This window comes from Flavobacterium sp. A45, assembly GCF_002001005.1.
Lineage (GTDB): Bacteria > Bacteroidota > Bacteroidia > Flavobacteriales > Flavobacteriaceae > Flavobacterium.
Genome location: NZ_MUNX01000059.1, coordinates 115,343 through 173,013, shown reverse-complemented (window position 1 = coordinate 173,013; position 57,671 = coordinate 115,343). Strand labels below are relative to the sequence as shown.

The window sequence follows — 57,671 nt, the reverse complement described above, 5'->3', positions numbered from 1 at the left end:
TACTTCATTATCAAAATAAATTTGAATGTCTCTTTGCTGCACTTCTTCGGCCAATAATTTACTCGAGATTCTGTCCAATTGACGTTCCATCAATCGGGAAGCCCTTTGTATAATCGTTATTTTTACTTTTTTATGTTTAAGGGCAGCTGCGAGTTCAAGTCCCAGTAATCCACCACCCACAATCACTACGTGTTGCTCTTCAGCTGGTAAATTAGTTTCGTCCAGATAATTTTTTAGTTTGTCGGCATCGGTCTTCTTTCTGATGGTAAAACGTCCCGGAAGATGCAATTGGGCATTTTCGGGGATGAAAGGTCGACTTCCGGTTGCCATTATCAACATGTCAAATTGATGAACAGTGCCTTTGCAGTCGGTTATGGTTTTATCGGTAGTGCTTACGTTTTCAATTGCCACACCCGATTTCATCGTGATATTCAATTGGCTCATACCATCGCTTTTTATTTTCAAAAGGCTTTCCCAAGTAAATTCTCCAGTCACATACTCTGGCAACAGAACGCGGTTGTAGAATGGGTTTTCCTCATTGGAGAAAACAATGATTTCATCTGTAGTATTGATTTCCCTGTAATTTTGAATAAAACGGAAAGCAGCAGCTCCGGCGCCAACTACGGCAATTTTTTGAAACGGTTTCACGTATTTTGTTACCGCTACCGTGGTGTATTTAAAATCAGGCTCTTTGGATATTGGATCTACAATTGTGTTGGTCAGATTGTTGGTTCTGTTCAAGTCGTTGTCCAATTGTTTCCCCCAGTGCATCGGCAAAAATAGAACACCTTCTTTGATAGTGTCAGTCACTTTTGCTTTCACCCGAACTTCACCGTTTTTACTGCTCACGACAACAATATCGCCATTTTTGATTTCAGACTTGTAAGCATCTATAGGGTTGATTTCGAGAACTGGACTTGGGGTGTGCGTCATTAATCGGGACACTTTACCGGTTTTGGTCATTGTGTGCCATTGATCGCGAATTCGTCCCGTAGTCAATATAAATGGATATTTTTCTGAAGGCTGTGGAGATGTGTTTTCAATACTCGTTGGAATATTGAAAATCGCTTTTTGCGAAGGCGTAAAGAACTTTTTATCGGCGAATAAGCGGGGAGTTCCTGGGTGTCCGTAATCCGGAACGGGCCATTGGAAAGTACCTTCGTTTTTTAGTCTGGAATAATTTAAATAGGAAATATCAATATTGGTGCCTTTGGTCATTAGGCAGTATTCTTTGTAAACGGCTTCGGTATTGTTGAAGTTGAAACCAGAGAATTTCATTTTTTTGGCAAAGTTCAGCAAGATTTCTACATCCGATAAAGCTTCACCCGGGGCATTAATACCTTTTGGCAAATAAGAAATGCGTCGCTCAGAGTTGGTCATTGTTCCTTCTTTTTCCAACCATCCAGCGGCAGGCAATAATAAATCGGCAAACTTGGCGGTATCGGCATTATGGGAGATGTCTTGAACGACAACAAATTTTGCGTTTTGCAATGCTTTTTCAACTCTTCTGGCATCTGGTAAACTCACCATTGGATTGGTGCAAATAATCCAAATGGCTTTCATTTTGCCCGATTCCAAGGCGTCAAACATTTCGGTTGCGGTTAATCCCGGTTTTTCAGAAATGGATTCCACTCCCCAAAAATCGGCTACTTCCTTGCGGTGTATAGGATTGTTTAATTCTTTGTGGACAGCCAATAAATTAGCCATTCCACCCACTTCACGCCCTCCCATTGCATTGGGTTGTCCTGTCAAAGAGAAAGGTCCAGAACCTGGCTTTCCAACCTGCCCGGTTATCAATGAAAGATTAAGCAAAGCTGTGTTTTTATCAACCCCAATGGCACTTTGGTTCAGCCCCATAGCCCACATGGATATAAAACCTTTGGCTTTGCCAATAATATCGGCAGCCAAGTGTATGTCACTTACGGAAACACCACATAATTTAGATGCTTTTTCATAGGAACTGTTGCATACCATTTCTTTGTACTGTTGGTAGTTTTCGGTATGATTTTTTACAAAATCCGAATCAACATATCCTTTTTCAATTAAGCGTCTCCCTATGGCATGGTATAAAACAATATCCGTTCCTGGAAGTATCTGTAAGTGTAAATTGGCAGCGATGGCCGAGTCGGTACGTCTCGGATCGACTACGATGATTTTTGTTTTAGGGTTTTTCTCTTTGTGTTGTTCAATTCGTCTGAACAGAATCGGGTGGCAAAAAGCAGGATTGGCTCCAGTTATCAAGAAAGTATCGGCAAGTTCTATATCAGCATAAGCGATTGGAACGGAGTCTTCACCAAAAGTTTTTTTGTAACCCGCCACTGCCGAACTCATGCAAAGTCTAGAATTGGTGTCTATGTTATTGGTTTTTAGAAAACCTTTTACTAGTTTGTTAACCAAGTAATATTCTTCGGTCAAGCATTGTCCGGAAATATAAAATCCAACGCTGTCTGGCCCATGTTTTTTTATAATTGAAGAAAAAACTGCAGCTGCACGATCCAAAGCGGCATCCCAGCTAACTCTTTCTTTCGGATGTGATTTACTCCACCTCATTTCGGGGTAGAGAATCCTGTCCGAAGTATCATTAACCACATAATGTAAGTTCATTCCTTTGGAACAAAGCATTCCCCTGTTTACGGGATGATCTTTGTCGCCTGTAACCGTCACTCCATTTTTAGAATCATTTTTTACAATAATTCCGCATCCTACTCCACAATAGGAACACGTAGTTTTGATTTCTGTATTTTGCATTATGTATGTCTTCGTTTATAAAGTAGCTTTGTAAGAATCAGTATAGATGATATTACACAAACAAAAATAAGTAATAAATAAGTATTAATACGTATAAAGTTAATTTTATTTTATGTTTACATTCAATATAATTAGAATGCTAAAAATAGGCTCAATATTTTGAATTATTAGAAGAATTGGACGCTGTTTTAAGCAGTATTTTTCATTACCACAAAAAATAGTGTTTTTAATTTTTAACCTGTTATCTGCAATCTGAAACCTGCATTCTGAATTCGGGCGTGACCCTCCGTGAAAAACTTCGGGTCGTGCTGTACGTTCCCGCTTTTTTTTAATCCCGCAAAAAAAAACGGGATTAAAAAAAGAGCTCCACTGCCATCACTCACGCGGTCTAATAACACATTTTCGTATTTATTAGAAGTAATAATTTTAGAATTTGACTAAAAAAAAGCTTGATGTATCTAGAAAATACATCAAGCTTTTAGTGAATAATTTTTTTGTGGTATTGACTTGCTTCGTATTTGGGGCACGAAGTATGGAATGTAATTAAAGGTTAATTTTTTAAACCAATCTTAAATCCATTGATATATTCGACAGGTTTTTTTCCATCGTAAGACATATTGTCAATAAAATCGGTTGTTGCCGGCTTGAATCCATCAGTGTAAGGGATGTCTGTTTCCGAGATAAATCCTTCTTCCAACAATAGATTTGCGGCACGGATCCAAATATCCGGTTTGTAAACTTCTTTAATTTTGCTCAAATACCAATCGTTAGGTTTTGATTCTGTGATTTGTCCCCAACGTTTCATTTGGGTCATAAACCAAATTCCATCCGAATAGTAAGGATAAGTAGCGTTGTATTTGAAGAAAACATTAAAATCGGGTATAGAGCGCACATCTCCTTTTTCAAATTCAAAAGTGCCAAGCATCGAATTGTCGATTACGCGTTTGTCCCCATCCACATAAGCAGATTTTGACAAGATCCGAGTGGCTTCTTTTCGGTTTTCGGGATTATCCAGCCATTTGCCCGCTTTTATTAATGCCTTTGTAATGGCAATAGAGGTATTTGGGTATTTGGAAACAAATTCCTTAGTCATCACAAATACTTTTTCAGGATGATTTTTCCAAATCTCCCTGCTGGTCACTATAGGAACACCGATGGTTTCTTCAACTGCCTGCTGATTCCATGGCTCTCCTACGCAATAGCCGTCGATCGTTCCAGCTCTTAAAGTTTGGGGCATTTGTGGCGGAGCCGTAACATTCAGTAAAACATCTGCATCTGTATTTCCTTTGCTTCCTTGAATGTTGTTATTGTTGTAAAAACCGGGATTTATACCGCCGGCAGCCAGCCAGTATCGCAATTGATAATTGTGGGTTGAATAGGCCGCAACAATACCAAATGTAAAGGGCTTGTTCATTTTTTTATAAAAATTTAGGGCCGGTTTCAAAGCATAAGACGGAATAGGATGTACAGGTCTGCCATATTCCTCAGCAATGCTGTCTTTCATTTTGGACCAGATGGAATTAGATACTGTTATGGCATTTCCATTTAAATCCATAGAATAGGTGGTTACCAATTGAGCTTGTCTGCCACATCCCACGGCTGCCGCTATCGGTTGTCCAGCTAACATCTGAGCTCCGTCGAGCTGATTGTCAACCACTTTATCTAAAATATCTCTCCAATTGGCTTGAGCTTCTAAGGTTACAGAAAGTCCTTCATCGTCAAAATAGCCTAAAAACTTAGCAATGGCAAGAGGTGCCATATCGGTTAGCTTTATAAATCCAATAGTTACGTTTGGTTTTTCTAAATTTAATTTTTTGGTTTTCGGTGGTCCTATACTTCTTTTTTTCAAAATGGGATTACCAGGTAGTTCACTTTTAAAGCTGGTAACAGTGAATGCTATTAATAGTATCACTGTTAATTGTAAGGTTAGTTTTTTCATGGTTATTGGTTTGGCTGTTAATATTTTAGTAAATATACGTAATAGTACTTATTTTGTTGAATTTAAATTACGTATTTGGTAATTTTTGAGGAAATTAAAATTAAGGGGAGTTCTTTATATTTAAATCTTAGAAAAGCGTTTTTAAAAAGTAGAATTATCATTTTTAGCACCATTTTTTAGTAGGTTAAAGTTTGATAATTTTATAAAATAGTGCTGATTAGTAGGTTCTTATTGTTTTTAGAGGGAAATATTACTTTTTAGTTTACAGAAAAAACGTTACAAGACTTTCTCTTTATTTATAAAAAAAAGCTGCTCCCAAAATGGCAATTTTTTGGGAGCAGCATACACAAGTTATTAAAGAGGAAATTGTTATTTTCTATCCATTTCTTTGGATAAGATGGGTTGTTTTTCGTTCATAATTTTGGTTACGGTGATGTGCATCCAAATCAAGCATATTGCTGAAAAAAGTAATATAAAAATCCATGAGCTAGACCAAATTCCGGTAGCGGTCAATAAATACCCAAAGATGATTGGTCCAAAGAAACCGCCAAGGCCACCGATCATTCCAACCATACCGCCTACAACTCCAACTTCGGTAGGGAAATAATCTGGAATGTGTTTGTAAACCGCAGCTTTTCCGATTCCCCATGAAATCCCGATTAGGATTACCAGTATTAGATACACCCACATATTGGCACTAAAATGAATCGCTGTTACTCCTTTGGCAATAAGTTCTTTTTTCTTTACTTCCTGGTTTTCGGCCACAACCACCTGTTGCCAAGAATTACGTGTTGGGAAAATGGTGTTTTCAATTGGTTTATTAACTTTTAAATTGATTGGAAATTCTTTTTCCCCCACTTTTACCAGAGTGCTTGAAACAGCAGTGATAATTCCTTTTTTGGTAGCCAAAACTCCTGGACCAGAGGTGGTAATATCCATTTTAGGAATCATTAATAAGCCACTTAGAATTACTGATGAACTCAATACCCAATACATAACTTTTCTGGCACCGAATTTATCGGACAAAAAGCCACCAAAAGCACGAATCACTCCAGACGGCAAACTGAACATCGTCGCAAACATTCCGCCCATTACCAAACTTGTTTGATATACGTTCATAAAGTTCGGTAATAACCATTGTGAATAGGCCACGAAACAACCAAATACCAAGAAATAATAGGCTCCAAATCTCCAAACTCTGGTGCTTTTTAAAGATTGTAACATTTGAGGTACAGTTTTGGTCTGGTTTTCATTTTTCTTGTTTTTCGTAAAAAGCAAAAAGATAATACCAATTACGACCAATGCAATTCCGTATATAACAGGCAGTAGTTTCCATCCATTTTGAGGGTCGGATATAGAGAATTCATTTAATAAAGAGGGTGCCAAAAACGTGGTGATGGCAGCACCGGCATTACCCATTCCAAAAATTCCCAAGGCTCTTCCTTGCCATTCTTTTGGATACCAAATAGAAGTAAAACCAATACCAACCGCAAAACTGGTTCCAACCATGCCAAAGAAAAAACTTAGCAATGCAAAAATGAAAAAACTATTTGCAAATGGTAATAAAAACAATGGTATAGAACAAAGCAGAAGTAATAAAGAGAATACGTATTTACCACCAAATTTATCGGTTAGCATACCTATTGGCAAACGCATTACAGATCCCGTTAAAATTGGAATTCCTAAAAGCCATCCTACTTGGACTACATCCCATTTGAAGATTCCGTTATCTACCAAAAAAGTTACAAGAACTCCATTGAGAGTCCAACAGGCGAAGCACACCGTAAAGGCTAATGTGTTTAAAAATAAAATACGGTGCGATTGTGAGAGGGAGTTTGTTGTTGACATAATACTTATTATTTTTATACAAAACTAAGTAGTATGTAGCGTAAAAAAGCTGCGTTTACGCAGCTTTTGAAAAATAATTAAGTATTTATACGTATTTTTTTTGTTTAAGGTAACTAAGTTGTTTAGAAGCTTAGTTGCTAAGTTTTTAAAATAGAAAACGCCAAATCACTAAGTACTGATCTGGCGTCTATATTTTTTAAACCTTTAAACTTAAAAAAAATATTAGAATCTTAGTATCTCAGATTCTTAGTATCTCTAAAGAAGCGAATACTCAGCTGCCTTATTGGAAAGTTCCATCAGGTTTTTTACTTTTAGTTTTTTCATTAGATTGAATCGATGTACTTCGGCAGTTCTTTTGCTGATGTCCAAGGCTTCTGCGATTTCTTTATTTCCTTTTCCTGTCAATAAAAGTTTTAGAATTTCTTTCTCTCTTTTGGTAATTAATTGATCTTCTCCCAAAGATTGTTTTGGTTCGGCAGTAAGTACAGGATTGGTTAACTGTCCAATTAATATTGATGAAATGTCACCACTGAAATATTTTCCACCATTGGCAACAGTATGTAGTGCTTTTAAAAATTCTTCTTTACTGGATCCTTTAAGTAAGTATCCGTCCGCACCAGCTTGAATTGATTTCAATACGTATTCTTCAGATTCATGCATGGAAAGCATCACGATTTTTACCAAATTGTTCTTACTTCTTAGTTGCTCTACGACTTCAATACCGGTCATATTTGGCATCCGAATATCAAGAATAAGTAAATCGGGTTGGACACTGTCTATTAAGGCTAAGGCTTCCAGACCGTCTGTAGCTTCGCCTACAACAGTGATGTTTGCTTCGTTTTCTAATAAAGATTTTATGCCATCTCTCACAAATACATGGTCGTCTGCAAGAATTACTCGAATTTTATCACTCATAATCTACTTATTATTCTTTAAGTATATTCATCTAATTTAGTGGCTAAGATACGTATTTTTTGAATTTGAATTTGAATTTCAATGTCAAAAATCAATTTTAATGATAAATTCCCAAAATTTGTTAAATAATAAAATGCGGAACGGTTTTCTTGCTTTTGCTATTGTACTTAGTTGTTTTAGAGTCGCTGAGTTGCGTGAAGGAAGTCCTTTAGATAGGACAACTTTGCAAGAGGCTATACTTAGGATGTGAATCTTTGTCAGAGTTGTGAACTTTGACAAAGATGAAATTCCATAGTTGTTTAGAGTCGCTGAGTTGCGTGAAGGATTACTTCACTAAATATTATTTTTAATAGGAGTTCAGTGAATTTCATTTGAAGCTAGCTACCGAAGTTGCTCGGATAGCCTGACTCCGTTGAGAAAAAGGGGCGTCTAGGCGGTGTGTAAATAAGCCTATTTTTTTCAACGGGGGCAAGCCCTAATTATTTTTAAAATTGAAATTTGTTATTGAAAGTTTATATAGGAACATTAAACGTAATCCTTGTTCCTTCATTAGGAATAGAATTAAAGAAAATACGACCATTGATGTACTGGATTCTTTCTTTCATAAAGAGCATGCCCATTCCTGATTCACTGTTTCTCTTTTTTTCGACGGCATTAATATTAAATCCTTTTCCGTTATCGTCAACAGTGATGCTCAATAACGTGGCACTATGCGAAAGCTGTACTATGATATGAGTAGAATCGGCATATTTGATCGCATTGTTAATGGCTTCCTGGGTCAATCGATAAATATTGATTTCGATTAAAGAATCCAATCGGCTATTGAAATCGGTTTTGTTGTAAAAGAGAATGTTCTTGCCTGTAAGTTTAGAAAGTTCCAAAGTGAGTTTGGCAAGAGCCGAATTGATTCCGTGGTCACTCAATTCCGGAGGCATCAAATTGAAAGTGGCTGTACGAACCCCTTTGATGATGTCGAGGGTCAGTTTTTTTAAGTAGTCAATTTTTACGGTGGATTTTTCCTTGTCGTCCAGATTAATGCTTTCGAGGCTAAATTTTAATCCAGTTAGCATTTGTCCAATTCCATCGTGAATTTCTCTTGCAATCCGGTTTTGTTCGTTTTCCTGATTTTCGACAATCTTGCTCGAAATTACTTTTTGTTGGTTTAGTTTGTCGGCAACATTAGCCGCATTCAAACGTTCCACTTCTTGAACAGCTTTTTTGCGTTCGGTAATGTCAAAGCAAATAATCAATAGTTCCGATTCATCTTTTTTTATCGTAACAGGTACCATTGATAAATCCAACCAAAGTGATTGTTCATTTCGAGTGCTGATGTTCAATTCTCCTTGCCAGCCTCTACGGTGGTTTTCGAGTACGATACGGTCGATAATGAGTTGCTCTTTTTCAACTGGAGTAAGTACTTGCCCAAATTTTTTATCCGAAAGGAAAGGGTTGTACTGTATTAGTTTGGAGAATTTCTCGCCAATGTGAATAATAGTTCCGTCGGTGGCAATTCTGCAGTAGAGTAGGGTGTTCTCCATAGCATAATTGAGCGATTTCAATTCTTTTACGGAGTTTTCTTTTGCTTCGCTGATGATTTCCGTGTCCTGGGCAAGTTTTATTGCTTTTCTTTCTGAAGACAGGAGGTTGGAAATTAACGACTCTACTTTTTTGTTGGTAGGTTTGAAAATGAAAATAAATTCCAATAATAATACCAATAGGGTAAAAACGAGAATAGCATATTCGGTTTTACTTTGGAGAGTTACTTTTTCTCGGGCTTCTTTATCATATTCGCCTACAATCTGGTTCATTTTCGATAGAAAAACTGTCCCGTTATCGAGAATGATCTGAACTAGTTTTTGGTTTTCCTGCTCGTTTTTATTTTGTTTTTTGTTATCCAAAAAAGCAGTGATGGTCTTGAGTTGGATATCGAAATTTGGTTTTATATTTTCAAAATATTGGGTTTGAATTGGATTTTTCTCTTTGGGAAAACCCAAGCTGTCGTTTCCGTTTACCAAGGAATAATGGTTGAATTTCCATTCGGATATGATTTTTGAAACTTTGTTGATTTGCTCTTCTTTGTGCAAAGAATCGGTAATGAAATTGAGAACCAGAATTTCTTTAGTCAATTTTTGGCTGAGCATTCTTTGCTTTCCCGAAATGTTTATTATTCTGGAATCGCTTAGTTGGCTGTTTAAGTTATATTGAATAAGGAGTTGACTCAAAAGGACTGTTACGGCTATAGTAACTAAGGCGAATAGATACATTCGCCTTAATTTTATAAATGAAATTTTATCTAAAGATACTTTGGACTTTTTTTTCATATGGAAGACCGTAACTGTTTTTTAAACTTGAGTTTCAGTTTTTTATTTACCAATTTTAAAGTGTAATCTACAATCCCAAAGAGTCTTTTATTAACTGAAGATTTTCCGGAGTATAGTTGATTTTTAACGCTTCCTGATGTCCTTTCTCCGACATTTTATTCCAAGTTTTTTGAATAATATTTTTCATTTTCTCGGTATCATGTTTGGAGGCAAAAGCATCAAAATAAAACTCTAAAAACACTAAACAAATAACGTCTTCCAGTAGTTGGGTTTCTTCGTCTTTTTTAAGTAATTTTTTCTCTATTAGAAAAGAAACACGGTCTATAAATGTATCTTCATAGCCTGCTTTTTTTAAGATTTCGGCAGTGGTTTTGGCGTGGAATTTTTTTAAATCCTCTCTCCATTTCAAATATCCCACACGATCCATGGGATAGGATTCTCTGGCTACTTTCCAACGGCAGATGTGCTGTGCTTTGGCTGCTATCTGAACGGCTTCCGAAGCGTTGGGTTCAAAGGTCATTAGTCTTTCGTACATTCTGTCCGAATATAATAATTCCTTTGGATAGGTTATTTCTTGGTATATTTCACTGTTTGGATCGGCTTCATTTTCGGCATCAATCCACGCGCTTGCGTTTAAAAAAGGCATTGTTTTCATTTGAAAAAGTATAGATTCATTGGGAGTTACCAACTTTTATTTAATAAGTTAGTGTCACATATAAGTATGCTTATTTCAAAGATACATACATTATTCTAAAAAGCCAACGAATACTTCATTCCCTTCCACTTTTACGGGGTAAGTTGCTATTTTAAAATCATCACCATTTAAATTAGAACCATCTACTAGCGAAAAAGTTTTTTTGTGCATTGGGCAGGCAATTTTTGGAATTCCATCTGTAGAACCCGTCATTCCTCTGGATAAAACCATTTCCATTTTGTGAGGACAGGCATTTTGGCAAGCGTACCACTCGTTTCTTCTTTCGAAGTTAAAAATTGCTATTTGCTTGTTTTTGTATTTAATGCAACCACCTCTATTGCTAGGGAAATCTTTGATATCTCCAGCTTTGAACCAAATTTTTACATCACTTAAATTTACGGTTTCGTATTGGCTTAATAGTCCTTCCATGGGATTTAGTTTTGTTCCTCACCCGCAGCCCCTCTCCAAAGGAGAGGGGAGAAGAGATCGGAATATTATTTAATTTTTTTGTTTTAGTTCTTCACTCCCCTCTCCAAAGGAGAGGGCTCGGGGGTGAGGATTTTACCAAGCTCTAGGCATTTTTTGGTCTCTTAACGGTACGTATTCTATGTTGTCGTCTTTCTCATCTGAATTAACAAAGTGACTGAAACGTTTCATCAATCTTGGTTTTTCAAGCACTTGTTTCCATTCGCATTCGAATGTCCCTACTAGTGATTCCATTTCGGCTTCTAATGTTTCGCAGATTCCGATGCGGTCATGGATGATTACTTCTTTTAAATAATCCAATCCTCCGTCAAGTTTTTCTAACCAAGTAGAAGTTCTTACCAATGGTCCTGCAGTACGGATATAATACATAAGGAAACGATCCATATATTTGAAAACAGTTTCTTTGTCTATTTGCTCAGCTAAAAGTACAGCGTGTTTCGGATTAGCGCCGCCATTACCACAGATGTAAAGATTCCATCCGCCTTCAACCGCAATTACTCCAAAATCTTTTCCTCTGGCTTCAGCACATTCTCTGATACAGGCAGAAACTCCTCCTTTTAATTTATGAGGAGAACGAATTCCTCTGTAACGGTTTTCTAATTCGATGGCAAAAGTGGTGCTGTCATCCATTCCGTAGCGACACCAAGTGTTTCCCACACAGCTTTTTACAGCTCTTAGTGATTTACCGTAAGCATGTCCGCTTTCAAAACCATTGTCTATTAATACTTTCCAGATTTTTGGTAAGTCTTCTAAGTGAGCGCCAAATAAATCGACACGCTGTGCGCCGGTTATTTTGGTGTATAAATCAAATTGTTTAGCTACTTCTCCAATGACGATCAGTTTTTCAGGAGTGATTTCGCCACCAGCAATTCTTGGTACAACAGAATAGGTTCCGTTTCTTTGAATATTAGCTAGATACCTGTCATTTGTATCTTGGGTAGTTACGTGTTTATTTGCAGTGTCATTATAAATACTGGAGAAAATAGAAGCAACTACCGGTTTGCAGACTTCGCAGCCGTCTCCATTTCCATGATGATCGATTACTTCGTAATAGTTAGTGTATTTATTGATTTTTACAAGATCAAATAATTCTTGTCTAGTATAATTAAAATGTTCGCAAATGCTTTCTTTTACTTCTTTTCCAATAGATTTTTGAGCCGCTTTTACTAAGTCAGCTACCATTGGTTTACAGCCTCCACATCCTGAAGTTGCTTTAGTCAATTTTACGACATCGCCAAATGAATTTGCAGTTCCGTCAAGAATTGAACAGCAGATAGCGCCTTTGGTAACATTTTCACAAGAACAAATTATGGCAGTGTCTGGCAAATCGGATGCGCTTCCAAGCGTAGAACCCTCTCCGCCACGTGAACCCAAGATTAAATCTTCTGGATTTGCTGGCAAAGCCATTGCGTTAGCATAAATTTGGAACAATCCATTGTAATCTGATGAATCACCTACAAGAATTCCACCCAATAATGTTTTCCCGTCTTTGGTGACATTGATTCTTTTGTAAATGCCGCTGAATTTGTTTTCGTAAACAATTGCAGTGACATTTTCATTTTCGATAAAAGGATCACCAAAACTCGCAACTTCAACTCCAATCAATTTCAATTGAGTAGACATATCGATGGTTTCTCTCATCGCTTTATCCCCTTTAAGGATTTGTTCGGCTGCAACATCAGCCATTTCATAGCCCGGAGCTACAAGACCATAAATCATTTGATTGTATAATGCAACCTCACCAATGGCGAAGATATTAGGATCTGATGTTTGCATTTTATTATTTACCACAATTCCGCCTCTAACACCTACTTCAAGTCCAGAAACTCTCCCTAGTTCGTCGCGAGGTTTTATTCCAGCCGATATAACCAACATATCCACCTTTAATAAGTCATCATTGGCAAACATCATTCCCTTTATACTTTCTTCTCCATCAATATATTGCGTTGCTTTGTTTAGATGGATACCTATATTTAATTCTTCAATTTTAGCTTGCAGCATGTTGCTCGCGCCTTGATCCAATTGTCTTGGCATTAAACGTGGAGCAAATTCTACTACGTGTGCATTAAGACCCAAATCGCGTACCGCTTTGGCAGCTTCAAGTCCCAATAAACCACCACCTAGAACCGCTGCTTCGGTGGAGCCGTTGGCTTTTATTTTTTTTGCATAGCCCATAATGGCATCCAAATCCTCAATAGTTCTATAAACAAAAACACCTTCTTTTTCTACCCCATCAATTGGCGGAACAAAAGCAGATGATCCTGTAGCTAAAACTAAGTAATCATACTCATATGTTTTTTCTAAGTGAGTATGTACCGTTTTTTGCTCTCTGTTGATATCTGTAATTAACTCCGAAGTGTTTAATATGATATTATTCTCCTCATACCATGATGTCGTTGATAATGACAAGTCATCAGCGCTTTTCCCTGCAAAGTATTCACTTAGGTGAACTCTGTCGTAAGCGCGTCTTGGTTCTTCTCCAAATACTGTAATTTGATAATTTTCTTGCCCAGATTTCGAAATGAATTTCTCGCAAAATTTATAACCTACCATGCCGTTTCCGACTACTATCACATTAATCATAATCTGTTAATTAAGTATTACTACGCAAAAATACGTATAAATACTTAATTTAAATACTTAATTTTTTATTTTTTTTCTAAATTAGAATGATTTTTAATAAATGGTAATTCAATTCTGAATAAATATATAGCCAGATTTGGGCGTGTCCCCGCTTCACAACATTTTGATAATTAGGAACATTGTTGCTCCAGCGGGGTCAGGCTGTACGCTGTATTCCCGATCAACAAAAACTACGGCAAAAAAGCCTTGTTTTTCTAAATCGGGAGATGCCGCTTCCATCCTTTACGCAATTTCTGTATATAAGGGGAATTTTAGATTAAAATAGTATGAAATACTTATGAAGTACTAAGTAGGGTTTTGAAAAAAGTTTTATTTTATCCAAGTTTATAAATATCGTAGTATCTTTTAACAAGTCCATTGATAAATCTTTTCAAATAATTCTCGCTCAAAAAGGTGTTAGACCAATTGTCATAACGCTGGCATTGAATACCTAAGTAGAAAAAATATAAACTTATTCCAAGCATTGAAAATAGTCTTTTTTCTTCATTACTTATGGGAGAAATTGACTCATAGCCATTAATAAAACTGTCTATTTTTGGCTGATAATCTTTTGATTCATACTTTTCGACATTATGAAGCTGCATAATGTAATAGGCAATATCCACACAAAGCCAGCCGTTTCCACAAAAATCAAAATCAAAAATTGTTATTTCGTTTTCGGCTGTTACGTTTATATTGTCGAACCAAATATCAAGATGAACAATTCCCTGCCGAATTTGAGAACTATCGACATTCTCAAATTCATTCATAAGGTATTTTTGAGCCGAACGCATAAAGTTCATTTCTTCTGTATCTTCTTTTAAAAAGTTGGATATCTGCTTTAGTGAGTCAACAAGAATTAGTTTTGGAGTATATGTAACCCGATTTAATTTCTGGTTATTAGTTACCAAATGAAGTCGGGCCATAAGCTGTCCGATGTGATAATGAGTTTCTGCCGAAATAATATGTAGTTTTTCTCCATATGCATAGGTAAAAAGTACTGCAAATCTGTCGCCCTCTGGAGCATTCAGTATTTGTATAAAATTATTTTCTTTGTCTGCTAGCGGATAGGAAACAGAAATGCTGTTGTTTTTGAGTTCGTTTAATAGTTTTATTTCTTCGGTTATTTCGCTATGTGTTCTCCAGTTCAAACTATAAACACGAAATACAAATCGGTTTAAATTGTCGGTTATTAAATAAGTATCATTGATTCCTGCTTTTATTAATTGGCATTTAGTGTCTTTGCCCAAAGAATATTTTTCCTGTAGAAAAAGTCCAAGATGTTTTGCTGAAAGGTTCGAGTTTGTTACCGGAAAATGCGTCATTTTGCTGTTTTGCTTTTTTAGTTTTTGCCTTGAAAGATTCTTATAAAATAAATTGCCCTTCCAATACCGTTATTGCTTCGCCAAAAATATAAACTTTATCCTGAATGATTTCTGTGTTCATTATTCCTGTTCTTACTGAAGATTGAAAAGCATTCAATTTTGTTTTATTCAATTTTGTTGCCCAATATTTTGTCAAAAAAGTTTGAACTCCACCCGTTACGGGATCTTCATTAGTTCCTGCCCAAGGCCAAAAATATCTGTAATGGAAATCAAAATTTTTATTGTCTGAAATTGCAGTCACCAAAACGCCATTTATTCCGGTATGAGAATGTAACAATGCAGTAAAATCAGGTGTTAAATTGGCTAAGTCTAGCGCACTTTTAATTTCAATCAAAATAATTTTATTTTTAGGGCTATATCTTTTATTTATAACTTCAGAAATTCCAAGTGCGTCCAATGTTTTTTGCGGTACTTCTGTTTCTTCTGTATCGTAAATTGGAAATTGCATTTTGATTTTATTTCCTGCTTTCTCAATAAACAATTCAATATTTTCACAATTGATAAATGTTATACTATCAAATGAAGTTGTGTCAAATATAATTTTTGAGGAAGCCAATGTAGCGTGACCACATAATGGAATTTCAATTTTTGGTGTAAAAAAGCGAATGCTATAGGTGTTGTCCGTGATTTGTTTTACGAATGCAGTTTCAGAAAAACCAATTTCTGTTGCAATTTTTTGCATGGTATCAAAGTCCAAATTCTCTTCAGGAAAACAAACTGCTGCAGGGTTTCCTTTAAATTTTTCATTCGTAAAAGAGTCTACAAAGTATGTTTTCATTTTTTATTAGGTTTGGGTTATACTCCTTATTTGTATTGCTAAATTATAGCAAAATGTAAATAAACTAGCAATGGTTTTTAATTTACTGAAATTCTTAGTGAATATTAAGATTCTGAGAAACACTTCTCATGAAAACGAATGTCCTAGCCCTGATAGAAGCGGTATCCTTTTTTGTCTCGTTTTTATGAGACAAAAAAGATACAAGCGGATAGCAGGAATCAGCTCCTAATTATTCGGATATATTTTAAAAAGTGTTTGCTATTTATTAAATTCCCCAATATGCCATAGAATTCCGGAAGGGTCGTGTATAAAACATTCTTTGCCCCAATGCATTTCTCGGATGGGAACTAATTTTATATTCTCATATTTCGCGGGCAAGTCTAACTCCAAAAGTTCATTCCAAAATTGGTTGACATCTTCTACTTCCAAAAAAAGCATAGTGTTGTCTATCCAATCTTTGACATAAGCCTCCTGTAGATAAAACCCTATTCCTTTGGTTTCAAAATAAGAGAAGTTTGGAGCTAATATAATTTCCTTAAATCCCAAGTCTTGGTAAAAACGTCTTGAAATCCCAAAGTCTTTGGAACCTATGAATGGTCTGATTGATTTGGCTTTATGGTTCATTTTTTTTAAGTTGCTAAGGTTCTGAGTTGCTAAGATACTAAGTTTGAAAATAGTCTTTCTAAATCTTGAAATCTTAGAATCTTAGAAACTCCTTTATTTCTTATTTTTTAACTCATTTTCTTTTACTCGAAATACCACGATTTGCTCAATCAGCCAGTATGGGATTGGGTGGCTAACAGGGAATTGAACGGAGCCTTTGCCTTGTTTGTAATTTGAAAGCTCATTAGAAAACTCCGTGTGTCCCGTTGGTGTTGCATAAAAGCCTATATGTTTTTTATAGCCCGCAAAATACACCAAAGGTTTTCCGAATGTTTTGTAGGCAGGCATTCCGTAGGATATGCTTTCTACTGCTTCTGGTGCTTTTTTAATAATGGTCTTGCGTACGTTTTCCAAAAGGTCTTGCATGTCTTTTGGAAATGTTGAGATGTATTCATCAACAGATTTAAAATCGGTTTTCATGGCTTATCTTTTATCTTTTTTTAGTCATCAACTTCCAATTAAAATAGTTGGTAAACCACCAGTTGAAATTCGATTAGCATCTGCCGCTACTTCTTGCATACCCGCTGATTCCATCGCCGACTGTAATGCTTCAGGCGATTCAAAAGGCATTGTAAACATTTGGTAGAAAGACTGTGTGTCATCGGGAGTGGGTAGGAATTTTGTAACCGTATAAGGTTTTGCTGTTATAGGAAGTCCAGTTTTTTCATGAAGTAATGCTAAATGACTAGCATAATCTGCTTCAAATTGTTGCACATTGGTGGGTTGCGGATAAAGTACGATTAATTGTAGCATTTTATTGTTTTATTTGTTGATGCCTACTCTAATTGGTTTTCGGCTTACCCGTTTAATGTTGATAATTCTTGCATTGAGTTTAGGGTTTGATAATGTGATTTTTAAGTAACTAAATTACAAATAAAAAAGATATTTATGTCAAGTAAAGAACTATTCTAAACTGCGATTTTATACTGTAACTATAATTTTTATCTATTAAAAAAATAATTTAGATAAAGATAATTTTGGTAAATTCGTAACTAAGTTTTTAAAAATCATCACATTATGGAAAATAACGAAAATCAGAATGGCCATTCAAACGGGGAAGGCAAATGCCCGTTTTCAGGAGCTAGTTCAAAACAAAGTGCCGGATCAGGCACGAGAAACAATGATTGGTGGCCCAATCAGTTGAAATTAAACGTTCTTCGTCAACACTCATCGCTGTCCAATCCGATGGGGGAAACGTTCGACTATGCCGAGGCTTTCAAGAGTCTCGATTTGGCAGCGGTTAAGAAAGATCTTTTTGCATTAATGACCGATTCCCAAGATTGGTGGCCAGCCGATTATGGTCATTATGGACCGTTCTTCATAAGAATGGCTTGGCACAGCGCGGGTACATACCGTATTGCAGATGGTCGCGGTGGAGGTGGAGCAGGTACTCAACGATTTGCACCATTGAACAGTTGGCCTGATAACGTGAATCTTGACAAGGCACGTTTGTTGTTATGGCCAATCAAACAGAAATACGGAAAAAAAATATCTTGGGCAGACTTGATGATTCTTGCCGGAAACTGCGCTTTGGAATCGATGGGTTTCAAGACTTTCGGTTTTGGTGGAGGACGTGCTGATGTTTGGGAACCTAATGAAGATATCTATTGGGGTTCGGAAGGAAAATGGCTGGACGATAAACGCTATTCGGGAGAACGTGAATTGGAAAATCCGTTGGCAGCCGTTCAGATGGGTTTGATTTATGTGAATCCAGAAGGACCAAACGGTAATCCGGATCCACTTGCTTCAGCCAAAGATATTCGGGAGACTTTTGCCCGTATGGCTATGAATGATGAAGAAACTGTTGCACTTACAGCTGGCGGACACACTTTTGGTAAAACCCACGGTGCAGCCGATCCGAACGTATATGTTGGGCCAGAACCTGCTGCAGCGGGTATTGAAGAGCAAGGTCTTGGTTGGAAAAACACTTTTGGTACCGGAAATGGTGAATATACAATTGGTAGTGGTCTTGAAGGAGCTTGGACTACTACGCCTGCAAAGTGGAGTCACAATTATTTAGAGAATCTTTTCGGTTTTGAATGGGAGCTTTCAAAGAGTCCTGCTGGTGCACATCAATGGAAACCAAAAGGAGGAGCAGGTGCTGGAACTGTGCCAGATGCCCATAACCCATCAAAGAGACATGCGCCAACGATGCTTACAGCTGATCTCGCTTTGAGAGCAGATCCGATTTATGAAAAAATTTCAAGACATTTCCTTGAAAACCCTGATAAATTTGCTGATGCTTTTGCGCGTGCCTGGTTTAAGTTAACGCATCGTGATATGGGGCCAATTGTTCGTTATCTTGGTCCAGAGGTGCCTAAGGAAGAGCTTATTTGGCAAGACCCTATTCCTGCTGTTACACATCCATTAATAGATTATAATGATATTAATGACTTGAAAGCAAAAATTTCTGCTTCAGGATTGTCTGTGTCTCAATTGGTATCGACTGCCTGGGCATCTGCCTCGACTTTTCGTGGTTCTGATAAAAGAGGTGGTGCCAATGGTGCACGAATTCGTCTTGCGCCACAAAAGAATTGGATAGCCAATAATCCGCCACAATTGGCAAAAGTATTGGAAACGTTGGAAGGCATCAAGACAGCATTCAATAGCGCACAGTCTGATGGAAAACAGGTTTCACTTGCCGATTTAATTGTTCTTGCTGGTGGTGTCGGAATTGAGAAAGCAGCTCAACAAGCCGGTCAAAATGTGATTGTTCCTTTTACGCCTGGCAGAGCTGATACTTCGCAAGAACAGACAGATGTGGAATCATTTGCCGTTCTTGAACCTGAAGCTGACGGTTTTCGCAACTATATGAAAACCCAATATACTATTTCGGCAGAGGAAATGCTGATTGATAAAGCACAGTTATTGACTTTGACTGCACCTGAATTGACAGTGTTGGTTGGTGGTTTGCGAGTTCTTAACACCAATTTCGATCAGTCTAAACATGGTGTATTTACAAACAATCCGGAGACATTGACTAATGATTTCTTCGTGAACTTACTTGATTTTGGTACAACTTGGAAAGCTTCATCAGATTCTCAAGAGGTGTTTGAAGGTCGTGATCGCAAGACAGGAGCAATTAAGTGGACAGGAACCCGTGTGGATTTAATCTTTGGTTCTAACTCAGAACTTCGTGCTCTTGCTGAGGTTTACGGATGTACCGATTCACAAGATCAATTTGTAAAGGATTTTGTGGCCGCTTGGACTAAGGTGATGAATTTGGATCGCTTTGATTTTAAATAATTTAAAGTGTAATTTTATAATAGCAAAAAGGTAGTCTGGAAATGGACTACCTTTTTTGTGTTTTTAGAGAATTGATATTCGCATTTTGCATTCCCTTTTTTTTATTCTAAATCGAAATTTTTTCAATTAAGATTTCGGAGTCTGATTGATCATAATATGTACAGGTCATTTCAATGATATCCACTCTCCATCTTGAAATTCCGCACTGACCAGAATGATTGCAAAAGGTTATATAATCGGTTTGGCCGTCTTGGTGCATCACTAAAAATTCAATGAATCGCTCTTTATTGGCTGATGTAGCTATTTTTATTTCATCATATTTTTCATCAGAAGCAACAGAGTAATTATTTACTCCAAAATATTGAACTTTGCCATCATTTACATAGGTATCATATCCTTTTACACCCAAAATAATTAAATTTTGTATGTAATTTGGAAAATCTGCACCACTTTTCACTTTTGAATGAGCTTCTTTTATTTGTTCTATTGTAAACATATTTGATAGTTTTATTTGATTAATTATAGTGCAATAAAATCTGCTGTTTTTGGAAAAACACTTAAGGCATCAATAACAACTTGCGGAGTAGGAGTGGCTAGTTTACGGGTTTTGGTATCCATCCAGGCACCATCAACAGTAATAACGGCACATAATACATCTTCTTTGTAAAACTCATGAACTATTGACCAACGGGAGGCATCGGCTTTCATTTTAGCCATTTTGGTTTGCATGATAATTACGTCCGAGAGATTGATTTCTCTTCTAAAGACACATTCTTCCCTGAACAATATCGGTCCAATATGCTCCGTTTGCATAACTCTTAATGTTAATCCTAATTGTGCTAGTATTTCAACACGGTGTTGTGCTCCAAAATCATAATAGGCACTATGACGTAAATGAAAATTTGGATCTAAATCAGACCAACGAAAGGATAGTTGCTTGCTAAATGTAGCCATAGGATTTTTAATTTATGTTTTTTTTTGAAAGCAAAGATAGCTAGGTTTTTTTGCACAAGCAATTCGGAAGTGAATAAGTATTTGGGCGTGTCCTCCTTGCAGAACATTTAGATCTAAAAGAGCATTTGTAATGCAACGAGGTCAGGCTGTCAGCTGTATTCCAGATTAACAAAAACTACAGCAAAAAAGCCTTGTTTTTCTAAATCTGGAGATGCCGCTTCCATCCTTCACGCAAGACCCTGCATAACAGGAAGCTTTGGAGTTGCTTTTTTTGAGCAATTAAGGTTGTAAAATAGATTTTTAGTTTCGTGTGGCAAATTGTGAATATCTATTTTACGAATTGTGAATTTTATTTTCTTTAAAATCTATCTTTGGCATCCTTAAAAAAAATATATGAGCACAATTTGGTACGAATGCAAAGTAAAATATAGAAAAACGGATGAAACTGGAGGGCAAAAAGTTGTAACAGAACCTTATTTGGTTGATGCTTTGTCCTATACAGAAGCTGAGAGTAGAATTAATGAAGAGATGTCTGCATATGTTAGTGAAGAATTCAAAATCACGAATATAAAAGTGGCTAATTATGCCGAGATTCATCCTTTTGAAAATGCTGACCGTTGGTTTAAATCTAGAGTTTCCTTAATGGCTTATGACGAAGAAAGTGGTAAAGAACGCAAGTCAAATATGTATTTGTTAATACAAGCCAATGATGTTAAAGAAGCTTTCGATAACACGACTCATGTAATGAGTTCCACGATGGGAGAATACACTATTCCAGCTATTTCGGAATCTCCTATTATGGATGTTTTTCCTTATTTCAGCGGGGAAGAAGGAGAAACAGAACAATTGGAAAGATTCAATGCGCTGAAAGCTTCAAAGCCTGCAGCAGTTGAGGTAGAAGATACTATGGAATTTGATCCAGCTTATTTGGAAGAAAGCGTTTAATCCGAGCGGTAATGATCCTTGATTTATGAGGGGAGCATTTTAAATTCTTCGCTCCGCAACCGGGAAGTTTTTCGGATTGCGGAGCGAAGTTTTTTATTGGTTAATGTGAATTGCCAATAGAATCAGGAAATCTGTTTGAGAATTTCCCTTTCGGAATGGCGAACCAAGACTTTGAATTTTTCATACCACCCCTTCCAATCTGCGGCACCCATGTCTTTTGCAAGTTCTTTTTCAAAATCTGCAAGTGCAGCATATGACGATTCAAAAATCAGTCGGTAGCTTTCTCCGGTAAAGTCGGTTAAAACTCGATTTCCAGTTGTCTGAGGGAACAATCCGCCTTGTGTGGCTTCATCAATCAAAACTTTGGCATCTTTATAACGGCCAAATTGCAGATAAAAAATTTCGCGAACTATATACATGAGTACAAAATTTAGGTGTTAAACAAAATGATTTTACTCGTATAAAATTAAGAAATAATGCAATTATTAGGTGTTAATGTGTTGTGAAACATTGGTTTAGAGGTGAAATGCAAGTCAAAGTATTATCAGCTTTTTCAAGAAACTGTACTTTATTGGGTTGAATTTTAAATGCACATTTTTTTAGTTAATATAATGTTGTAATGTGTTTGTAGCTAGGTGTTTGGCATGAATATTGAAAAGGGGTATCGGTAACTAATAAAACATGTAGATTATGAGTATAGCAGAATTAGGAGTGATATTGAGTGATATGTATAATAATTCTCCAAAAGAAGATGCAGCACTAATGATACGTTTATTTGGAATACGATATGCTGCCGAAATTAAAAAGGATAATTACTCTAATGAGGAAATTATGAAAGCATCCGGTATTTCGAATTTATATCTTAATGAATTGTCAAAGGGATTGAAATTATCCGAATATGTTAGCCCGAAACAATTATAATCTAAATACTATTTGGGTATTAAATTTTAAAAAATAAAAAAGCTGCAATTCCATAAATTTTAGAATTGCAGCTTGTTTATTTAAGAAAATAAATTTTCTTAGATCAATGCTGTTAGTACAACATTTGTACCAGCGGTGTCACTGCCAAAGCTGATTTTGGCAATAAAGCAGTAAGTGCCGTAAATTGTGTTGGACTAACTATTTTTTTCATTTTGGCTGTGAATGACTCTCTGTTTGCAGTCATTTTGGATGTATATCCTGCTTTGTCGGTTGCTATGGTTGGCAAAAGGTTTTTCTTTTTGTTTAGGGTTTCGTTTACCAATGCATTTACTGCTGGTTTTTGGGCGTCTGTTAATTTTAATTTTGGCGATAATACTCCCATTACTTGATTGGATATGCTTGCTACATCAAAAGAGCTGGCTGAAGCAGTTTTTGCTGTGCTGGCTGCTTTTGTAATATCTCCCATGCTTTGTGCATTGGCAAATGAAATGGTTCCTAATAGAACAGCTGTGATGAATAGTTTCTTTGTCATGTCTAAAATAATTAGTGGTTGATTTTTTGAATTATAAAGATATAAAATAAATGTAAGTTTTTAGTGAGTTTGTTTTGTTTAACTGTTTAATAACAAGCGAACTTATAACGCAAAAAAAAAATCTTAGTCTAAACACTAAGATTTTTTTTGTGGGCTTTCCATTTGGAGTATGTGAGCCATATTTTTGATGAGATTGTCGTGCTTTTTTACAAATGGATTTTCTTCATCCCAAACATAGCCTGCGAGTACGGCACATATTTTTCTTTTTACATCCGGATTTTCTGGTTGGTGGAAAAATAGGGTTTGTAGGTTTCCAGTGTACCATTCTTTTACGTAAGTGGTAAAAACTGCAATACCTCTTTTCATGTAACCGGTGAATTCGGTTTCCCAATCTACCGTAATTCCTTGTGATTCTTTGAGGTATAGTTTGGCGGCAAGCATACCTGATTCGGTAGCAAATGCAACACCTGACGAGAATACGGGATCCAAAAACTCAGAACTATTTCCGGTAAGTGCAAAACCATCTCCATACATTTTTTTGACTGATCGAGAGTAATTTTCTAGTTTGATAGGTTCAAATATAAAATTAACTCCGCCAAATCGTTTGATATAAAAATCAGAAAGCTGAATGGCATTTTTCAACGCTTCTGCATTGTCTTTATTGGCTGAAAGTGAATTGATGAAATCCGTTGGACCTACAACACCAAGGCTTGTATTACCATTCGAAAAAGGAATAACCCATAGCCAAACTTCGGTTTCGAGTATGTCAAATGAAATCAAAGTGCCTTCCTCTCCTTCGGGACGGTTTATGTCCACAACATGAGTAAAAATTGAAGAATGTGGGTCTAGTTTTGAAGGCGTATCCAAGTCCAAAAGACGAGGTAACACTCTTCCGTAACCACTGGAATCGATGATGAATTTAGCGTGAATTTCTTTTAGATTTCCGTCCTTGTCTTTTACAACAGTAGTCGAATTTTTTCCTTGAAAAGTAACCGAAATCACTTCTGATTCAAATTCTAAATCAATGCCTTTTCGAATCACTTCTTGAGCCATAGTGTTGTCAAAATCAGCTCTGGGCACTTGCCAAGTCCAATCCCAACCTTCGGAAAATTTTTTGCTAAAATCAAAAACACAGACTTCTTCTCCACGTATAAATCGGGCTCCCAATTTTTTTTCAAAATTCATGGCATCCAAACATTCGAATAATTCTGCTTCCGCAAAATGATCCATAACTCTTGGAATAAGGCTTTCGCCCACAACTATTCGAGGGAATTTTGTTTTTTCTACAACCTTAATTTTGACTCCTTTTTTATGAAGATAGGAGGCAGATACACATCCGGATGGTCCTGCTCCAATGATTAAAACATCTACGGATTCTTGTAACATTTATTTATTGCAATTAAAGTTTTTGTAAAGGGAGTATTGTGATTTAAACGTCGACTAAAAATACATCGTTATGGTGCAAAAATAAAGATTTATCGAGTTATAAAACTCTTTTTTTGCATTTAATCAATGTGTGGCTCATTCCAATCATTTCATGCATTTCATCTACGACAAATCCAGCTTTTTCTATTATTTTCAAGATGTCCTCTGAATGAAACATTTGACTGTTTCCATTGGCAACCGCAGTAAAATACAAAGAGGTGGCGTGTAGACTGTATGTTGATGCTTGAAATTTTTGTAAATCCCAAAACGTTTCCAAAATATAGAAACTGGCATCGTCTGTCATTGCTTCATAAGCTCTTTTGAAAAGGCTGTAAACTTCTTCCAAAGAAAAGCAATCGATAAACTGACTCATCCAGATAATGTCGGCTCCTTTAGGGAATGGAATGGAATCATCCAATAAATTAGCGCCTATCGTAGAAATTCGATCCTCAAAACCAGCGGCCGCTATATTTTTCTGTGCTACTTTGACTTGCCCGGGTAAATCCAAAATAGTGATTTTTACCGTTGGATCATATTTGGCACATTGCAAAGAAAATTTTCCGGTATTACCTCCAACATCCAAAAATGATTTAGGATTATTGTCAAATAAAATGGGCATAATTTCTGGAAAAGTATAATCGGAATAAAAGTGATCAAAGTCAAACCAGCTTTTTTTGATCTTTTCTGGCAATTGAGATAAACCAATATATACGGTATCCCAATTTCCTAATTCTTTCAATCCTTCCGGTTTTCCATTTTTTATAGATTCTTCCAAATGGTTTATCGCCAGATAATTTACATCTTGGGTAAAATCCATATTTATATTGGTCATTTTATCCCTTAATATGAAATAACCCGTTTTTGTGAGTATGAATTCATTGTCTTTCAAATAAACCATTTCCAAGCTTAAACCTGCTTCGAGTAAAACTTTTACACCATAAACTGATAAATTCAACTCGGCTGCTATGGTTTCTATACTTGCTTTGTCTTTATTAAATAAGTATTCTAAAATACCCAAATTCCGAAGTGATTTTGCTGCTTGAAACATAATTGGGGCAAAAGCAATTTTTTGTGCGTCTAAATTCGCTTGAACAACATTTTTTTTGTCAGAACCAAAATCTTTCATTCTTTTTTTGTTATTTAAGATGGCGTTGTAAGTGCTTGTTAATATATTAGTTATGCTTGTTTTTCTAATTTGTAAAACAAAAAAAATATAGGTTTACTAATTTTAGCGATATTGTGCTACATTTGTTTATCCAAATTAACCACATTAAATTCTAAATAAAAATTAATTTTTAATATATTTAGTTGAAAAAATAATACAAATTGAATGAATACGATAAAGGAATTTTTAAGTCTAGAAGAGTTTGAATCTGTAATCTTTAATAATGACAAAATAGATATTAGCCAAGTTGTTTTAGATCGAGTTAATGAAAGTTTTGATTTTCTAAAAGAATTCTCAGTTAATAAAATTATTTACGGTGTAAATACGGGATTTGGGCCAATGGCTCAGTATCGTATTAAAGATGAAGATCGTATTCAATTACAATATAATTTAATACGGAGTCATGCTTCTGGTACTGGAAAACCGTTGAATGCAACCTGTGTCAAAGCGGCAATTTTGGCTAGGCTAAATACACTTTCTTTGGGTAATTCTGGAGTTCATTCTTCAGTGATTCATTTGATGAAAGAATTAATCAATAGAGATATTACTCCTTTAATTTTTGAGCATGGTGGAGTAGGAGCCAGTGGAGATTTAGTGCAATTGGCACATTTGGCTTTGGTTCTTATTGGTGAAGGAGAAGTTTTTTACAAAGGGGAAAGAAGACCTACACAAGCCGTTTTTGCCATCGAAAAACTGGAGCCCATTCAAGTTGAAATAAGAGAAGGATTGGCTTTGATGAATGGTACATCTGTGATGACAGGAATTGGAGTTGTAAATGTGCATCATGCCAATAAATTATTAGATTGGTCGATCAAATTTTCTTGTGCCATCAATGAACTTGTACAAGCTTACGACGATCATTTTTCGGAAGAGCTAAACAATACAAAGCGTCATAAAGGACAGAGAGAAGTTGCCTCTAGAATGCGAACAAACCTTGAGGACAGTACTTTAATCAGAAAAAGAGAAGATCATTTATATTCTGGAGAAAATACCGAAGATGTTTTCAAGGAAAAAGTTCAGGAATATTATTCTTTACGTTGTGTACCTCAAATTCTGGGACCTATACTTGAAACTATAAGCAATGTTTCTTCTATTTTGGAAGAAGAATTTAATTCGGCAAATGATAATCCAATTATAGATGTGAAAAACCAGCATGTATATCATGGCGGTAATTTTCATGGGGATTATATTTCGTTGGAAATGGATAAATTAAAAATAGTAATTACTAAATTAACGATGCTTGCGGAACGTCAGTTGAATTATTTATTAAATTCAAAAATAAACGAAATCCTTCCTCCATTTGTGAATTTGGGAACTTTGGGTTTCAATTTTGGAATGCAGGGAGTACAGTTTACAGCGACATCAACGACTGCTGAAAATCAGATGCTATCGAATCCGATGTATGTTCACAGTATTCCAAACAATAATGACAATCAGGATATTGTAAGTATGGGAACTAATGCTGCCGTAATTACATCAAAAGTTATTGAAAATTCATTTGAAGTATTGGCTATCGAACTAATCACCATTGTTCAGGCAATTGATTATTTGGAACAAAAAGACCAAATTTCATCTGTAACCAGAAAAATATATGATGATATTCGTGTCATTATTCCAAGATTCGAAAAAGATCAGGTAATGTATCCTTTTGTGCAAAAAGTGAAGGATTATTTGATTAATAACTAAAAAGAGTTTGAAAGTTTAAGGGTTTAAAAGTTTAAATCTAAAATCTTCACACGAGCCCAAAAGGCGAACTGGCGAAGCAATCTAAATTTTAAGTATGAAATGTGCATTGGTAACAGGAGGTTCTAGAGGAATTGGTAACGCTATTTGTGAAAAACTATCACAAGACAGCAATTATCATATTTTGATTAATTATTATTCCAATAAAGAAGAAGCCGAAAAGACATTAGAAAAAGTAATTGCAAATGGGGCTACAGGAGAAATTCTAAAATTTGACGTTGCCAATTTTGATGAGGTAAAATCAGTATTGACTGAATGGCAAGAGGCAAATCCTGATGCAATTGTGGAAGCAATTATAAATAACGCAGGAATTACCAAAGATGGTTTATTCATGTGGATGAGTTTTGAGGATTGGTCAAGTGTTATCAATACCAGTTTGAATGGTTTTTTTAATGTGACTAACTTTTTTATGCAAAAAATGTTACGAAATAAATATGGCCGAATTGTGAATATCGTTTCGCTTTCGGGTGTAAAAGGAACTGCAGGGCAGACTAATTATTCAGCTGCAAAAGGTGCGTTGGTAGGAGCAACTAAGGCTTTGGCACAAGAAGTTGCCAAAAGAAATATCACTGTCAATGCTGTCGCTCCAGGTTTTATACGAACAAATATGACCAGTCATCTTGATGAAAAAGAATTAGTTAAAATGATTCCAGTGAATCGTTTTGGCGAAGCCGAAGAAGTTGCGGATTTAGTTAGCTTTTTAGTTTCCAAGAAATCAAGTTATATTACAGGTGAGGTCATCAATATAAATGGTGGAATTTATTCATAAATAATATTGTAAGAAAATGAATAAAAGAGTTGTCATCACGGGAATGGGAATTTATTCCTGTATCGGAACATCGTTAGACGAGGTAAAAGATTCATTATATCAAGGGAAATCCGGTATTTCATTTGATCAGGAACGTAAAGATTTTGGTTTTCAATCAGCCTTGACTGGGATGGTTCCTAGACCAGATTTAAAAAATTTGCTTACCAGAAGGCAAAGAATAAGTCTTGGAGAAGAAACGGAGTATGCTTACATGGCAACGGTTGAGGCTTTAAAAAATGCCAATATTGATGATACTTTCTTTGATGAAAATGAAGTTGGGATTATGTATGGCAATGATAGTGCTTCGAAATCTGTTATCGAAGCGACTGATATTATCAGAGATAAAAAAGATTCTGCATTAATTGGTTCTGGAGCTATTTTCAAATCCATGAATTCAACGGTAACGATGAATTTATCGACTATTTTTAAAATGAGAGGGATTAATTTAACAGTAAGTGCAGCCTGTGCAAGCGGTTCTCATTCTATTGGATTGGCCTATTTTTTAATTAAAAGCGGTTTTCAGGATGTAATCATTTGTGGTGGTGCACAGGAAATTAACAAATATGCCATGTGTAGTTTTGATGGTTTGGGCGTTTTTTCCCCTAGGGAAGACGAACCAACGAAAGCCTCAAGACCTTTTGATATCAATCGAGATGGTTTAATTCCTAGTGGTGGTGGAGCTACATTGGTTTTAGAATCGTATGAATCAGCTATCAAAAGAGGTGCTCCTATTCTGGCAGAAGTAGTGGGTTACGGATTCTCGTCGAATGGCGGTCATATTTCCACTCCAAATGTGGAAGGCCCATCTACAGCCATGCAAAGAGCGCTAGATGAAGCAGGAATAAAGGCAAGTGATGTAGATTACATAAATGCCCATGCTACATCTACACCCGTAGGAGATGATAATGAAGCAAAAGCGATTTTTAAAATCTTTGGTGAAAGCAATCCCTATGTGAGTTCGACAAAGTCAATGACTGGGCATGAATGCTGGATGGCTGGTGCCAGCGAGGTCATTTATTCGGTATTAATGATGCAAAATGATTTCATCGCGCCAAACATTAATTTGGAAACACCAGATGCAGATGCAGCAAAATTAAATTTGGTTAAAACCACTTTAAATAAAAAATTTGACATATTTTTGTCGAATTCCTTCGGTTTTGGAGGGACGAATTCAGCATTAGTAGTTAAAAAGTATAAAAAAAAGAATGAATAAAGAAGCAATCATAGAGAAGATTAATGATTTTTTAATTGATGAGTTTGAGGTAGATGGTGATGATATTCAGTCAGATGCAAATTTAAAAATCACTTTGGGATTGGATAGTTTAGACTATGTAGATTTAGTTGTTTCTATTGAATCAAACTTTGGTGTAAAATTAGTTGAAGCAGATTTTGTAGGAATAGATACATTCCAAGATTTTTATGATCTAATTGAAAATAAATTAAAAGCAAAAGCATAATTTATATTTTTAGATGTCACAAGCATTCTAAAATCTAAAATCTACAATTTAAAATGAGTCAATGGGATGGAAAATCTAAAGGGACTGTTCTAGGATACAAAATTTTTGTTTTTTTTATTAAAAAAGTAGGAATTAAATCAGCTTATCTTATCCTTTATTTTGTAGCAACTTATTATTTTATTTTCCTAAAAAAAAGCAATACCTCAATCTTTTATTATTTTAGAAAAAGATTGGGGTATTCCTATTTGAAATCCAAAAGAATGGTTTTCAATAGTTATTATACTTTTGGGCAGACTATTATTGATAAAATTGCAATTGGTGCCGGATTGAAAAATAAGTTTACCTATGAACATGACGGCGGTGAAATTATTATCAAACTTTTGAAAGAAAAAAGAGGAGGAGTACTCATTAGTGCACATATTGGAAATTTTGAAATTGCAGAACATTTTTTTAGTGAGGTTGATGTCAATTTTCAAATAAACCTTGTTACTACCGATTTAGAACATTCTGCCATAAAAAAATATCTAGAAAGTATTACCCAAAAACCAACAATAAATTTCATATTGATTGGTGATGATTTGTCACACATTTTTGAGATTAATTCGGCTCTAGCCAGAAATGAATTGGTTTGTTTCACTGGAGACAGGTATTTTGAAGGAGTAAAATCGTTAAGCGAAGAATTATTAGGGGAAGATGCTCTTTTTCCGGCTGGACCATTTCTTATATCCTCTCGTTTAAAAGTTCCGGTGGTTTTTGTTTATGTAATGAAAGAACCCAATTTGCATTACCACCTTTATACCAGAGAAGCTACTGTAAAGTATCGTGACGAAAAAGGATTATTGAAAGAATATGCCCAAAGCGTGGAAACGATGGTAAGAAAATACCCTTTGCAATGGTTTAACTACTTTGATTTTTGGAATCAAATCCACAAAGAATAACAATTATTTAAACTGTTATTCTATTTTTACCTCATACTTCTTAGTTTCAAAGGCAAAATGTTTTTGTAGTAATGAGTTTTGCTCTTTAACAGCGAATTGACTAAGAAAAATGAATTTCAATTATTTTTTTATTTTTTGAAAATCCGAACCTAACATTCTTATTATTAAAGGTTTGGTTTTTGACTGGAATAGTTTGCCTAATTGCAAGGCAGTATTTCGTTTTAAACAAATAAACGACCATTAGGATAAATTATATTTTTTATTTAGATTCGCTTTCATAAATTGCAAAAAATGAAAAATGTCCTTGTTGTCTATTATTCCCAAAGCGGACAATTGAAAACCATTGCAAGAAACATTGCAAAGCCCCTTTTGGATTCTGATGAAATTAATGTTGTATTTCATGAAATTAAGTTGGAAAAACCATTTCCTTTTCCTTGGAATAGTGAAGCTTTTTTTGATGCTTTTCCAGAATCTTTTTTGCAAATCCCAACGCCTTTAAAACCAATTTCTCCTGAAATTTTGAATACAAAATTTGATTTAATTCTATTGAATTATCAGGTTTGGTATTTGTCTCCTTCCATTCCTGTAAATTCTTTTTTGAAAAGTCCGGAAGCAAAAACACTTTTTAATAATACTCCTGTAATAACCATCAGCGGATCCAGAAATATGTGGATAATTGCTCAGGAAAAAATTAAAAAATTATTAAAGCATAACAATGCCCACCTCAAAGGAAATATTGCTTTAGTTGACCGAGCTGGAAATTTAATTAGCGTTGTTACAATATTTGACTGGATGCTTTCAGGAATTAAAAGAAAATATTTGGGAATTTTTCCATTGCCTGGAGTTTCGGATAAAGACATTAAAGAATCATCAATATTTGGAAAAGCTATTCTTTCGTGTTTAAATGACAATAATTTAGATAATTTGCAATCTAAATTAGTTGAACTTGATGCTGTGAAAGTGAAACCATTTCTAATTACTGTGGATAGAACAGGGAACAAGATTTTTACTATGTGGTCCAATTTTATCATTAGAAAAGGAGAATCAAGAAAAACATGGCTGAAAGTTTTCAAAGTATATTTGTTTGTTGCAATTTGGGTAATCTCGCCAATAGTGTTTATATTTTACCTTATTTTTTATCCATTGATGATAAATAAAATAAAAAAAGAAAAATCGTATTATAAAGGAATAGTAATTTAAAATTAAAAAGATGTTTGATGTTTATATAACAAAGACAAGTAAGTTTTTGCCTAATAAAGTAATTTCTAATGATGAAATGGAATCTTATTTGGGCTTGATCAATAATACCATATCAAAAGTAAAAAGCTTGATTCTAAGAAATAACAAGATTACTTCCCGCTATTATGCCTTGGATAAAAACGGAAAAGCTACACATACCAATGCTGAATTGACATTCAAGGCAATCGAGGCTTTATTTGACGATGAATTCACAAAAGACGACATGGAAGTTTTGTCTTGCGGAACTTCATCACCAGATTACTTATTGCCTTCTCATGCCTCAATGGTTCATGGATTTTTTAAGAATAAATCAGTAGAATTAAATTCGTCTGCAGGTGTTTGTAATGCCGGCATGAATGCCCTAAAGTTTGGTTTTTTGTCGGTACGATCCGGAAATTCTAAAAATGCAGTTTGCACAGGTTCAGAGCGATTCTCGTCCATGTTGCTTGCAGACAGATTCGAATATGAGGTTGTGAATTTAAAAACACTCGAAGAGCAACCTATACTTGCTTTTAAAAAGGATTTTTTACGTTTTATGTTGTCTGATGGAGCATCTGCTTTTTTATTGGAAAATGAACCAAAAGGAGAAAATCCATTAAAAATTGAGTGGATGGAGGCTTATTCTTTTGCACACGAATTAGAAACTTGCATGTATGCTGGCGGAGATAAATTAGAAAATGGGGATATTAAACCTTGGAGTGATTATAAGTCGGATGAATGGTTAGAACAATCTGTTTTTTCAATAAAACAAGATGTTAAACTTTTAGATGTAAATATAATTGTAAAGGGAGCTGATTGTATAAAAATGGCATTAGAAAAAAATAATGTTAAACCAGAAGAGGTTACTTATTTGATGCCTCATATTTCTTCCTATTATTTTGAAGACAGATTATTAAATAGACTAACAGAAATAGGTATTGACATACCAAAAGAAAAATGGTTTATAAACTTGAAAGATGTTGGTAATGTTGGTGCTGCTTCCGCTTTTTTAATGGTGGAGGAATTAATGAATTCAGGCCGTTTGAAAAAAGGAGATACAATATTACTTGCTATTCCAGAAAGCGGTAGATTTTCGTATGCATTAGCCTATTTAAAAGTTTGTTAAGACTGTGAGTGAGTCTAGTAAAGTATTCGAAAAAGATTTTGTAGAAAAATTATTGCCGCAAAAGTTTCCTTTTGTAATGGTAGACAAAATGTATGATTATACGGAAACATCATTGGTTTCTGGGTTTACAATACAAAAAGACTCTATTTTTTTTCAGGATGGAAATTTCGTGGAATCGGGCTTGATTGAACATATTGCACAATCTATCGCTTTGCATACCGGGTACCAATTTTTTTTAAAAAATGAGCCGGCACCCACTGGTTATATCGGTTCAATTAAAGATGTTGAAATACGACAACTCCCAAAGCTTGGTGACGAAATACAAACAACGGTTTCAATTCTTCAAGAATTTGCAGGTATTACTTTAGTCGATGCGGTTACAAAATTGAACGATATTGTAATTGCTGCCGGTCAGATGAAAACAGTTTTGGCTAAATAACTTAGAACACCGTGAATAATAAAGAAACCTCAAATCCAGTTGATATAAAAAAATATCTGCCACATCGTGCTCCGATGCTGATGGTGGATTTGATTTTGGAAATGGATGATGAAAAAGTGGAAACCTTTTTTGAAATTAAAACAGACAATATATTTCTAGAGAATGGTTTTTTTACAGAATCTGGCTTAGTGGAAAATATGGCTCAAACCTGTTCATCCGTAGTCGCCAAAGATTATTTTATTGATGAAAATTATAATGATAAGGAGGATGTGAATGTAGTTGGTTTTATTAGCGGTATCAAAACATTAAAAATTCATGCCTTGCCACAAGTTGGCAATGTTATTTATACAAAAGCTCTGTTAGTATCCAAATTTATTACAGAATCCTATAGTTTGTGTACCATGAAATGTCAAACTTTTAGAGCCGATGAATTGCTCTTGGAAGGTGAGATTACATTATTTATTCAAGAAAATAAATCATAGTAATATAATATGAAAAAAGACGAAGTACCACAGGACAAAGGAAAACTTACCGAATTGGTTTATGCTACCGATGAAAAGGGAAATTATATTACTACATTGAGCACAGGTTGGGAGCCCAAAGCTATTGCGTTATCAAACTCTATTGAAGAAATTAGTGAGCGAATTGCAATTGCAAAAGCACAGGTAGAAAATAATGAAGTGAGTCCCATTTGTTATTATATGGAATTCTGCAGAATGGATATTGGAGTGCTTTCCAGTTATGTTGGTATGTGGCAATGGCGTGTAAAAAGACATTTCAAACCCAAAGTTTTTGCAGGATTAAGTGATTCTACTCTGAAAAAATATGCGGACTCATTCAATATTACTATCGAAGAATTGAAAAATTTTAAAACAAATTAATGGAAACAAATTTTGCACATCACCAATCGGCCCATTGTGAGAATGGAGTTGCTTCCAATTTGTTAAAACATAACGGATTGAACATTAGTGAACCTATGGTTTTCGGGATTGGTTCGGGACTTTTCTTTGTTTATTTGCCTATTTTGAGAGTGAATTATGCTCCTGCGATTAGTTATAGACCCATGCCTGGTTCCATTTTTAATAAGGTTGCCAAACGTTTGGGATTAAAAATAAAAAGACAAAAATTTTCTAGCGAAGCTAATGCTATTAAAGTATTGGACGAAAATTTAAAAAACAATATTCCTTCCGGATTACAGGTGGGAGTGTACAATTTAACGTATTTTCCAGATGAATACCGTTTCCATTTTAACGCCCACAATTTGGTGGTTTATGGAAAAACGGATACTGATTATTTAATCAGCGATCCTATTATGGAACACGTGACTACCTTGACGCATGAGGAGTTGAGAAAAGTGCGCTTTGCCAAAGGTGCCTTTGCTCCAAGAGGACAAATCTATTACCCAATTCAGGTTCCTGTCCATGTCGATTTGAAAGGAGCGATTATTAAGGGAATAAAAGACACCTGTAGTAATATGTTGGCTCCAGTACCAATTATTGGTGTTCGGGGAATACGACTTGTAGCCAAGCTGATTAAGAAATGGCCTGTAAAAGAAGGAACTAAGAAAGCCAATCATTATTTGGCTCAAATAGTTAGAATGCAGGAAGAAATAGGTACTGGTGGAGGTGGTTTTCGATTTATATATGCAGCATTTTTGCAAGAAGCAGCTGTTATACTTGGAAATGACGAACTACAAACTTTATCATTGGAAATGACCGAAATTGGTGATTTATGGAGAGATTTTGCTGTAGAAGCTTCCCGTGTTTATAAAAATAGAAGTACCAAAGTGGATGTTTACAATTTACTTTCGGATGAGCTTTTGGCTATTGCCGATAGAGAAGAAGTGTTTTTTAAGAAGTTGAAAAAAGCAATAAGCTAAAAAAGTACTGCCATTTTGAAATCCATTATCCAAATATCAAATCTGTCCAAAATATACAAAGATTCCGAAATGTATTCTTTGGATGATTTTTCTTTGGATATAAAAGAAGGTGAAATTTTCGGTTTACTTGGACCAAACGGTGCTGGAAAAACCACTTTGATTTCGATTCTTTGCGGGTTGATAAAACCTACTTCTGGTTCATTTACAATTGATAATTTGGTTTATGCTAAAAACGCAAATGAAATCAAAAAAATAATTGGTGTAGTACCACAGGAATACGCTTTGTATCCAACTTTAACAGCTAGAGAAAATTTACTGTATTTTGGAAGCATGTACGGTTTAAAAGGGAATGATCTTAAAGAAAAAGTTATTGATAGCCTCGATTTTTTGGGGCTATTGAAATTTGCAGACAAGCGTATAGAGACTTTTTCGGGAGGTATGAAACGACGTGTGAATTTGATTGCCGGAATTCTACATAATCCCAAAATTCTTTTCCTTGATGAACCAACCGTAGGTGTCGATGTGCATTCCAAAAATGTTATTATTGCCTACCTTAAGGAACTTAATAAAAAAGGGACTACCATTATTTATACTTCACATCATTTATCGGAGGCGCAGGATTTTTGTACCAATATTGCTATTGTTGATAGAGGTATTATTTATGCCGAAGGAACGCCAAAGGATTTAATTTCTGCTACAGCAAATGCCAGAAACCTGGAAGATGTTTTTATTTCATTAACCGGAAAAGAATTGAGAGATGTTATATAAACTTTGGATGTCTGTTTATAAAGAATTCCTGTTGTTGAAACGGGATATGGGAGGTGTAGTGACGCTGTTTTTGATGCCTTTGGTATTAATCATAGCAGTTACGCTTATTCAAGATCAAGACAGTACTTATAAAAAAGGGAATAATGCCAAAATTCAAATTCTTTTGGTTGATTATGATAAAGGAAATGTCTCCAAAACAATTTTTGATAATTTAAAAAAGAGCAACGTTTTTAGTGTTGTTACCACCATAGATAATACACCAATTACGGAGGCTGTCGCCAAAGAAGCCGTTTTTAAAGGGAAATACCAGTTGGCTATTGTTATTCCGTCTCATTTAAGTACCGATTTGCAGGCCAAGATTGATCAGAATGTCCAAAAGATAGTTAGTAGTTTGGGCTTTGTTGATTCTTTGACAACAAAATCAAATCCTAAATTGGTTAATCAAAAAGAAGTAAAACTCTATTTTGACCCAGCTGTTCAGCTGAGTTTTAAAAGTAGTGTGATGAATGGGATTGACAAAATGATTTCTCAAATAGAGACCAAATCAATCTATACTACTTTTCAAGAGCAATTAGGGGAGGATGATACTAAATTTGAACAAAAAAGTTTTATTACCTTCAAAGAGATTGTTCCTAAAATCAACAACAAAGATATCACTCCAAATTCTGTGCAGCATAATGTTCCTGCTTGGACACTTTTTGCAATTTTTTTCATTGTGATTCCTTTGTCAATCAACATGGTGAAAGAGAAAACACAAGGAACTTTTATTCGGTTGCGAACCAATCCTGTTTCCAATAGGATTGTTTTGGCGGGTAAAACAGTAATGTATTTAATCATTTGTTTGATTCAGTTTTATATGATGGTTGCCGTTGCTATATTTTTGTTTCCACATTTAGGGTTACCGGCGCTTAATATAGAAGGGCATATTATTTTGATGAGTGTGGTTGCTTTGTTTTCGGGTTTAGCGGCGATAGGATTCGGTATTTTATTGGGAACCATTGCCAAAACACAAGAACAATCAGCTCCTTTTGGTGCTACTGCAGTGCTTATTTTAGCAGCAATTGGGGGAGTTTGGGTTCCTGTTTTTGCAATGCCCAAAATAATGCAAATCATTGCGCAATCCTCACCAATGAACTGGGGACTGGAAGCATTTTATGATGTACTTTTGCGCAACGCAACATTTTGGGATTTGGTTCCAGAATTATTTTTATTATTTTTATTTTTCGTAGTTACCACAACATTAGCATTGCTGTATGATAAGAAGAAAAGAGCTGTATAAAGAGGCAACCGAATTGACCGTTTCTGAAGAGATACGGGTGCGATTTAATGAAACTGACCCGCTTGGAATAGTGTGGCACGGCTATTATATTACCTATTTTGAAGATGGAAGAGAAGCTTTCGGCCGCCATCATGGAATTTCCTATTTGGATATTGCTGATAGCGGCTATACTACTCCCATTGTAAAATCGACTTGTGAACATAAATTATCGCTTCGTTATGGCGATGTGATTCGTATAGAAACCACTATTGTTGATACGCCAGCTGCCAAAATGATTTTTAGATACAGAATATTTGATGCCAAAAATGAAATTGCCTGTACTGGAGAAACCGTTCAAGTTTTTTTGGATAATCAAGGCGAATTAATGTTGACGAATCCTCCATTTTTTGAAGAATGGAAGCGAAAAGTAGGTTTGATAAAAGAATGATAAAAGAAGTATATATAACCGAAACGAATTGCATTACACCCATTGGGTTTGATGTGGCTTCCAATATAAAAAATATTGGTAATGAAGTTTCTGGTATTCAATTGCACGATAAACCAATGTTGTTTAATGTGCCATTTTATGCTTCTATAATTAATGATGCCGATTTGGATTTGGCTTTCGCCAAAGTGACTTCGGACAAGAACTATTCCAGATTGGAGAAAATGATGATTTTGGCTTTAGATCCAATAATCAAAAAATCTAAAGTTATTTTAAATGATCGAACTGCATTTATACTTTCTACCACAAAAGGAAATGTTACTGCATTAGAAAATCAAAATATAGAACCAGCATATTTGGATCAATTAGCAAAAACAGTAGCTGATTTTTTCAAGTTTAAAACAGAACCTATTGTAGTTTCAAATGCTTGTGTTTCCGGAATATTAGCGGTTTCAGTAGCAAAAAGATTGATTCAGTCGGAGATGTATGACAATATATTTATAGTGGCTGGAGATGAAGTTTCGAAGTTTATTTTGTCTGGATTCAATTCTTTTCAGGCGATGAGTGATTTACCATGCAAACCGTATTCAATAAACAGAACAGGAGTTACATTGGGAGAAGCTGCAGCAGCAGTTTTGGTTTCTTCAAGTAAAGAAAATGCAAAAATAAAAGTTCTGGGGGATGGCTCCATCAATGATGCAAATCATATTTCTGGGCCATCGAGAACAGGGGAAGGGCTCTATAGAAGTATTCAAAGTGCTTTGGCAGAAGCCAAAATAAATAGTAATCAAATTGATTATATTTCGGCTCACGGTACTGCAACTCCTTTCAATGACGAAATGGAAGCTATAGCTTTGAATAGATTAGGACTTGAAAATGTTCCGCTCAATAGTCTTAAAGGATTTTATGGACATACATTAGGGGCTTCGGGATTGTTGGAAACTGTTATCGGAATTCAATCGGCACAAGGAAATAAATTGTTTGTTTCACTGGGTTTTGATACCATTGGAGTGAGCCAGCCGATTAACATAATTAAAAAAAACGAGGATAAAAGTATTCGCTTTTTTCTAAAAACAGCATCAGGTTTTGGAGGTTGTAATACGGCAGTTATATTCGAAAAAGTAAACTAATGGCAGCAAACAGAACCTATATACAATCTTTTTGTACGATTCAGAATAATCAGGTTTTACTGAATGGTGAAGTTGTTTTTAGCACGGAACCAACCGCATTTTCTGATTTTTCAAAGAAAACGTACCAGCATTTGGAAATGAATTATCCTAAGTTTTTTAAAATGGATAATTTGAGTAAATTGGCTTTTTTGGGAGCGGAATTACTTTTGAAAACAGAAAGTAATGCTTCAATAGAAAATAATACTGCATTGGTATTTGCGAATAAATCATCAAGTTTGGATACTGATGTGAAATATCAAAATTCAATTTCTGATCCAGAAAATTATTATCCAAGTCCAGCTGTCTTTGTTTATACGCTGCCTAATATATGTTTGGGGGAAATTAGTATCAAGCATCAATTGAAAAGCGAAAATTCTTTCTTTATATTTGTGGATTACAACCCCGTATTTATGGAGAAATACAGCAATATACTTTTGGAAACCCAAAAGGCAGATAAAGTATTATGTGGCTGGGTTGAATATTATAATGAAGATTACAAAGCTTTTCTGTATTTAGTGGATAGGAAAGGCGAAATAGAACACAATCAAGAAATATTAAAAAAACTATACAATCAATAATTATGGAAGCATTAAAGCAAGAATTAAAAAGTAAAATCATTGAAGTTTTAAACTTAGAAGATATAGCAATAGCAGATATAAACGATGATGATGCCTTATTTGGTGACGGATTGGGACTTGATTCTATTGATGCATTGGAACTTATTGTGATGCTTGATAAAGATTATGGAATTAAATTAGTTGACCCAAAAGAGGGGAAAACTATTTTTAAATCTATAGAAACGATGGCTGGATATATCGCTGAAAATAGAACGAAATAATTAGAATGAGCTTTGTCAAAGTTTAAAATTTTGACAAAGCTTGTTGAACAAGATAGCTATGAATAAAGGCATCGCCATAACAGGAATGGGTATTATTTCTTCAATCGGGAATTCGGTTGAGGAGAATTACAATGCATTGTTGAATAGTCAAGCAGGAATTACCACTATCGATAATATAACGACGGTACATGTTGATGTAATAAAGGTTGGTGAAATAAAGAAAACCAATCAGGAGTTAGTTGAAGAATTGCAATTAGGGAAAGACAATAATTTTTCCAGAACGGCTATGCTAGGCACAATTGCTGCCAAACAAGCTGTAAAAAATGCCGGCATAACTTCGATTAATGAATACAGGACAGGATTGATTTCGGCGACGAGTGTGGGTGGAATGGATATGACGGAACGCTATTACCACGAATATTTTGATAATCCCGACGTTATAAAATACATTAGCAGTCATAATGCCGGTGATAATACCGATAAAATTGCTAATGAATTAGGACTAAAAGGTATGGTAACTACGATTAGTACTGCCTGTTCTTCTGCTGCAAATGCTATTATGCTGGGTGCTCGATTAATAAAATCGGGTAAATTGGATCGTGTTATTGTAGGAGGAACAGATTCTTTGTCCAAGTTCACTATTAATGGTTTTAAAACGCTTATGATTTTGTCTGATGGTTATAATAAACCATTTGATAATAACAGAAACGGTTTGAATCTTGGTGAAGCTGCTGCTTATTTGGTTTTGGAATCGGAGGAATTGGTTAAAAAAGAAAATAAAAAAGTATTGGCACGAGTTTCCGGTTATGGAAATGCAAACGATGCTTTTCATCAAACTGCTTCTTCAGAAAATGGTGATGGCGCTTTTTTGGCAATGGAAAAAGCTTTTAAAATTGCCCAATTACAACCAGAACAAATTGATTATATCAATGTTCATGGTACCGCAACTCCCAACAATGATTTGTCCGAAGGTAGAGCCATAGCTCGATTGTTTGGTGAAAATAAAGTACCGGATTTTAGTTCAACAAAGCCTTTTACGGGGCATACTTTGGCTGCTGCTGCTGCTATTGAAGCGGTTTACAGTGTTCTGGCGATTCAGAATAATGTGGTTTTCCCAAATCTGAATTTTAAAACACCAATGGAAGAATTTAATTTGCTGCCACAAACTACTTTAAAACATAAAAACATAGAACACGTACTTTCTAATTCTTTTGGATTTGGAGGGAATTGTTCGACTCTTATTTTCTCTAAAAGCGAATAAGGAAAACTATTAAATAGACACGAATTTGCTTCGCCTGTTCGCTGTCGCTCGTGTCACAAATTAGCACGAATTTAAAAGCTTAGCTCAGTTCGTGTAATTAATTTCACTAACCAATTCGTGTGAATTAGTGCAATTTGTGTCAACTTTTTTTAGATAAATAATAAATGGTGTAAATGAAAAAAACATATATCAATGGATTAGGTTGTATTTCGGCACAAAAAACGTTCGATACTGTTTTTTTGGAAGAAGCAGAATTAAACGAAAATGATACTATTTTATCCTTAAAAACTCCCGTTTATAAAGATTTTATATCCCCTGTAGCTATTCGAAGAATGGCAAAAGGAGTCAAAAATGGAATTGTGGCTTCCACTCTTGCCTTGAGAGAAGCCCAATTAGAAACCGTTGATGCAATTATTACGGGAACAGGAATGGGATGTATCGAAGATTCTGAGAAGTTTTTGAAAAACATATTGGATAATGGCGAACAATTCTTGACACCTACTTCTTTTATTCAATCGACACACAATACGGTTGGAGGTCAAATTGCTTTAGGAATGCAATGTAAAGCTTATAATTTGACGTATGTTAATGGTTCTGTTTCTTTTGAATCGGCTCTTTTTGATGCCAAAATGATGATTGAAGAAGAAGATGCTTCAAGCATATTGGTTGGAGGAATTGATGAAACTGCTGATTATACCATGTCATTGTTTAAATTGGCTGGATTTATAAAGAAAGAAAATGAAAGTCCATATTCGATTTTAGAGTCAACTACAAAAGGTGTTGTTTTGGGTGAAGGCGCCACTTTTTTTGTTTTAGAAAACAAAATAAAGGATAATACGATTGCAGAAGTTTTGGATGTTGAAATCCTTAATAAATTAGACGTAAAAGAAATTGAAAATAAAATCATTTCATTTCTGGCTTCCAATAGTTTAGGAATTGCGGATATCGATGCTGTTGTGTTAGGATATAATGGCGATGTTGACTCTGATTTATATTATAAAAATCTGTCTAATGCTACTTTTGCTAAAACACCACAAGTATATTACAAGCATTTAAGCGGTGAGTATGATACTGCTTCGGCATTTGGATTATGGGTTGGAACCAAAATTATCCAAACTCAAAAGATTCCTGATATTGTAAAGCTAAATGCGTTGGATAAACAATCCTATAAAACTATTCTTTTGTACAATCAACGCAACGGAATTGAACATAGTTTCACTTTAATTTCGAGCTGTTGAAACATAAAATAGTAACAGTTTTTTTTATTTTGGTTCTAATACTGCTCGCTTTAGTAAGCTTTTTTACAGTGGTAGAAATCAAGTATTTTGTGTTTGTTGGTTGTCTTTGGTTCTTGATTGTATTTTTGGGTTCTTCGTATATTGGATCCAATTATCATGTCAAAGCCTACTGCGGTAATCAATTGGAAACCGAAAAAAAAGTTGCCATAACATTTGATGATGGACCGCATGAAATGACGTTGTTGGTTTTGGATGTTTTGAAAAAACACAATGTCAAAGCTACTTTTTTTTGCATTGGAAAAAATATAGAAGCACATCCTGATATTTTAAAGAGAACAATAGAAGAAGGACATACAGTTGGGAATCATTCGTATGGTCATTCACCTTTTTTTGACTTTTACAGAAAAAATCAAGTGATTGCAGAAATTGAAAAAACGGATGCTTTGATTGAATCTGTTTTAGGAAAAAAGACAATACTATTTAGACCGCCTTACGGTGTTACGAATCCTTCAATTCGAAGAGCACTAGCGGTTACGGGACACAAGACGATTGGTTGGAATATTAGATCTTTGGATGGAGTTTTCAAAAAAGAAGATTTTCTTTTAAACAGAATTATAAAAAGGATTAAACCTGGAGGAATTGTACTTTTACACGATACATCGATTCAAACGGTAAATGTATTAGACCAATTGTTATCGTTTTTGCAAACAAATAATTACACCGTTGTTCCGTTAGAAGAACTCTTGAATATAAAAGCTTATGAAGATTAAAATTTTTCTGTTACTGATTTTTTTGAATGTTTGCCTTTTTGAATCTTTCGCTCAAGAACAAAAAATGAGCGAAAGTGAAATTGCAGTATTCAAACAATCTGTTGCAGTTATATCCAAAAAAATCAAGACATTAAACTCTGATTTTGTTCAATACAAGCATCTTGATTTTTTGTCAAAAGATATTGAAACCTCTGGGAAAATGATTTTTAAGGAGCCTAATTTATTGCTTTGGCAGTACAAAAAACCATACAATTATTCGATAGTTTTTAAAAACGGAAAAATATTGATTAATGATGAAGGGAAGAAAAGTGCTGTAGATATTGGGAACAGCAAATTATTTGGGAAAATCAACAAACTGATTGTGGGAAGTGTGAGTGGTGATTTATTTGATGACAAGGAGTTTTCGATTTCGTATTTTAAAAATAAAGATCAAAATGTTACCAAGTTTATTCCAAAAGATGCGACTCTCAAAAAATACATTAAGCAAATTGAATTGACTTTTGACAAAGATGACGCTACAGTTGTTCAGGTTAAATTATTGGAATCATCTGCAGATTTTACCCGAATTGTATTCAAAAACAAAGTAATAAATGCCAAAGTCGATGAAGCTTCTTTTACAAATTAGCAGTATTCTGGTTTTTGTTTTATCATCCTGTTCAACCAATAAAGTGGTACAAGATTATAAAAGTGCACCTTTAGAGAAAACGTCTTTGGAAGTGCCTTATTTTGCTAATCCCACAATGGATTATGTTTATAAAGCAAACATAACGGTTTATGGAAATGAGTTAACGGGTATTTTTATTGCCAAGAAAATAAATGACACCACACATAGAGTGGTGTTTACGACTGAATTCGGAAATAAATTGATGGATTTTGAAATTTCCGAGAGTGATTTTAAAGTTAATTTTATTTTGGAAGAGTTAGATAGAAAGATATTGATAAACACTTTAACTAATGATTTTAGGTTGCTTTTGCGAAATCATTATGATGTTAGTGAGCAGTTTGAGAATAATGAAGATAATGTTTTTATGGCATTAGATAAAGATAAAATGAATTATCTATTCGTATCAAAAACTACAAATAAATTGAGTAAAATTGTAAATGCTTCAAAAAGAAAAGAAATAATAAACCTCTTTTATACTTCGGAAAAAGATATTTTTGCTGAAAAGATTGTTATTGAGCATCAAAACATAAAATTAAAAATAGAACTGAATTATTTTAATCAATAAGCCAATTAACTATTATGAGCTGGACCAATAAAATAACTAAAGGAATACTGATTTTATTTTTTGTTTTTTTTGGAATTGTACAAGCAGAAGCTCAGGTGAGTTTTAAACCGGGATTTAGGGGAGGTGCCAATTTTAGTCATTTTACTAAAGGGAATAATTATTATGCAGATCCTTTTGATCCCAATCCTAGTCTCCCAAATATTCACTATGAATCCAAAACGGATTTTTATATTGGTTTTTATGGAGCAATAAAATTGTCTAAATTTTATACGTTGCAGCCTGAGATTGATTATTCGGGTCAAGGTTCAAATTATAGATCATCTACCAATAGTGCTGACTTGGATGTGGATTATTTATCTTTTGAAGTTTTGAATAAATTTACTTTTGCCGATAGAATTAATGTTCATTTTGGACCAACACTTGATTTTGTAACCAATAAAAACTTCAACACGGATGCCAATGTGGATATGGCTTTTGTTTTGGGATTAGGTTTCAATTTCACACCAAATTTTGGAATAGAGGGGAGAGTGAAAAAAGGAATTATTCCAGTGTTCGATTTTAGTGATAATCATACCAATGTGGTATTTTCGATAGGAGGAACTTATACTTTTGATGTAAAATAAAGCTATGTTATTAAAAAATTTTTATAAAATAATTTCATTGGAAAACACTGCCGATTCTAAATATAAGGCAGTGATTCTAATCAACGAGGATCATGATGTTTTTAAAGGACATTTTCCTGGAAACCCCATAATGCCTGGTGTTTGTATGATGCAAATTATAAAAGAGCTGACTGAGCAAATTACAGGCAGTTCTTTGTTTATGCAATCATTATCCAATGTGAAATTTATGGCATTGATTAACCCATTTCAAACCCCAGAATTACTTTTGGAATTGGATGTTACCATTACAGAGGACAATTTGGTTAAAGTTAAAAATGTGAGCTATTTTGATGAAACCATTGCTTTGAAATTGAGCAGTGTTTACAGAAAAGTTTAGCATGTAAACGCAGTTAATTTTAATTTATAAAAATGAAAACTACCTTTTTAGCCTTTTTTTTATTCGTTTTCAGCAATCCTTCTATCACTGAAATCAGAAAATTATATGTTGCTGTTCTCAGTTCTGAAAGTAATGCAAAAGAGTTTGCGGCAAAGTTGCATGAGGTCGGCAAAGAGGACAATAAAACCTTGGTAGCCTACAAAGGGGCTTCTTTGGCTATCCTTTCAAAATTGGAAAAAAAAGCTTCGGATAAATCCAAGAAATTCAAAGAAGGTTCTAGCTTGATTGAATACGCTGTTGCAAATGAACCCAACTCAATAGAAATAAGAATGATCCGATTGAGCGTTCAGGAAAATGTGCCAAAGATTGTTAATTATAGAGGGAATAAAAAGGAAGACAAAAAGTTTTTATTGGATCATTATAAAGAACAATCGAGTGCTTTGAAAACCTATATTGGTGATTTTATAACACAATCAAAAAGTTTTACAGCTGCCGAAAAACAATCAATCAAATAGTTAAAGAATAGCGTAAATGAATACTAGCTTTCCCGAAATGGTAGGTTTTGAACAATACAAAGTTTGTGTTATTGTGCCGACATACAATAATCACAAGACTTTAAAACGTGTTTTAGATTCGGTTTTGCAATATACTTCCAATGTAATTGTGGTCAATGACGGTTCTACGGATACCACCGCTCAAATTTTGGAAACCTATCCCAATTTGGTACAAATTTACCATTCCAAAAACAGCGGGAAAGGAATGGCGATACGCAACGGTTTCAAAAAAGCTTTGGAATTAAATTACAATTATGCCATCACCATAGATTCAGACGGACAGCATTTTGCTTCGGATATTCCTAGTTTTATTGAGACTTTGGAAACAAATTCCGATGAACTATTGATAGGTTGCCGAAATATGACCGGGGAGAATATCCCTAAAAAAAGCAGTTTTGGTAATAAATTTTCTAATTTTTGGTTTTGGTTTGAAACCGGAAATAAGCTCGAAGATACCCAATCAGGATTTAGAATGTACCCTTTACGAAAAATTCCTAGGCATTATTTCACTAATAAATTTGAGTTTGAAATCGAAGTTATTGTGCGTTCGGCCTGGAAAGGTATTCCGGTCAGGAACATTCCAGTTCAGGTTTTGTATGACCCAGAGGAACGGGTTTCCCATTTTAGGCCTTTCAAAGATTTTACCCGAATTAGTATTCTAAATACGTTTTTGGTTACCATTGCCTTGATTTACATAAAGCCGAGAGATTTTTTTCGGAAACTAAAAAAAAAAGGACTTAAGAAATTTTTCCTTGAAAATATATTAGAAAGTAGTGATTCGAATGGACGAAAAGCATTTTCAATCGCATTGGGCGTTTTTATCGGGATTTCTCCTTTTTGGGGATTTCAAACGATTTTGGTTTTGTTTTTGGCAGTTTTGCTGAAGCTGAATAAAGCCATTGCTTTTGCTTTTTCGAATATCAGTTTTCCGCCTTTCATTCCGTTTATCATTTATGGGTCATTGCAAATAGGAAGCTATTTTATTGTGAGCGATAAACCTTTGTTTTTGAGTATGGATATGACTCTTGCCGATATTCAAAAAAACATTACCCAATATGTTGTTGGAAGTTTTATCTTAGCTACTTTGACAGCTGTTTTGTTTGGTCTTACAGGTTATTTGCTTCTCACTTTGGCGGATAATTTTAAAAATAAAAAATAGCCTATGAGCAATTTTCTTTACGATTTATATGCATTTATGACCAAGCGGAAATTCCTTTCTGCAGGTTTGGTAATCGCTGTAGCTTTGTTTTTGGGGTTCTTTGCTTCCAAATTAACATTTCAGGAAAATATAAATCAATTGATTCCCTCCAATGATAAATCGGGAGTGACTTCAAAAGTGTTGAATCAGGTTAATTTTGCCGATAAAATAACTATCATCATTTCAGCTAAAGGCAATGGTTCACCCGAGAATCTGACGGAATATGCTAATGTCTTCATCGATAGTTTAGATGCTAATTGCAAACCTTTTGTTGCCAAAGTGCAGGGCAAAATTGAAGAAGAAAATATTCAGGAAACGTTTGATTTTGTATATGCCAATCTGCCTCTTTTTTTGAATCAAAAAGATTATGAACAAATTCAGAATAAATTACAAAAGGACAGTATTGCCAACAGTATTGCCTCCGATTATAAATCCATAATTTCTCCTGCGGGATTGGTTTCCAAAGATTTTATTCTTCGGGATCCTCTTGGAATTTCGTTTATTGCCTTGAAGAAATTGCAGCAACTGAGTGTTGGTGATGATTTTGCGCTGCATAACGGATTTATATTGAGCAAAGACAAGAAGAACTTATTACTTTTTGTGACTCCCAAGTTGGAAACAAATGAAACTGACAAGAACACCATTTTTATCCATAATTTGGAGAAAATCAGAACGAATCTGAATGGACAGTTCAAAGGTAAAGTGGAGATGACTTATTTTGGGGCGACGCCTGTGGCTGTAGCCAATGCGACCCAAATCAAATCCGATGTACAAAATACTTCTATTTTTGCCGGAGTTACGTTGATTATAATTTTGGCTTTTTTCTACAGAAATCTGTCAACTCCGATTATTATTTTTATTCCGTCTTTGTTCGGAGCTCTTTTTGCTTTGGCCGTTTTGTATTTCACTAGAGGCAGTATTTCAGCTATTTCGTTGGGAATAAGCTCTGTTTTGTTGGGTGAAACCACCGATTATTCAATATATGTTTTAACGCATTTGAGGAATAAAAAAGATGTGAAATTACTCTACAGAGACATTACAAAGCCCTTGTTGCTTTGCGGTATTACAACATCGATTACGTTTTTGTGCCTTTTTTTTATCAAATCCGAAGCTTTGCAGGATTTAGGAATTTTTGCGTGCTTGAGCGTGGTTTCGACATCTGTTTTCTCCTTGATTTTAATACCGATTTTGTACAGGTCAAATTCCAAGATATTTATTCCAAAGCCAAATTTCATTGACAAGCTTGGCGCTTATTCGTATCATAAAAATAAATTTTTGGTAGCCTCGGTGCTATTGCTGTTGGGCGTTTCGTTTTTTACTTATTCGAAGGTTACTTTCAATAATGATCTTTCGGCTCTGAATTTTATGACTCCCAAATTGAAAATGGCCGAAAAACAATTGGAGCATATAGCCAACAGTGATTCGTCAAAATCCATTTATTTGGCTACTTACGGAAAGAGTTATAATGAGGTTGTGGCCAATAATAATCAACTTTTCAAAACACTGCAAAAGGACAAAAAAGATAAAGAAATCTTGAATTTCAGTTCGATTGGTGGGATTGTTTTTTCTGCCGAAGTTCAAAAACAAAAAATCGCGGATTGGAATGTTTTTTGGAACTCCCAAAAAAAATCAAATCTAACGCAGGCTTTAATCAGCGAAGGAAATCAATACGGTTTTAAGGCGACTACTTTTGATGGTTTTTATGAATTGTTGAACAAGAACTTTAGTCCGATTACGATTCAAGAATACCTCAAAGTAAAATCCTTTTTCCTCGATGAGTTTATTGCCCAAAAAGATGGCTTTTATACTATTTCGACTTTAGTAAAAGTACCTAAAGTAAAAAGGGATGCCTTTGTAAATGAAATAAAAAAACAACCCAATTTGGTTGTTATAGATAGACAACAAACGAATGAAACTTTTCTAGGAACACTAAAAACAAGTTTTGAAGACCTAGTCAATTATTCTTTTATAGCCGTGTTTTTTGTGCTGTTATTTTCTTTTCGAAAAATAGAATTGGTTATTATTAGCATCATTCCGATACTTATAAGTTGGGTTTTTACCATCGGTCTTATGGGAATGTTCGGATTGCAGTTTAATGTATTTAACATCATTGTCTGCACTTTGATTTTTGGAATAGGAGTGGACTACAGTATCTTTATGACATCGGCTTTGCAAAAGGAATATACTTTTGGAAAAATAGAATTGCCAAGCTACAGAACCTCCATTATATTGTCTGTTGCAACCACATTTTTAGGGACTGGAGTACTTGTTTTTGCGAAACATCCAGCCCTGAAATCCATTGCTTTGATCGCTATTATTGGTATATTTTCGGCAATGTTAATTACTTTTATTCTGCAACCGTTGGTATTTCATTTCTTCGTGACCAATCGGGTGAAAAAAGCAAAAGCTCCTTATGAAATAAGACGGTTGTTGCACTCGGCGTTTTCATTCACTTACTTTGGTTTGGGAGGATTTGTATTGGGAATTGTCAGTGGGATTTTGATGAAAATTATACCTTTTTCCAAAAAATCAAAATTGAGAATTTTTCATTATATCTTGTCAAAGTTTATGAAATCGGTCTTGATGAGTTATCCTTCGATAAGACGAAAAATAGTAAATAGTACCAATGAAAAATTTGATAAGCCAGCCGTAATTATTGCGAATCATAGTTCCTTTTTGGATATTTTGGCAGTGGGATTGTTGAGTCCAAAAATCATTTTTTTGGTTAGCGATTGGGTTTATAATTCGCCCATTTTTGGAAAAGGAGTTCGTTTGGCCGGTTTTTACCCAGTTTCAAGCGGAATGGATAATGGAGTAGAGCATTTACGAGACAAGGTTGAACAAGGATTTTCCATTATGGTTTTTCCCGAAGGAACGCGATCAGAAGACAATTCGATAAAACGTTTCCATAAAGGTGCTTTTTATTTGGCTGAACAGTTAAATTTGGATATTATTCCAATTGTAATTCACGGCTATTCTGAGGTTTGTCCAAAAGGGGATTTTATCCTCAATGGCGGGCATACCACCACATCTATTTTGAATCGAGTTTCACCTGATAATCCTGATTTTGGAAACAATGTAGCAGAGCGAACCAAAAAAATAAGTACTTTCTTTAAACAGGAATACAGAAAGATGCGTTTGGATTTAGAAGATCCTGATTATTTCAAAGCAAAGCTAGTGAACAGTTATGCATACAAAGAACCTCAGGTTATACAAACAATAAAAGCAGATTTAGAACAACATTTGGATTTGTATTACAACTTGAATAAATGGATTGACACTAAAGCTCGAGTACTACATTTTGCCAATGATTATGGTCAGTTGGATATGCTGATTACTTTGCAGGAACCACTTAGAAAAATTGATTCCGTTATTGTTTTGAACGAAAACAGAGCGGTTGCCCAATCGAATTATATTGTAAAGAAAAGAAAGATTCAGTATTTAAGTCCAACTGAGCCGATTGTTCCGAACAGATATGATGTTGTCTTGATTTCGGATGAAAATGCTGTTGTTAGTTTGGAAACAATTTGTAATTTGGCTACAACGGTTATTTTGCTGAAAGCAAGTGATTTAAAAGAAGTGGTTTTGAATTTAGGATTTGATGTTGCTATTGCTATTGAAAATTTGAGTGTACTAAAAAAGAAGTTTTAATGAAGATGAAAAAACACTATGACGTGGTTGTAATAGGAAGCGGTTTGGGCGGACTCGTTTCAGCTGTCATTTTGGCCAAAGAAGGCTATAGTGTTTGCGTTTTGGAAAAAAACAATCAATACGGAGGAAATTTGCAGACCTTCGTGAGGGACAAGACCATTTTTGATACCGGAATTCATTACATCGGAGGATTGAGCGAGGGACAAAATTTATATCAATATTTCAAGTATATCGGAATTATGGATAGCTTGAATCTCAAGAAAATGGATGAGAATGGATATGACATGATTTCTTTCGAGAATCATGAGCAAGAATTTCCCCATGCACAAGGATATGATAATTTTAGAAAACAACTGACCCAGTATTTTCCTGAGGAAAGAGAAGCCATAGAAAAATATTGCGAAGCAATAGTAAGCACTTGTGATGGATTTCCGCTTTATAATTTAAGAACGGAAGGAAAATATGACAGTGATATTTTGGAAATAAATGCCAAAGAGTTCATTGATGGATTGACCGAGAATAAAGTATTGCGTGCTGTTTTTGCAGGAAGTAACTTTTTATATGCGGGAATGGGGGACAAATCGCCGTTTTATGTCCATGCATTGACGGTGAATACGTTTATGCAAAGTGCTTGGCGTTGCATTAACGGTGGAAGTCAAATAACAAAACAGTTGATAAAAGAATTGAAGAAGTACGGAGGCGTAGCTTTTAAATATAAAGAAGTTTTTGAGTTAAGTGTTGCTGATAATGCTGTTACAAAAGCAAAAATAAAAGACGGACAAAGTGTTTCTGCGCAATATTTCATATCGAATATTGAACCTAAAACCACATTGAAAATGGCTGGCGAAGACCATTTTAGGAAAGCTTTTGTCAATCGGGTTTCGAGTTTGGAAGGAGGTGTTTCGGCTTTTAGTCTGTATATCGTTTTTAAACCGAAGACTTTTAAATACCTGAACCGGAATCATTACCACTTCAGGAATACTGAGGACGTTTGGACCGCTCAAGACTATACCGAAGAAACTTGGCCAAAAGCATTTCTGGCTTCGGCGAATGCCACCAAAAAGGAAGATGGTTGGGCTGAAGGAATGACTTTTATAGCGTATATGAAATTTTCGGATGTAGAGGCTTGGAAAGATACTTTCAACACAATTGCTGAAGAAAAGGAGAGAGGCGAAAGTTATGAAGCTTTTAAAATTCGTAAAACAGAACGTTTTCTCGAAGAAATAGAGAAGAAGTTTCCCGGAATTGCAGCGTGTATAAAATCGGTGCATACATCGACCCCATTGTCATACAGGGATTATATTGGCGGTCATAACGGCAATATGTACGGTTATGAGAAAGATTCCAATAACCCAATGAAAACTTTTATTCCCTCCAAAACAAAGTTGGATAATCTTTATCTAACGGGTCAAAGCATTAACATGCATGGTGTTCTAGGAGTAACGATTGGAGCCGTTGTTACCTGCTCGGAGATTGTGGGCAGGGAATATTTAGTCAACAAAATTAATCAAATGACGGATTGATGATAAATTGAGGTGCATGAAGAAATATATTGTACATATTGTTTTCATCGTTTTGGCTTTTGTGGCCGCATCTTGTGGTACTTCAAAATCAATGCACCATCAACCGGAAATAACAAGTTTTAATAACACCATTCCCGTTGTAACAAAACAATCCAACACTACTTTTTACACCGGCAATAATTTTTTACTCAAAAACAAACAAAACTTATGGGAGCTCTATGTTGAAGGCGATCCGTTGGAACGCGGTTTGGCAATTGGGAGTTTGACCGATTCTTTATTAAAAAAGCAAGAGCATGTTTTTTTTGATAGAGTAGATGTTTTGATTCCATCCAATTTTAAAAAGAATTTGATGATACGCTTTTTACATTGGTATAATCGAAAATTATATTTGAATGTTGACAATGAGTATCAAACCGAAATCTACGGGCTTTCCCAATATGCACCAAAGAATTTAAATTATATTGCACCAAATTTCTTAAGAGATATGTACTTGCACGGGGCCCATGATATTGGTCATGCCGTTCATGATCTGGCTTTGGTAGGTTGTACTTCTTTTGCAGTTTGGGGAAATAAAACGGAAGACGGGGACTTAATCCTCGGTAGAAATTTTGATTTCTATGCAGGTGATGCTTTCGCAAAAGATAAAATAGTGGCCTTTATCAATCCAAAAGAAGGATATCCGTTTATGATGGTAACCTGGCCGGGAATGATAGGCGTTTGCTCGGGTATGAACTCCGAAGGATTGACGCTGACAATCAATGCCGGAAAATCCAAAATTCCGTTGAGTGCCAAAACGCCCATTTCAATAGTGACACGGGAAATATTGCAATACGCCAGAACTATTAACGAAGCAATTGCAATAGCTAAAGCGAAAAAAGTATTTGTTTCCGAATCAATTATGGTGGGAAGTGCCAATGACAATAAAGCCGTATTGATAGAAATTGCACCGGATAATTTAGGAGTTTTTGAGGTTTCGAATGGTAATCAGTTGGTTTGCTCCAATCATTTTCAAAGTGATGCTTTAAAAGAAAATGAGCGAAATAAAGACCAGATTAAAAACAGTCATTCCCAATATCGTTTTGATCGAATGACTCAATTACTGGATGGGAACCCCAAAATAACTCCTGAAATTGCTGTTGACATACTCCGAAATAAAGAAGGATTGAATAATCAGCCTTTGGGATACGGGAACGATAAAGCATTAAACCATTTATTGGCACATCACGGAATTGTGTTTCAACCTTCAAAAAGATTAGTTTGGGTATCTTCGAGTCCCTATCAATTGGGTGAATTTGTCTGTTATGATTTGAATGCCATTTTTAAAAACAGAAAAGTAAATGACAGTATAGTTTCATTAGAAGATGAAACTAGAAATATTGCCAAGGATCCATTTCTAGAAACGATTGCCTATCAAAACTATGAGCAGTTTCGGATTGAGGATAAAAAAATGGATTTGTTTTTGGAAATGAAACAGGATTTACCTTCAGATTTCATTGGAAATTATCAATCTTTAAATCCTGATTATTGGGTTGTTTATTATAAAGTAGGATTGTACTTTTATCAAAATAAAAAATACGTTTTGGCTCAAGAGCAATTTGAAAAAGCATTGACCAAAGAAATCACTACGCTTCCTGAAAAAGAAGAGATTACCAACTATTTAAAGAAAATAAAAAGAAAACGATAATGATTCCAAAGATAGAAATAGCGACTACAGCCGAAATAAAATCGTTTCAGGAACAAAAATTGGCAGAACTTTTGCGCTATGTGAATGTCAATTCCCCTTTTTACAGTTCCCTTTTTTCTAAAAACAATATTGATATTACCAGTATAAAAACAATTGAGGATTTGACTCAGTTGCCAGTTACCACCAAAGAAGATTTGCAAAAACACAATGATGATTTTTTATGTGTTCCAGCCCATAAAATTATTGATTACGCCACTACATCTGGAACTTTGGGTGATCCGGTTACTTTTGGGTTAACCGACAGTGATTTGGACAGACTGGCTTATAATGAAGCGATTTCGTTTGATTGCGCAGGCATAAAAGAAGGTGATATTGTGCAGCTGATGACGACAATTGATCGTCGTTTTATGGCAGGATTGGCTTATTTTTTAGGTCTTCGAAAAATGAAAGTGGGTGTCATCCGTGTGGGTGCCGGAATTCCAGAATTGCAATGGGATTCCATTTTAAAATACAAACCGACTTATTTAATTACGGTTCCTTCCTTTTTGCTAAAAATGATTGAATATGCCGAAAATCATAATATTGATTTCAATAATTCCAGTGTTAAAGGCGCTATTTGTATTGGTGAATCTCTTAGAAACCAAGATTTCACAATGAATGCATTGTCCAAAAAAATATCGGATAAATGGAAAATTAAATTGTTCTCCACTTATGCTTCCACAGAAATGAGCACAGCCTTTACCGAATGTGAGCACGGAGTAGGTGGGCATCATCATCCCGAATTGATTATTGTGGAAGTATTGGATGAAAATAACAATCCCGTAAAAAATGGTGAGTCAGGGGAACTAACGTTTACTACTTTGGGAATAGAAGCGATGCCTTTGGTTCGTTTTAAAACGGGAGATATTGTTCAGCTTCACACTGATCCTTGCCAATGTGGACGCAATACATTGCGAGTTGGCCCTGTTATCGGAAGAAAACAGCACATGATAAAATACAAAGGAACCACTTTGTACCCACCTGCAATGCACGATGTTTTGAATGATTTTGATACCATAGAAAGCTACATCATTGAAATTGCTACCAATGATTTGGGAACAGATGAGATTCTGATAAAGATTGCGGTAAAAGACCCAACCCCAATTTTTCTGCAGGAATTAAAAGATCATTTTAGAGCCAAATTGCGTGTAACTCCCAAAATTGAATTCACTACGAATGAAGTATTAAGACCTATTATTTTCAATCCTATGAGCCGAAAACCAATTCATTTTTTTGACAATAGGAAGAGTGTTGTTTAATAGTTTTTTGGGAATAATTGCAAAAATTCAAAATACTTCACTTTAGCCCCGGTAGCAGTGGAAATCCTTTTGTGCCGGTGTTCGGTACAAAAGATTGCAACGAATTGCTTCGCCAGTTCGGCTTTCAGCCTCGTGTGCGGGACCCATGCCTGCTAAAAATGCCTAATTTTTCTGCTCTAAAAAAATCTAACAGAACTCAGGTTAATGATAGTTTTTCTGTACAAACTGATACGTATTAATACCCATTATACGGTCAACGATTTCTTCTGGATCAATTCGGTTATGATTTTGAGTTAAGTTGCTTGGGAAGTCTTTCCTGTAGTTATGGGCCTGTATTAAGAGGTAATCCGAAAGAGTAGGGTAGTTTTCTACCGTCCAATATCCGTTGAGAGGATTAATCATTCCATCAAAATCACTGCCAAGGCTTTGAATTCCCCAAGCAAAAAGACCTTTGGAGTCCAATAATTCGGCAATATGTTGTATTTGTCTCCAGATTAAAACGGAAGAATGAAATAAAACTTTTCTTCTTTCAAGACGATGTGATTTTTTTAATTCAGCATCTCCAGCTGCGACGATGCGTCTTTCGTCAAGTTGTATGCCAAATAAACCGTTGGTTTCAGCGATTTTAATTATTTCATCATCATAAAAATTAATGTCTTCCTGAAGAAATAAATGTTTGTCTTTTTCATTGCCAATTACAGCGCCATGACTGACAATTATAGGGATTTCCTCGTTTTTATATTTTGTTTCCAATAGGTGAAAATATTCAAGTCGTGATTTCCTACTCATGTGTTTAATGTCAATCAGAATTCTTTTGTTATTGGAGTTGTCCAGCAACTTTTCAACAACTGACAAACCTAGTTGAGTAAATCCCTCGTTCATGCCGTGACTTTGGTCTGTAGCTTTTTTGACAATACCCGTTAAACTTTTGGCATGACCGCATAATTCGTTGTAAAAGTGATGCGTTAGTGTGATAAATACAGGACGATGTTCCCAGTTTTTGACTTTATCTACATTGGTAAGAACCTGTTTTGGGTCGGCAGGATTCGTTTTTGGTTTTATTCCTGTTCCAAACGCATGAGCACCTTCAATGGTGATAAATACAGCTATTGAGCTTACTTTTTTATCATTAATAGCATCTTGATTCAGAATCGCATCTAGGTGAGTTGCATTTTTCGCAAGTGTATATTGATAGTTTGCCCGATCCGCAAGAGTAACTATTTTTCCATCTAATTGTTTTAGATAATGGTATTCATTTTCAAGATCAATAAAGTAATCGGTGATAGATTGAATATAATCAATCCTGTTTTTACCGACTGAGGTTATGAAATTCAAAAGCATATCGTTGAAGTCTCCTGTTTTTAGCTTGTTGTCAAAGAAACTTCGTTCCATGGGATACAATGAGGCAAATACAATTCCGGTGTTGCCAAAACCCATTGCCGAAAAATTACTCTGCCGGTATTTTACGATTCCGCCTAAAAGATCGATGAGTTTTTCAAAAAGATTGGGAGGATCATAATACCAAATGGAACTATTGGAAAGTGGATTTTGGCTATTTTCTTTCGATGGGAAGCTATGTCCATAGGATTTCATAGTGGGGTGAATGTGAATGTCTGCAAAGTATTTCATGCTTGATTATTTTAAGAATTTATACTGTTTGTCGTCTTATACTTATTTTTATGATGAATCAAGATGGTATCAATTTATAAATAGACACTTCCGCAAATGGAGAATAGCTAATTCAAAAACGGATTTTTTGATATTGGTAAATAGTATTTAAATGTAGTTTTTTTTTTTATTATTAAACAATATTTTAACTGATAATGAGGTAGTTGTAGTTTTGTGAGTAAAATTGTTTAACTTAAGTCCTCAATCTTGAATCCCGCTTTTTGAACGGTATCTATAATTTCGCTTTTGGAAATACCATTGGATATTACAGATAGAATTTTATCTCTATTAGTTGTATCCACAGTCCAAGTTTCAATACCGTTGGTAGTATCCAGAACAGGAGTTACTTTGGCTACACAGCCAGCACAGTTTATGTTTGTTTTAAAAATAAAAGTTTCTTTTTCGTTTGATCTAGTGTTCATTGTTGATTTAATTTATTGTTGTTTTTAATTTTTTCAGTCTCAGAGTTGCTTGTCACTATTTACCAATCACTAAAGGCTAAATTATTTTTTCCATTTTAATCTAAGGCTGTTGCTCACTACGCTTACGCTGCTCAGGGCCATAGCCGCTCCGGCAATCATCGGATTCAGAAGAAATCCATTGATGGGATACAAAATACCCGCCGCTATCGGAATACCGATGACATTATAAAACAAAGCCCAAAACAGGTTCTGTTTAATGGTCGCAACGGTTTGTTTGGATAGTTTTATGGCTTCAGGAATTTTGTTAAGGTCAGATGAGATGATGGTCATTTTTGCCACATCCATAGCAATATCACTTCCTTTTCCCATCGCAATGCTCACGTCGGCTTGCGCCAAAGCGGTACTGTCGTTGATTCCGTCTCCGACCATCGCCACAATCTTTCCTTCGCTTTGCAATTGTTTTATGAAAGCTGCCTTTTGCTCAGGTAAAACCTCGGCTTTAT

56 protein-coding genes (2 of these 56 running past the window's edge) are annotated in these 57,671 nt (G+C 35.1%); 33 read left to right on the top strand and 23 right to left on the bottom strand.

Going from position 1 to position 57,671, the window contains the following annotated elements:
• The 14 genes from B0E44_RS05040 to B0E44_RS04980 all read right to left on the bottom strand — a co-directional run.
• Positions 1-2,748, bottom strand: the 5' portion of a protein-coding gene (locus B0E44_RS05040; RefSeq protein ID WP_077371105.1) for a nitrate reductase. It extends 768 nt beyond the left edge of the window; 2,748 of the gene's 3,516 nt are visible here — the first part of the coding sequence; the start codon lies at positions 2,746-2,748; its stop codon lies off the left edge, out of view.
• Positions 2,749-3,298: 550 nt separating this feature from the next.
• Positions 3,299-4,687, bottom strand: coding sequence for a CmpA/NrtA family ABC transporter substrate-binding protein (locus B0E44_RS05035; protein WP_077371104.1), 1,389 nt, complete (start codon positions 4,685-4,687; stop codon positions 3,299-3,301).
• 369 nt (positions 4,688-5,056) lie between these two features.
• Complete coding sequence (locus B0E44_RS05030; RefSeq protein ID WP_077371103.1) at positions 5,057-6,535, bottom strand: nitrate/nitrite transporter; 1,479 nt, start codon at positions 6,533-6,535, stop codon at positions 5,057-5,059.
• Positions 6,536-6,790: 255 nt separating this feature from the next.
• A complete protein-coding gene (locus tag B0E44_RS05025; protein WP_077371102.1) occupies positions 6,791-7,450 on the bottom strand; it encodes a response regulator transcription factor in 660 nt (219 codons plus the stop codon).
• Positions 7,451-7,962: 512 nt separating this feature from the next.
• Positions 7,963-9,714 (bottom strand): ATP-binding protein, encoded by a 1,752-nt coding sequence (locus B0E44_RS05020; protein ID WP_254423252.1) that lies wholly within the window; start codon positions 9,712-9,714, stop codon positions 7,963-7,965.
• Between the two features lie 124 nt (positions 9,715-9,838).
• Positions 9,839-10,426, bottom strand: coding sequence for a DUF4202 domain-containing protein (locus B0E44_RS05015; RefSeq protein ID WP_077371100.1), 588 nt, complete (start codon positions 10,424-10,426; stop codon positions 9,839-9,841).
• Between the two features lie 90 nt (positions 10,427-10,516).
• Positions 10,517-10,894, bottom strand: a complete 378-nt coding sequence (gene nirD, locus B0E44_RS05010) for a nitrite reductase small subunit NirD (RefSeq protein WP_077371099.1) — start codon at positions 10,892-10,894, stop codon at positions 10,517-10,519.
• A gap of 132 nt (positions 10,895-11,026) precedes the next feature.
• On the bottom strand, positions 11,027-13,534 hold the full coding sequence (nirB, locus tag B0E44_RS05005; protein WP_077371098.1) for a nitrite reductase large subunit NirB: 2,508 nt from the start codon (positions 13,532-13,534) through the stop codon (positions 11,027-11,029).
• 153 nt (positions 13,535-13,687) lie between these two features.
• Complete coding sequence (locus B0E44_RS19070) at positions 13,688-13,813, bottom strand: hypothetical protein (protein WP_256382258.1); 126 nt, start codon at positions 13,811-13,813, stop codon at positions 13,688-13,690.
• 95 nt (positions 13,814-13,908) lie between these two features.
• Positions 13,909-14,898, bottom strand: a complete 990-nt coding sequence (locus B0E44_RS05000) for a phosphotransferase (protein WP_077371097.1) — start codon at positions 14,896-14,898, stop codon at positions 13,909-13,911.
• Between the two features lie 40 nt (positions 14,899-14,938).
• Complete coding sequence (locus B0E44_RS04995; protein ID WP_077371096.1) at positions 14,939-15,736, bottom strand: PhzF family phenazine biosynthesis protein; 798 nt, start codon at positions 15,734-15,736, stop codon at positions 14,939-14,941.
• Between the two features lie 258 nt (positions 15,737-15,994).
• Positions 15,995-16,360 (bottom strand): glyoxalase, encoded by a 366-nt coding sequence (locus tag B0E44_RS04990; RefSeq protein ID WP_077371095.1) that lies wholly within the window; start codon positions 16,358-16,360, stop codon positions 15,995-15,997.
• 93 nt (positions 16,361-16,453) lie between these two features.
• A complete protein-coding gene (locus B0E44_RS04985; protein WP_077371094.1) occupies positions 16,454-16,819 on the bottom strand; it encodes an iron chaperone in 366 nt (121 codons plus the stop codon).
• A gap of 27 nt (positions 16,820-16,846) precedes the next feature.
• Positions 16,847-17,152 (bottom strand): EthD family reductase, encoded by a 306-nt coding sequence (locus tag B0E44_RS04980; protein ID WP_077371093.1) that lies wholly within the window; start codon positions 17,150-17,152, stop codon positions 16,847-16,849.
• A 264-nt stretch (positions 17,153-17,416) separates the two neighbouring features.
• Between B0E44_RS04980 and katG the strand changes: the two genes are divergently transcribed.
• Positions 17,417-19,645 carry a catalase/peroxidase HPI gene (katG, locus tag B0E44_RS04975; RefSeq protein ID WP_077371092.1) on the top strand — a complete coding sequence of 743 codons (2,229 nt, stop codon included), beginning with the start codon at positions 17,417-17,419 and terminating at the stop codon, positions 19,643-19,645.
• Between the two features lie 106 nt (positions 19,646-19,751).
• On the opposite strand, the gene B0E44_RS04970 is transcribed toward katG, so the two are convergent.
• Positions 19,752-20,141, bottom strand: a complete 390-nt coding sequence (locus B0E44_RS04970) for a DUF1398 domain-containing protein (protein WP_077371091.1) — start codon at positions 20,139-20,141, stop codon at positions 19,752-19,754.
• A gap of 23 nt (positions 20,142-20,164) precedes the next feature.
• Entirely contained in the window at positions 20,165-20,599 is a 435-nt protein-coding gene (locus B0E44_RS04965) for a thioesterase family protein (RefSeq protein WP_077371090.1), read from the bottom strand.
• A 393-nt stretch (positions 20,600-20,992) separates the two neighbouring features.
• Between B0E44_RS04965 and B0E44_RS04960 the strand changes: the two genes are divergently transcribed.
• Entirely contained in the window at positions 20,993-21,544 is a 552-nt protein-coding gene (locus tag B0E44_RS04960) for a DUF4494 domain-containing protein (RefSeq protein ID WP_077371089.1), read from the top strand.
• Positions 21,545-21,666: 122 nt separating this feature from the next.
• On the opposite strand, the gene B0E44_RS04955 is transcribed toward B0E44_RS04960, so the two are convergent.
• Positions 21,667-21,963, bottom strand: coding sequence for a hypothetical protein (locus B0E44_RS04955; RefSeq protein ID WP_077371088.1), 297 nt, complete (start codon positions 21,961-21,963; stop codon positions 21,667-21,669).
• A 271-nt stretch (positions 21,964-22,234) separates the two neighbouring features.
• Between B0E44_RS04955 and B0E44_RS04950 the strand changes: the two genes are divergently transcribed.
• The gene (locus B0E44_RS04950; RefSeq protein WP_217341292.1) at positions 22,235-22,465 is read left to right on the top strand and encodes a hypothetical protein; all 231 of its coding nucleotides are present in this window, start codon (positions 22,235-22,237) and stop codon (positions 22,463-22,465) included.
• A 112-nt stretch (positions 22,466-22,577) separates the two neighbouring features.
• Here B0E44_RS04950 and B0E44_RS04945 read toward each other — a convergent pair whose 3' ends face one another.
• The 3 genes from B0E44_RS04945 to B0E44_RS04935 form a co-directional block, all read right to left on the bottom strand.
• A complete protein-coding gene (locus B0E44_RS04945) occupies positions 22,578-22,997 on the bottom strand; it encodes a hypothetical protein (RefSeq protein WP_077371087.1) in 420 nt (139 codons plus the stop codon).
• Positions 22,998-23,132: 135 nt separating this feature from the next.
• Positions 23,133-24,383 (bottom strand): NAD(P)/FAD-dependent oxidoreductase, encoded by a 1,251-nt coding sequence (locus tag B0E44_RS04940; protein WP_077371086.1) that lies wholly within the window; start codon positions 24,381-24,383, stop codon positions 23,133-23,135.
• 97 nt (positions 24,384-24,480) lie between these two features.
• Positions 24,481-25,548: a methyltransferase gene (locus B0E44_RS04935; RefSeq protein WP_077371085.1), complete on the bottom strand. Its 1,068-nt coding sequence runs from the start codon at positions 25,546-25,548 to the stop codon at positions 24,481-24,483.
• A gap of 204 nt (positions 25,549-25,752) precedes the next feature.
• On the opposite strand from B0E44_RS04935, the gene hutH reads away from it, so the two are divergent.
• From hutH to B0E44_RS04785, 30 genes are all read left to right on the top strand, one after another.
• Positions 25,753-27,273 (top strand): histidine ammonia-lyase, encoded by a 1,521-nt coding sequence (hutH, locus tag B0E44_RS04930; RefSeq protein WP_077371084.1) that lies wholly within the window; start codon positions 25,753-25,755, stop codon positions 27,271-27,273.
• A 94-nt stretch (positions 27,274-27,367) separates the two neighbouring features.
• The gene (gene fabG, locus B0E44_RS04925; RefSeq protein ID WP_077371083.1) at positions 27,368-28,099 is read left to right on the top strand and encodes a 3-oxoacyl-ACP reductase FabG; all 732 of its coding nucleotides are present in this window, start codon (positions 27,368-27,370) and stop codon (positions 28,097-28,099) included.
• A gap of 16 nt (positions 28,100-28,115) precedes the next feature.
• Positions 28,116-29,351 carry a beta-ketoacyl synthase gene (locus tag B0E44_RS04920; protein WP_077371082.1) on the top strand — a complete coding sequence of 412 codons (1,236 nt, stop codon included), beginning with the start codon at positions 28,116-28,118 and terminating at the stop codon, positions 29,349-29,351.
• The gene (locus B0E44_RS04915; protein WP_077371081.1) at positions 29,344-29,595 is read left to right on the top strand and encodes an acyl carrier protein; all 252 of its coding nucleotides are present in this window, start codon (positions 29,344-29,346) and stop codon (positions 29,593-29,595) included. The genes B0E44_RS04920 and B0E44_RS04915 overlap by 8 nt, the downstream gene beginning before the upstream one ends.
• 53 nt (positions 29,596-29,648) lie before the next feature.
• On the top strand, positions 29,649-30,533 hold the full coding sequence (locus B0E44_RS04910; RefSeq protein ID WP_077371080.1) for a lipid A biosynthesis acyltransferase: 885 nt from the start codon (positions 29,649-29,651) through the stop codon (positions 30,531-30,533).
• A gap of 291 nt (positions 30,534-30,824) precedes the next feature.
• A complete protein-coding gene (locus B0E44_RS04905; protein ID WP_077371079.1) occupies positions 30,825-31,733 on the top strand; it encodes a hypothetical protein in 909 nt (302 codons plus the stop codon).
• A 10-nt stretch (positions 31,734-31,743) separates the two neighbouring features.
• The gene (locus B0E44_RS04900; protein ID WP_077371078.1) at positions 31,744-32,877 is read left to right on the top strand and encodes a beta-ketoacyl-ACP synthase III; all 1,134 of its coding nucleotides are present in this window, start codon (positions 31,744-31,746) and stop codon (positions 32,875-32,877) included.
• 4 nt (positions 32,878-32,881) lie between these two features.
• Positions 32,882-33,316: a hypothetical protein gene (locus B0E44_RS04895; RefSeq protein ID WP_077371077.1), complete on the top strand. Its 435-nt coding sequence runs from the start codon at positions 32,882-32,884 to the stop codon at positions 33,314-33,316.
• Between the two features lie 11 nt (positions 33,317-33,327).
• A complete protein-coding gene (locus tag B0E44_RS04890) occupies positions 33,328-33,798 on the top strand; it encodes an ABC transporter permease (protein ID WP_254423251.1) in 471 nt (156 codons plus the stop codon).
• A 9-nt stretch (positions 33,799-33,807) separates the two neighbouring features.
• Positions 33,808-34,197: a hypothetical protein gene (locus B0E44_RS04885; RefSeq protein WP_077371076.1), complete on the top strand. Its 390-nt coding sequence runs from the start codon at positions 33,808-33,810 to the stop codon at positions 34,195-34,197.
• Complete coding sequence (locus tag B0E44_RS04880; RefSeq protein ID WP_077371075.1) at positions 34,197-35,195, top strand: BtrH N-terminal domain-containing protein; 999 nt, start codon at positions 34,197-34,199, stop codon at positions 35,193-35,195. The genes B0E44_RS04885 and B0E44_RS04880 overlap by 1 nt, the downstream gene beginning before the upstream one ends.
• Positions 35,196-35,264: 69 nt before the next feature.
• Positions 35,265-35,963: an ABC transporter ATP-binding protein gene (locus B0E44_RS04875; protein ID WP_077371074.1), complete on the top strand. Its 699-nt coding sequence runs from the start codon at positions 35,265-35,267 to the stop codon at positions 35,961-35,963.
• The gene (locus tag B0E44_RS04870; RefSeq protein WP_077371073.1) at positions 35,953-37,242 is read left to right on the top strand and encodes an ABC transporter permease; all 1,290 of its coding nucleotides are present in this window, start codon (positions 35,953-35,955) and stop codon (positions 37,240-37,242) included. Before B0E44_RS04875 ends, B0E44_RS04870 begins: the two co-directional genes overlap by 11 nt.
• Complete coding sequence (locus B0E44_RS04865) at positions 37,217-37,669, top strand: thioesterase family protein (protein ID WP_077371072.1); 453 nt, start codon at positions 37,217-37,219, stop codon at positions 37,667-37,669. Before B0E44_RS04870 ends, B0E44_RS04865 begins: the two co-directional genes overlap by 26 nt.
• On the top strand, positions 37,666-38,796 hold the full coding sequence (locus B0E44_RS04860; protein ID WP_077371071.1) for a beta-ketoacyl synthase: 1,131 nt from the start codon (positions 37,666-37,668) through the stop codon (positions 38,794-38,796). Before B0E44_RS04865 ends, B0E44_RS04860 begins: the two co-directional genes overlap by 4 nt.
• Positions 38,796-39,413 carry a 3-oxoacyl-ACP synthase gene (locus tag B0E44_RS04855; RefSeq protein ID WP_077371070.1) on the top strand — a complete coding sequence of 206 codons (618 nt, stop codon included), beginning with the start codon at positions 38,796-38,798 and terminating at the stop codon, positions 39,411-39,413. The genes B0E44_RS04860 and B0E44_RS04855 overlap by 1 nt, the downstream gene beginning before the upstream one ends.
• A 2-nt stretch (positions 39,414-39,415) precedes the next feature.
• Positions 39,416-39,673 (top strand): phosphopantetheine-binding protein, encoded by a 258-nt coding sequence (locus B0E44_RS04850; protein ID WP_077371069.1) that lies wholly within the window; start codon positions 39,416-39,418, stop codon positions 39,671-39,673.
• Positions 39,674-39,731: 58 nt separating this feature from the next.
• Positions 39,732-40,934, top strand: a complete 1,203-nt coding sequence (locus B0E44_RS04845) for a beta-ketoacyl synthase (protein ID WP_077371068.1) — start codon at positions 39,732-39,734, stop codon at positions 40,932-40,934.
• Positions 40,935-41,107: 173 nt separating this feature from the next.
• Complete coding sequence (locus tag B0E44_RS04840; protein ID WP_077371067.1) at positions 41,108-42,172, top strand: beta-ketoacyl synthase chain length factor; 1,065 nt, start codon at positions 41,108-41,110, stop codon at positions 42,170-42,172.
• Positions 42,169-42,942, top strand: coding sequence for a polysaccharide deacetylase family protein (locus B0E44_RS04835; RefSeq protein WP_254423250.1), 774 nt, complete (start codon positions 42,169-42,171; stop codon positions 42,940-42,942). Before B0E44_RS04840 ends, B0E44_RS04835 begins: the two co-directional genes overlap by 4 nt.
• A complete protein-coding gene (locus B0E44_RS04830) occupies positions 42,932-43,567 on the top strand; it encodes an outer membrane lipoprotein carrier protein LolA (RefSeq protein ID WP_077371065.1) in 636 nt (211 codons plus the stop codon). Before B0E44_RS04835 ends, B0E44_RS04830 begins: the two co-directional genes overlap by 11 nt.
• On the top strand, positions 43,545-44,171 hold the full coding sequence (locus B0E44_RS04825) for a hypothetical protein (RefSeq protein ID WP_254423249.1): 627 nt from the start codon (positions 43,545-43,547) through the stop codon (positions 44,169-44,171). The genes B0E44_RS04830 and B0E44_RS04825 overlap by 23 nt, the downstream gene beginning before the upstream one ends.
• Before the next feature lie 14 nt (positions 44,172-44,185).
• On the top strand, positions 44,186-44,794 hold the full coding sequence (locus B0E44_RS04820; RefSeq protein ID WP_077371063.1) for an outer membrane beta-barrel protein: 609 nt from the start codon (positions 44,186-44,188) through the stop codon (positions 44,792-44,794).
• Between the two features lie 4 nt (positions 44,795-44,798).
• Positions 44,799-45,170 carry a 3-hydroxyacyl-ACP dehydratase gene (locus tag B0E44_RS04815; protein ID WP_077371062.1) on the top strand — a complete coding sequence of 124 codons (372 nt, stop codon included), beginning with the start codon at positions 44,799-44,801 and terminating at the stop codon, positions 45,168-45,170.
• A gap of 32 nt (positions 45,171-45,202) precedes the next feature.
• Positions 45,203-45,685, top strand: a complete 483-nt coding sequence (locus B0E44_RS04810; protein WP_077371061.1) for a hypothetical protein — start codon at positions 45,203-45,205, stop codon at positions 45,683-45,685.
• A 16-nt stretch (positions 45,686-45,701) separates the two neighbouring features.
• Entirely contained in the window at positions 45,702-46,883 is a 1,182-nt protein-coding gene (locus B0E44_RS04805; RefSeq protein ID WP_077371060.1) for a DUF2062 domain-containing protein, read from the top strand.
• 3 nt (positions 46,884-46,886) lie between these two features.
• The gene (locus tag B0E44_RS04800) at positions 46,887-50,573 is read left to right on the top strand and encodes a 1-acyl-sn-glycerol-3-phosphate acyltransferase (protein ID WP_077371059.1); all 3,687 of its coding nucleotides are present in this window, start codon (positions 46,887-46,889) and stop codon (positions 50,571-50,573) included.
• Between the two features lie 5 nt (positions 50,574-50,578).
• Entirely contained in the window at positions 50,579-52,096 is a 1,518-nt protein-coding gene (locus B0E44_RS04795) for an NAD(P)/FAD-dependent oxidoreductase (protein WP_077371124.1), read from the top strand.
• 16 nt (positions 52,097-52,112) lie between these two features.
• Complete coding sequence (locus B0E44_RS04790) at positions 52,113-53,780, top strand: C45 family peptidase (protein ID WP_077371058.1); 1,668 nt, start codon at positions 52,113-52,115, stop codon at positions 53,778-53,780.
• Entirely contained in the window at positions 53,780-55,078 is a 1,299-nt protein-coding gene (locus B0E44_RS04785; RefSeq protein ID WP_077371057.1) for an AMP-binding protein, read from the top strand. The genes B0E44_RS04790 and B0E44_RS04785 overlap by 1 nt, the downstream gene beginning before the upstream one ends.
• A gap of 201 nt (positions 55,079-55,279) precedes the next feature.
• Here the strand turns inward: B0E44_RS04785 and B0E44_RS04780 are convergent, their stop codons facing one another.
• The 3 genes from B0E44_RS04780 to B0E44_RS04770 form a co-directional block, all read right to left on the bottom strand.
• Positions 55,280-56,707 carry a membrane dipeptidase gene (locus B0E44_RS04780; RefSeq protein WP_077371056.1) on the bottom strand — a complete coding sequence of 476 codons (1,428 nt, stop codon included), beginning with the start codon at positions 56,705-56,707 and terminating at the stop codon, positions 55,280-55,282.
• Positions 56,708-56,934: 227 nt separating this feature from the next.
• The gene (locus tag B0E44_RS04775; RefSeq protein WP_077371055.1) at positions 56,935-57,168 is read right to left on the bottom strand and encodes a heavy-metal-associated domain-containing protein; all 234 of its coding nucleotides are present in this window, start codon (positions 57,166-57,168) and stop codon (positions 56,935-56,937) included.
• Positions 57,169-57,249: 81 nt separating this feature from the next.
• Positions 57,250-57,671, bottom strand: the end of a protein-coding gene (locus tag B0E44_RS04770; protein ID WP_077371054.1) for a cation-translocating P-type ATPase. It continues 1,828 nt past the right edge of the window; 422 of the gene's 2,250 nt are visible here — the last part of the coding sequence; its start codon lies beyond the right edge, outside the window; the stop codon is at positions 57,250-57,252.

What these genes read in the sequence shown, in the direction of transcription:
- B0E44_RS05035 (WP_077371104.1), bottom strand. Translation starts at nt 4,687, where the DNA reads ATGAAAAAACTAACCTTACAATTAACAGTGATACTATTAATAGCATTC.
- B0E44_RS05030 (WP_077371103.1), bottom strand. Translation starts at nt 6,535, where the DNA reads ATGTCAACAACAAACTCCCTCTCACAATCGCACCGTATTTTATTTTTA.
- B0E44_RS05025 (WP_077371102.1), bottom strand. Translation starts at nt 7,450, where the DNA reads ATGAGTGATAAAATTCGAGTAATTCTTGCAGACGACCATGTATTTGTG.
- B0E44_RS05020 (WP_254423252.1), bottom strand. Translation starts at nt 9,714, where the DNA reads ATGTATCTATTCGCCTTAGTTACTATAGCCGTAACAGTCCTTTTGAGT.
- B0E44_RS05015 (WP_077371100.1), bottom strand. Translation starts at nt 10,426, where the DNA reads ATGAAAACAATGCCTTTTTTAAACGCAAGCGCGTGGATTGATGCCGAA.
- nirD (WP_077371099.1), bottom strand. Translation starts at nt 10,894, where the DNA reads ATGGAAGGACTATTAAGCCAATACGAAACCGTAAATTTAAGTGATGTA.
- nirB (WP_077371098.1), bottom strand. Translation starts at nt 13,534, where the DNA reads ATGATTAATGTGATAGTAGTCGGAAACGGCATGGTAGGTTATAAATTT.
- B0E44_RS19070 (WP_256382258.1), bottom strand. Translation starts at nt 13,813, where the DNA reads ATGGAAGCGGCATCTCCCGATTTAGAAAAACAAGGCTTTTTTGCCGTA.
- B0E44_RS05000 (WP_077371097.1), bottom strand. Translation starts at nt 14,898, where the DNA reads ATGACGCATTTTCCGGTAACAAACTCGAACCTTTCAGCAAAACATCTT.
- B0E44_RS04995 (WP_077371096.1), bottom strand. Translation starts at nt 15,736, where the DNA reads ATGAAAACATACTTTGTAGACTCTTTTACGAATGAAAAATTTAAAGGA.
- B0E44_RS04990 (WP_077371095.1), bottom strand. Translation starts at nt 16,360, where the DNA reads ATGAACCATAAAGCCAAATCAATCAGACCATTCATAGGTTCCAAAGAC.
- B0E44_RS04985 (WP_077371094.1), bottom strand. Translation starts at nt 16,819, where the DNA reads ATGAAAACCGATTTTAAATCTGTTGATGAATACATCTCAACATTTCCA.
- B0E44_RS04980 (WP_077371093.1), bottom strand. Translation starts at nt 17,152, where the DNA reads ATGCTACAATTAATCGTACTTTATCCGCAACCCACCAATGTGCAACAA.
- katG (WP_077371092.1), top strand. Translation starts at nt 17,417, where the DNA reads ATGGAAAATAACGAAAATCAGAATGGCCATTCAAACGGGGAAGGCAAA.
- B0E44_RS04970 (WP_077371091.1), bottom strand. Translation starts at nt 20,141, where the DNA reads ATGTTTACAATAGAACAAATAAAAGAAGCTCATTCAAAAGTGAAAAGT.
- B0E44_RS04965 (WP_077371090.1), bottom strand. Translation starts at nt 20,599, where the DNA reads ATGGCTACATTTAGCAAGCAACTATCCTTTCGTTGGTCTGATTTAGAT.
- B0E44_RS04960 (WP_077371089.1), top strand. Translation starts at nt 20,993, where the DNA reads ATGAGCACAATTTGGTACGAATGCAAAGTAAAATATAGAAAAACGGAT.
- B0E44_RS04955 (WP_077371088.1), bottom strand. Translation starts at nt 21,963, where the DNA reads ATGTATATAGTTCGCGAAATTTTTTATCTGCAATTTGGCCGTTATAAA.
- B0E44_RS04950 (WP_217341292.1), top strand. Translation starts at nt 22,235, where the DNA reads ATGAGTATAGCAGAATTAGGAGTGATATTGAGTGATATGTATAATAAT.
- B0E44_RS04945 (WP_077371087.1), bottom strand. Translation starts at nt 22,997, where the DNA reads ATGACAAAGAAACTATTCATCACAGCTGTTCTATTAGGAACCATTTCA.
- B0E44_RS04940 (WP_077371086.1), bottom strand. Translation starts at nt 24,383, where the DNA reads ATGTTACAAGAATCCGTAGATGTTTTAATCATTGGAGCAGGACCATCC.
- B0E44_RS04935 (WP_077371085.1), bottom strand. Translation starts at nt 25,548, where the DNA reads ATGAAAGATTTTGGTTCTGACAAAAAAAATGTTGTTCAAGCGAATTTA.
- hutH (WP_077371084.1), top strand. Translation starts at nt 25,753, where the DNA reads ATGAATACGATAAAGGAATTTTTAAGTCTAGAAGAGTTTGAATCTGTA.
- fabG (WP_077371083.1), top strand. Translation starts at nt 27,368, where the DNA reads ATGAAATGTGCATTGGTAACAGGAGGTTCTAGAGGAATTGGTAACGCT.
- B0E44_RS04920 (WP_077371082.1), top strand. Translation starts at nt 28,116, where the DNA reads ATGAATAAAAGAGTTGTCATCACGGGAATGGGAATTTATTCCTGTATC.
- B0E44_RS04915 (WP_077371081.1), top strand. Translation starts at nt 29,344, where the DNA reads ATGAATAAAGAAGCAATCATAGAGAAGATTAATGATTTTTTAATTGAT.
- B0E44_RS04910 (WP_077371080.1), top strand. Translation starts at nt 29,649, where the DNA reads ATGAGTCAATGGGATGGAAAATCTAAAGGGACTGTTCTAGGATACAAA.
- B0E44_RS04905 (WP_077371079.1), top strand. Translation starts at nt 30,825, where the DNA reads ATGAAAAATGTCCTTGTTGTCTATTATTCCCAAAGCGGACAATTGAAA.
- B0E44_RS04900 (WP_077371078.1), top strand. Translation starts at nt 31,744, where the DNA reads ATGTTTGATGTTTATATAACAAAGACAAGTAAGTTTTTGCCTAATAAA.
- B0E44_RS04885 (WP_077371076.1), top strand. Translation starts at nt 33,808, where the DNA reads ATGAAAAAAGACGAAGTACCACAGGACAAAGGAAAACTTACCGAATTG.
- B0E44_RS04880 (WP_077371075.1), top strand. Translation starts at nt 34,197, where the DNA reads ATGGAAACAAATTTTGCACATCACCAATCGGCCCATTGTGAGAATGGA.
- B0E44_RS04875 (WP_077371074.1), top strand. Translation starts at nt 35,265, where the DNA reads ATGTATTCTTTGGATGATTTTTCTTTGGATATAAAAGAAGGTGAAATT.
- B0E44_RS04870 (WP_077371073.1), top strand. Translation starts at nt 35,953, where the DNA reads ATGTTATATAAACTTTGGATGTCTGTTTATAAAGAATTCCTGTTGTTG.
- B0E44_RS04865 (WP_077371072.1), top strand. Translation starts at nt 37,217, where the DNA reads ATGATAAGAAGAAAAGAGCTGTATAAAGAGGCAACCGAATTGACCGTT.
- B0E44_RS04860 (WP_077371071.1), top strand. Translation starts at nt 37,666, where the DNA reads ATGATAAAAGAAGTATATATAACCGAAACGAATTGCATTACACCCATT.
- B0E44_RS04855 (WP_077371070.1), top strand. Translation starts at nt 38,796, where the DNA reads ATGGCAGCAAACAGAACCTATATACAATCTTTTTGTACGATTCAGAAT.
- B0E44_RS04850 (WP_077371069.1), top strand. Translation starts at nt 39,416, where the DNA reads ATGGAAGCATTAAAGCAAGAATTAAAAAGTAAAATCATTGAAGTTTTA.
- B0E44_RS04845 (WP_077371068.1), top strand. Translation starts at nt 39,732, where the DNA reads ATGAATAAAGGCATCGCCATAACAGGAATGGGTATTATTTCTTCAATC.
- B0E44_RS04840 (WP_077371067.1), top strand. Translation starts at nt 41,108, where the DNA reads ATGAAAAAAACATATATCAATGGATTAGGTTGTATTTCGGCACAAAAA.
- B0E44_RS04830 (WP_077371065.1), top strand. Translation starts at nt 42,932, where the DNA reads ATGAAGATTAAAATTTTTCTGTTACTGATTTTTTTGAATGTTTGCCTT.
- B0E44_RS04825 (WP_254423249.1), top strand. Translation starts at nt 43,545, where the DNA reads ATGAAGCTTCTTTTACAAATTAGCAGTATTCTGGTTTTTGTTTTATCA.
- B0E44_RS04820 (WP_077371063.1), top strand. Translation starts at nt 44,186, where the DNA reads ATGAGCTGGACCAATAAAATAACTAAAGGAATACTGATTTTATTTTTT.
- B0E44_RS04815 (WP_077371062.1), top strand. Translation starts at nt 44,799, where the DNA reads ATGTTATTAAAAAATTTTTATAAAATAATTTCATTGGAAAACACTGCC.
- B0E44_RS04810 (WP_077371061.1), top strand. Translation starts at nt 45,203, where the DNA reads ATGAAAACTACCTTTTTAGCCTTTTTTTTATTCGTTTTCAGCAATCCT.
- B0E44_RS04805 (WP_077371060.1), top strand. Translation starts at nt 45,702, where the DNA reads ATGAATACTAGCTTTCCCGAAATGGTAGGTTTTGAACAATACAAAGTT.
- B0E44_RS04800 (WP_077371059.1), top strand. Translation starts at nt 46,887, where the DNA reads ATGAGCAATTTTCTTTACGATTTATATGCATTTATGACCAAGCGGAAA.
- B0E44_RS04795 (WP_077371124.1), top strand. Translation starts at nt 50,579, where the DNA reads ATGAAAAAACACTATGACGTGGTTGTAATAGGAAGCGGTTTGGGCGGA.
- B0E44_RS04790 (WP_077371058.1), top strand. Translation starts at nt 52,113, where the DNA reads ATGAAGAAATATATTGTACATATTGTTTTCATCGTTTTGGCTTTTGTG.
- B0E44_RS04785 (WP_077371057.1), top strand. Translation starts at nt 53,780, where the DNA reads ATGATTCCAAAGATAGAAATAGCGACTACAGCCGAAATAAAATCGTTT.
- B0E44_RS04780 (WP_077371056.1), bottom strand. Translation starts at nt 56,707, where the DNA reads ATGAAATACTTTGCAGACATTCACATTCACCCCACTATGAAATCCTAT.
- B0E44_RS04775 (WP_077371055.1), bottom strand. Translation starts at nt 57,168, where the DNA reads ATGAACACTAGATCAAACGAAAAAGAAACTTTTATTTTTAAAACAAAC.